56 protein-coding genes, 1 pseudogene and 1 riboswitch (1 of these 58 running past the window's edge) are annotated in these 54,695 nt (G+C 72.2%); of the genes and pseudogenes, 22 read left to right on the top strand and 35 right to left on the bottom strand.

Going from position 1 to position 54,695, the window contains the following annotated elements:
• Positions 1-676, bottom strand: the 5' portion of a protein-coding gene (locus AB0435_RS11695; protein WP_366426780.1) for a LysR family transcriptional regulator. The gene continues 218 nt to the left of window position 1, outside the view; 676 of the gene's 894 nt are visible here — the first part of the coding sequence; the start codon lies at positions 674-676; its stop codon lies beyond the left edge, outside the window.
• A gap of 120 nt (positions 677-796) precedes the next feature.
• On the opposite strand from AB0435_RS11695, the gene AB0435_RS11690 reads away from it, so the two are divergent.
• Positions 797-1,639: an alpha/beta fold hydrolase gene (locus AB0435_RS11690; protein ID WP_366426779.1), complete on the top strand. Its 843-nt coding sequence runs from the start codon at positions 797-799 to the stop codon at positions 1,637-1,639.
• A gap of 4 nt (positions 1,640-1,643) precedes the next feature.
• Here the strand turns inward: AB0435_RS11690 and AB0435_RS11685 are convergent, their stop codons facing one another.
• Together AB0435_RS11685 and AB0435_RS11680 are read right to left on the bottom strand one after the other, a co-directional pair.
• Positions 1,644-2,018 carry a hypothetical protein gene (locus AB0435_RS11685; RefSeq protein WP_366002622.1) on the bottom strand — a complete coding sequence of 125 codons (375 nt, stop codon included), beginning with the start codon at positions 2,016-2,018 and terminating at the stop codon, positions 1,644-1,646.
• Between the two features lie 91 nt (positions 2,019-2,109).
• Entirely contained in the window at positions 2,110-2,499 is a 390-nt protein-coding gene (locus AB0435_RS11680; protein ID WP_366002621.1) for a roadblock/LC7 domain-containing protein, read from the bottom strand.
• A gap of 599 nt (positions 2,500-3,098) precedes the next feature.
• Here AB0435_RS11680 and AB0435_RS11675 point away from each other — a divergent pair.
• Positions 3,099-4,265: an exonuclease SbcCD subunit D gene (locus AB0435_RS11675; RefSeq protein WP_366002620.1), complete on the top strand. Its 1,167-nt coding sequence runs from the start codon at positions 3,099-3,101 to the stop codon at positions 4,263-4,265.
• On the top strand, positions 4,262-7,333 hold the full coding sequence (locus tag AB0435_RS11670) for an SMC family ATPase (protein ID WP_366426778.1): 3,072 nt from the start codon (positions 4,262-4,264) through the stop codon (positions 7,331-7,333). The genes AB0435_RS11675 and AB0435_RS11670 overlap by 4 nt, the downstream gene beginning before the upstream one ends.
• Here the strand turns inward: AB0435_RS11670 and AB0435_RS11665 are convergent.
• On the bottom strand, positions 7,323-7,769 hold the full coding sequence (locus tag AB0435_RS11665; RefSeq protein WP_366002618.1) for an Lrp/AsnC family transcriptional regulator: 447 nt from the start codon (positions 7,767-7,769) through the stop codon (positions 7,323-7,325). The two genes, AB0435_RS11670 and AB0435_RS11665, sit on opposite strands and share 11 nt — an antisense overlap.
• Before the next feature lie 181 nt (positions 7,770-7,950).
• Here AB0435_RS11665 and AB0435_RS11660 point away from each other — a divergent pair, with 181 nt between their 5' ends.
• On the top strand, positions 7,951-8,181 hold the full coding sequence (locus tag AB0435_RS11660) for a hypothetical protein (RefSeq protein ID WP_116210478.1): 231 nt from the start codon (positions 7,951-7,953) through the stop codon (positions 8,179-8,181).
• Positions 8,181-8,552, top strand: a complete 372-nt coding sequence (locus AB0435_RS11655; protein ID WP_116210477.1) for a toxin Doc — start codon at positions 8,181-8,183, stop codon at positions 8,550-8,552. Before AB0435_RS11660 ends, AB0435_RS11655 begins: the two co-directional genes overlap by 1 nt.
• Positions 8,553-8,610: 58 nt before the next feature.
• Here AB0435_RS11655 and AB0435_RS11650 read toward each other — a convergent pair whose 3' ends face one another.
• The 3 genes from AB0435_RS11650 to AB0435_RS11640 all read right to left on the bottom strand — a co-directional run bounded on the left by AB0435_RS11650 (position 8,611) and on the right by AB0435_RS11640 (position 13,178).
• The gene (locus tag AB0435_RS11650) at positions 8,611-10,296 is read right to left on the bottom strand and encodes a DUF885 domain-containing protein (protein ID WP_366002617.1); all 1,686 of its coding nucleotides are present in this window, start codon (positions 10,294-10,296) and stop codon (positions 8,611-8,613) included.
• Between the two features lie 74 nt (positions 10,297-10,370).
• Positions 10,371-11,714: a GNAT family N-acetyltransferase gene (locus AB0435_RS11645; RefSeq protein ID WP_366426777.1), complete on the bottom strand. Its 1,344-nt coding sequence runs from the start codon at positions 11,712-11,714 to the stop codon at positions 10,371-10,373.
• Between the two features lie 90 nt (positions 11,715-11,804).
• The gene (locus AB0435_RS11640; protein ID WP_366002615.1) at positions 11,805-13,178 is read right to left on the bottom strand and encodes an NAD(P)/FAD-dependent oxidoreductase; all 1,374 of its coding nucleotides are present in this window, start codon (positions 13,176-13,178) and stop codon (positions 11,805-11,807) included.
• 151 nt (positions 13,179-13,329) lie between these two features.
• Here AB0435_RS11640 and purB point away from each other — a divergent pair, with 151 nt between their 5' ends.
• The 4 genes from purB to AB0435_RS11620 all read left to right on the top strand — a co-directional run bounded on the left by purB (position 13,330) and on the right by AB0435_RS11620 (position 17,263).
• Positions 13,330-14,772, top strand: coding sequence for an adenylosuccinate lyase (gene purB, locus AB0435_RS11635; protein WP_366002614.1), 1,443 nt, complete (start codon positions 13,330-13,332; stop codon positions 14,770-14,772).
• A gap of 168 nt (positions 14,773-14,940) precedes the next feature.
• Positions 14,941-15,366, top strand: coding sequence for an MscL family protein (locus AB0435_RS11630; RefSeq protein ID WP_366002613.1), 426 nt, complete (start codon positions 14,941-14,943; stop codon positions 15,364-15,366).
• A 36-nt stretch (positions 15,367-15,402) separates the two neighbouring features.
• Complete coding sequence (mug, locus tag AB0435_RS11625) at positions 15,403-15,909, top strand: G/U mismatch-specific DNA glycosylase (RefSeq protein ID WP_366426776.1); 507 nt, start codon at positions 15,403-15,405, stop codon at positions 15,907-15,909.
• Positions 15,910-16,096: 187 nt separating this feature from the next.
• Positions 16,097-17,263, top strand: a complete 1,167-nt coding sequence (locus AB0435_RS11620; protein ID WP_366002611.1) for an ROK family protein — start codon at positions 16,097-16,099, stop codon at positions 17,261-17,263.
• Positions 17,264-17,281: 18 nt separating this feature from the next.
• Here AB0435_RS11620 and AB0435_RS11615 read toward each other — a convergent pair whose 3' ends face one another.
• On the bottom strand, positions 17,282-18,022 hold the full coding sequence (locus AB0435_RS11615) for a GntR family transcriptional regulator (protein ID WP_366002610.1): 741 nt from the start codon (positions 18,020-18,022) through the stop codon (positions 17,282-17,284).
• A 174-nt stretch (positions 18,023-18,196) separates the two neighbouring features.
• On the opposite strand from AB0435_RS11615, the gene AB0435_RS11610 reads away from it, so the two are divergent.
• Positions 18,197-18,976 carry an SDR family oxidoreductase gene (locus AB0435_RS11610; RefSeq protein WP_366002609.1) on the top strand — a complete coding sequence of 260 codons (780 nt, stop codon included), beginning with the start codon at positions 18,197-18,199 and terminating at the stop codon, positions 18,974-18,976.
• A gap of 206 nt (positions 18,977-19,182) precedes the next feature.
• Here AB0435_RS11610 and AB0435_RS11605 read toward each other — a convergent pair whose 3' ends face one another.
• Positions 19,183-20,079 (bottom strand): RNA polymerase sigma-70 factor, encoded by an 897-nt coding sequence (locus AB0435_RS11605; protein ID WP_366426775.1) that lies wholly within the window; start codon positions 20,077-20,079, stop codon positions 19,183-19,185.
• Between the two features lie 164 nt (positions 20,080-20,243).
• On the opposite strand from AB0435_RS11605, the gene AB0435_RS11600 reads away from it, so the two are divergent.
• Positions 20,244-21,074, top strand: coding sequence for an alpha/beta hydrolase (locus tag AB0435_RS11600; protein WP_366002608.1), 831 nt, complete (start codon positions 20,244-20,246; stop codon positions 21,072-21,074).
• Positions 21,075-21,085: 11 nt separating this feature from the next.
• Here the strand turns inward: AB0435_RS11600 and AB0435_RS11595 are convergent, their stop codons facing one another.
• The 8 genes from AB0435_RS11595 to bioB all read right to left on the bottom strand — a co-directional run bounded on the left by AB0435_RS11595 (position 21,086) and on the right by bioB (position 29,838).
• Positions 21,086-21,892, bottom strand: a complete 807-nt coding sequence (locus AB0435_RS11595; RefSeq protein ID WP_366002607.1) for an SGNH/GDSL hydrolase family protein — start codon at positions 21,890-21,892, stop codon at positions 21,086-21,088.
• A 196-nt stretch (positions 21,893-22,088) separates the two neighbouring features.
• Positions 22,089-23,102: a hemolysin family protein gene (locus AB0435_RS11590; protein ID WP_366002606.1), complete on the bottom strand. Its 1,014-nt coding sequence runs from the start codon at positions 23,100-23,102 to the stop codon at positions 22,089-22,091.
• Positions 23,099-24,442 (bottom strand): hemolysin family protein, encoded by a 1,344-nt coding sequence (locus tag AB0435_RS11585; protein WP_366426774.1) that lies wholly within the window; start codon positions 24,440-24,442, stop codon positions 23,099-23,101. The genes AB0435_RS11590 and AB0435_RS11585 overlap by 4 nt, the downstream gene beginning before the upstream one ends.
• Positions 24,443-24,637: 195 nt before the next feature.
• Positions 24,638-25,516 (bottom strand): TIGR03621 family F420-dependent LLM class oxidoreductase, encoded by an 879-nt coding sequence (locus AB0435_RS11580; protein WP_366426773.1) that lies wholly within the window; start codon positions 25,514-25,516, stop codon positions 24,638-24,640.
• Between the two features lie 69 nt (positions 25,517-25,585).
• A complete protein-coding gene (locus tag AB0435_RS11575; protein WP_366002603.1) occupies positions 25,586-26,290 on the bottom strand; it encodes a class I SAM-dependent methyltransferase in 705 nt (234 codons plus the stop codon).
• Positions 26,291-26,551: 261 nt separating this feature from the next.
• The gene (gene bioD / locus AB0435_RS11570) at positions 26,552-27,268 is read right to left on the bottom strand and encodes a dethiobiotin synthase (RefSeq protein ID WP_366426772.1); all 717 of its coding nucleotides are present in this window, start codon (positions 27,266-27,268) and stop codon (positions 26,552-26,554) included.
• A 46-nt stretch (positions 27,269-27,314) separates the two neighbouring features.
• A complete protein-coding gene (locus tag AB0435_RS11565) occupies positions 27,315-28,619 on the bottom strand; it encodes an adenosylmethionine--8-amino-7-oxononanoate transaminase (RefSeq protein ID WP_366426771.1) in 1,305 nt (434 codons plus the stop codon).
• Complete coding sequence (gene bioB, locus AB0435_RS11560) at positions 28,612-29,838, bottom strand: biotin synthase BioB (protein ID WP_366002600.1); 1,227 nt, start codon at positions 29,836-29,838, stop codon at positions 28,612-28,614. The genes AB0435_RS11565 and bioB overlap by 8 nt, the downstream gene beginning before the upstream one ends.
• A gap of 200 nt (positions 29,839-30,038) precedes the next feature.
• Between bioB and AB0435_RS11555 the strand changes: the two genes are divergently transcribed.
• Positions 30,039-31,190, top strand: a complete 1,152-nt coding sequence (locus tag AB0435_RS11555) for an 8-amino-7-oxononanoate synthase (RefSeq protein WP_366426770.1) — start codon at positions 30,039-30,041, stop codon at positions 31,188-31,190.
• Between the two features lie 4 nt (positions 31,191-31,194).
• On the opposite strand, the gene AB0435_RS11550 is transcribed toward AB0435_RS11555, so the two are convergent.
• On the bottom strand, positions 31,195-31,440 hold the full coding sequence (locus AB0435_RS11550) for a DUF397 domain-containing protein (RefSeq protein WP_366002598.1): 246 nt from the start codon (positions 31,438-31,440) through the stop codon (positions 31,195-31,197).
• A 9-nt stretch (positions 31,441-31,449) separates the two neighbouring features.
• Complete coding sequence (locus tag AB0435_RS11545; protein WP_366002597.1) at positions 31,450-32,319, bottom strand: helix-turn-helix transcriptional regulator; 870 nt, start codon at positions 32,317-32,319, stop codon at positions 31,450-31,452.
• Between the two features lie 241 nt (positions 32,320-32,560).
• Here AB0435_RS11545 and AB0435_RS11540 point away from each other — a divergent pair, with 241 nt between their 5' ends.
• Positions 32,561-33,001, top strand: coding sequence for an ATP-binding protein (locus AB0435_RS11540; protein WP_366002596.1), 441 nt, complete (start codon positions 32,561-32,563; stop codon positions 32,999-33,001).
• Positions 33,002-33,080: 79 nt separating this feature from the next.
• Here the strand turns inward: AB0435_RS11540 and AB0435_RS11535 are convergent, their stop codons facing one another.
• The gene (locus tag AB0435_RS11535; RefSeq protein ID WP_366002595.1) at positions 33,081-33,551 is read right to left on the bottom strand and encodes a C40 family peptidase; all 471 of its coding nucleotides are present in this window, start codon (positions 33,549-33,551) and stop codon (positions 33,081-33,083) included.
• A gap of 4 nt (positions 33,552-33,555) precedes the next feature.
• Positions 33,556-33,753, bottom strand: a riboswitch (cyclic di-AMP (ydaO/yuaA leader).
• Positions 33,754-34,528: 775 nt separating this feature from the next.
• Between AB0435_RS11535 and AB0435_RS11530 the strand changes: the two genes are divergently transcribed.
• The 8 genes from AB0435_RS11530 to AB0435_RS11495 all read left to right on the top strand — a co-directional run bounded on the left by AB0435_RS11530 (position 34,529) and on the right by AB0435_RS11495 (position 42,122).
• On the top strand, positions 34,529-34,831 hold the full coding sequence (locus tag AB0435_RS11530; RefSeq protein ID WP_366002594.1) for an urease subunit gamma: 303 nt from the start codon (positions 34,529-34,531) through the stop codon (positions 34,829-34,831).
• 13 nt (positions 34,832-34,844) lie between these two features.
• The gene (locus tag AB0435_RS11525) at positions 34,845-35,156 is read left to right on the top strand and encodes an urease subunit beta (RefSeq protein ID WP_366002593.1); all 312 of its coding nucleotides are present in this window, start codon (positions 34,845-34,847) and stop codon (positions 35,154-35,156) included.
• Positions 35,149-36,870, top strand: coding sequence for an urease subunit alpha (locus AB0435_RS11520; RefSeq protein WP_366002592.1), 1,722 nt, complete (start codon positions 35,149-35,151; stop codon positions 36,868-36,870). The genes AB0435_RS11525 and AB0435_RS11520 overlap by 8 nt, the downstream gene beginning before the upstream one ends.
• The gene (locus AB0435_RS11515) at positions 36,870-37,562 is read left to right on the top strand and encodes an urease accessory UreF family protein (protein WP_366002591.1); all 693 of its coding nucleotides are present in this window, start codon (positions 36,870-36,872) and stop codon (positions 37,560-37,562) included. The genes AB0435_RS11520 and AB0435_RS11515 overlap by 1 nt, the downstream gene beginning before the upstream one ends.
• Before the next feature lie 251 nt (positions 37,563-37,813).
• Positions 37,814-38,512, top strand: a complete 699-nt coding sequence (gene ureG, locus AB0435_RS11510; protein ID WP_366002590.1) for an urease accessory protein UreG — start codon at positions 37,814-37,816, stop codon at positions 38,510-38,512.
• The gene (locus AB0435_RS11505; RefSeq protein ID WP_366002589.1) at positions 38,509-39,306 is read left to right on the top strand and encodes an urease accessory protein UreD; all 798 of its coding nucleotides are present in this window, start codon (positions 38,509-38,511) and stop codon (positions 39,304-39,306) included. Before ureG ends, AB0435_RS11505 begins: the two co-directional genes overlap by 4 nt.
• A gap of 173 nt (positions 39,307-39,479) precedes the next feature.
• A complete protein-coding gene (locus tag AB0435_RS11500; protein WP_366002588.1) occupies positions 39,480-41,081 on the top strand; it encodes an alpha/beta hydrolase in 1,602 nt (533 codons plus the stop codon).
• A gap of 414 nt (positions 41,082-41,495) precedes the next feature.
• Complete coding sequence (locus tag AB0435_RS11495) at positions 41,496-42,122, top strand: GntR family transcriptional regulator (RefSeq protein ID WP_366426769.1); 627 nt, start codon at positions 41,496-41,498, stop codon at positions 42,120-42,122.
• Between the two features lie 76 nt (positions 42,123-42,198).
• Here AB0435_RS11495 and AB0435_RS11490 read toward each other — a convergent pair whose 3' ends face one another.
• On the bottom strand, positions 42,199-42,765 hold the full coding sequence (locus tag AB0435_RS11490; RefSeq protein ID WP_366426768.1) for a hypothetical protein: 567 nt from the start codon (positions 42,763-42,765) through the stop codon (positions 42,199-42,201).
• Entirely contained in the window at positions 42,765-44,069 is a 1,305-nt protein-coding gene (locus AB0435_RS11485; protein WP_366426767.1) for a helix-turn-helix transcriptional regulator, read from the bottom strand. The genes AB0435_RS11490 and AB0435_RS11485 overlap by 1 nt, the downstream gene beginning before the upstream one ends.
• A gap of 126 nt (positions 44,070-44,195) precedes the next feature.
• Between AB0435_RS11485 and AB0435_RS11480 the strand changes: the two genes are divergently transcribed.
• Complete coding sequence (locus tag AB0435_RS11480) at positions 44,196-44,870, top strand: HAD hydrolase-like protein (RefSeq protein WP_366426766.1); 675 nt, start codon at positions 44,196-44,198, stop codon at positions 44,868-44,870.
• A gap of 471 nt (positions 44,871-45,341) precedes the next feature.
• Here AB0435_RS11480 and AB0435_RS11475 read toward each other — a convergent pair whose 3' ends face one another.
• The 13 genes and pseudogenes from AB0435_RS11475 to AB0435_RS11415 form a co-directional block, all read right to left on the bottom strand.
• Positions 45,342-45,878, bottom strand: a complete 537-nt coding sequence (locus AB0435_RS11475) for a hypothetical protein (RefSeq protein WP_366426765.1) — start codon at positions 45,876-45,878, stop codon at positions 45,342-45,344.
• A 108-nt stretch (positions 45,879-45,986) separates the two neighbouring features.
• Positions 45,987-46,427: an endonuclease domain-containing protein gene (locus AB0435_RS11470; RefSeq protein ID WP_366426764.1), complete on the bottom strand. Its 441-nt coding sequence runs from the start codon at positions 46,425-46,427 to the stop codon at positions 45,987-45,989.
• Complete coding sequence (locus AB0435_RS11465) at positions 46,424-47,440, bottom strand: tyrosine-type recombinase/integrase (protein ID WP_366426763.1); 1,017 nt, start codon at positions 47,438-47,440, stop codon at positions 46,424-46,426. Before AB0435_RS11465 ends, AB0435_RS11470 begins: the two co-directional genes overlap by 4 nt.
• A 211-nt stretch (positions 47,441-47,651) precedes the next feature.
• The gene (locus AB0435_RS11460) at positions 47,652-47,960 is read right to left on the bottom strand and encodes a hypothetical protein (RefSeq protein WP_366426762.1); all 309 of its coding nucleotides are present in this window, start codon (positions 47,958-47,960) and stop codon (positions 47,652-47,654) included.
• A 270-nt stretch (positions 47,961-48,230) separates the two neighbouring features.
• Positions 48,231-48,590, bottom strand: coding sequence for a hypothetical protein (locus AB0435_RS11455; protein ID WP_366426761.1), 360 nt, complete (start codon positions 48,588-48,590; stop codon positions 48,231-48,233).
• A gap of 13 nt (positions 48,591-48,603) precedes the next feature.
• Positions 48,604-48,960 (bottom strand): hypothetical protein, encoded by a 357-nt coding sequence (locus tag AB0435_RS11450; protein ID WP_366426760.1) that lies wholly within the window; start codon positions 48,958-48,960, stop codon positions 48,604-48,606.
• Positions 48,957-49,388 (bottom strand): hypothetical protein, encoded by a 432-nt coding sequence (locus AB0435_RS11445; protein WP_366426759.1) that lies wholly within the window; start codon positions 49,386-49,388, stop codon positions 48,957-48,959. Before AB0435_RS11445 ends, AB0435_RS11450 begins: the two co-directional genes overlap by 4 nt.
• Positions 49,388-49,753, bottom strand: coding sequence for a hypothetical protein (locus tag AB0435_RS11440; RefSeq protein WP_366426797.1), 366 nt, complete (start codon positions 49,751-49,753; stop codon positions 49,388-49,390). The genes AB0435_RS11445 and AB0435_RS11440 overlap by 1 nt, the downstream gene beginning before the upstream one ends.
• A 5-nt stretch (positions 49,754-49,758) precedes the next feature.
• Complete coding sequence (locus AB0435_RS11435; protein ID WP_366426758.1) at positions 49,759-50,673, bottom strand: glycoside hydrolase family 25 protein; 915 nt, start codon at positions 50,671-50,673, stop codon at positions 49,759-49,761.
• A gap of 1 nt (position 50,674) precedes the next feature.
• Complete coding sequence (locus AB0435_RS11430; RefSeq protein ID WP_366426757.1) at positions 50,675-51,214, bottom strand: phospholipase D-like domain-containing protein; 540 nt, start codon at positions 51,212-51,214, stop codon at positions 50,675-50,677.
• Positions 51,214-52,032: a hypothetical protein gene (locus AB0435_RS11425; protein WP_366426756.1), complete on the bottom strand. Its 819-nt coding sequence runs from the start codon at positions 52,030-52,032 to the stop codon at positions 51,214-51,216. Before AB0435_RS11425 ends, AB0435_RS11430 begins: the two co-directional genes overlap by 1 nt.
• Before the next feature lie 57 nt (positions 52,033-52,089).
• Positions 52,090-52,620: a hypothetical protein gene (locus tag AB0435_RS11420; RefSeq protein ID WP_366426755.1), complete on the bottom strand. Its 531-nt coding sequence runs from the start codon at positions 52,618-52,620 to the stop codon at positions 52,090-52,092.
• Positions 52,621-52,664: 44 nt separating this feature from the next.
• A pseudogene (locus AB0435_RS11415) lies at positions 52,665-54,695 on the bottom strand (hypothetical protein); the annotation flags it as partial.

The following is a 54,695-nucleotide window of genomic DNA, read 5'->3' as shown; positions in this document are numbered from 1 at the left end:
GGTCGGTGGTGTACTCCGGGCCGAGGACCGGTTCGAAGCCGGCCTCCCGGCACGAGCCCGTGACCAGGTCGTACAGCGTGGGGTTCCTGGCCCGGGCGGCCAGCCGCAGCGGGAGCCCGGCCAGGAGTGCCATGTCGATCGTGCCGCGTACGGCCAGGTCGTGGCGGGCGGGCAGCGCGACCATGAGGTCGTCCTCCCACAGGGGGAGCAACTCCAGCTCCGGTACGTCTCTTTCGCCCCGCAGCAGCGTCGCGTCCAGCTCGCCGGAACGCACCCGCTTGAGTCGGTCGTCGGTGGCGGCCGTGACCAGTTCGAGCTGGGCGTGCGGGGCGAGCCGGGTGAACTCGGCGAGGATCCCCTCCAGGCGCGTGCCGAGCCCGGCACTGGTGCCCAGCCGCAGCGTGGTGGCCCGTTCGGACCGCAGCTCGTCGATCGCCTCGCGCGCCCGGTCCTCCGCGGCCAGCACCTCCCGGGCGTGCGGCAGCAGCCGCCGGCCCGCCTCGGTCAGCCGGACGGCGCGGGTGGTGCGGTCGAACAGCCCCACCCCGAGTTCCCGCTCCAGCCTGCGCACCTGCTGGCTGACCGCTGACTGCACGATGTGCAGCCGCTCCGCCGCCCGCCCGAAGTGCAACTCCTCGGCCACCGTCAGGAAGTACCGCAACTGCCGGATTTCCATGCCCACCCCATTGATCTGAATCCGCGATGAGTGTAGGCGCACTTCGGACCTTGGTCGACGGCGGTGCCCGCGATGAGAGTGGTGCGCACCCAGCCGTACACCGAGGAACGAGGAACACCGATGCCCAGCACCACCCTGCGGATCAGCGGCGGCACGGCCACCGTCGAGTACGACATCACCGGCACCGGCCCGGGGCTCGTGCTCGTGCACGGCACCGCGGCGACCCGCGAGCAGTGGGGGCCGCTGACCGAGGCCGTCGCCGGCCGGTTCACGGTGGTGGCCCCCGACCTCTCGGGGTCGGGCGGCACCACCGACCACGGCGGGCCGGTCACCCTCGCCGATCTCGCCGACGAGGTGCTCGCGGCCGCCGACCACGCCGGACTGGACTCCTTCCACCTGGCCGGCCACTCGCTCGGCGCGGCCGTCGCGACCCACATCGCGGGCACCCGCCCCGAGCGCGTCCGCTCCCTCGCGCTGCACGCGGGCTGGGTGCGCACGGACACGCGGATGGCGGCCGAGTTCCGCTATTGGCTGGAGCTGCTGCGTGTGGATGCGGCATACGGGACGGCCCTGTTCGCGCGGGCGGTGCCGCTGATGGCCTTCGGCCCGCGCTACTGGGAGGGCGTCGACGCCCCGGCCCACGAGGAACTCGTCCGCGCCCTCGCCGGGGCGATCCACGGCGAGGGCGCGGCCCGGCAGACCGAGACCGACCTCGCCGTCGACCTGCGCCCCCTGCTCGGCCGGATCGCCGCCCCGACGCTCGTGCTGGCCAGCGCCCACGACCGGCTGATCGGTGCCGAGCAGCAGCAGGCGCTGCGCGCGGGCATCGCGGGGGCACGCTACGCCGAGATCGACGCCGGGCACGGCGCGCCCGGCGAGGACCCGGCCGGTTTCGCGGCGAAGCTGGCCGCCTATCTGGACGAGCGGCTCACAGCGGACCGGGAGCCGACATCCGCCGCCTGAGGGCTCAGACCTCCAGCTCCGCTTCTATGCGCTTGAGCTGGTGCCGGGCCATGGCGAGGTTCGCCCGCTGGGAATCGAGGACGAGGTAGAGGAAGAGGCCGTTGCCGCCGCGCCCGGTGAGCAGCCTGATCAGGTGGTACTGGGAACCGAGCGAGATGAGGATGTCCTCGATCCGGTCCTGGATATTGAGCATTTCCATGGCGCGCAGCTTGGCCCGTACGACATCCGTGTTCGCCGCCGCCGCGACATTGAGGTCGAGCGACTGGGACCCGCCCAGGGTGCCGAGCGCCATGCCGCTGCCGTAATCGACGAGGGCCACGCCGAGGGCCCCCTCGACCGAGCTCATCGCGTCCTTCAGTGCCATTTCGGTGTTCGCCATGACAGTTCCGCTTTCGATGTCGGTGATGGATGTCAGTGGTGGATGTCGGTGATGGGTTTCGGTGCGGGGTTTCGATGTGGGGCTTTCGCGCTCAGGCCTGTCGTCGGTGCGACGCGTCCACGAGAGCGGCTATCCGGGGGCAGGCCCGGCGGGCCTCCAGGTTCAGCCGGCCCACATTGGCGTCGCCGGCGGCCAGCAGCGTCAGCACGCTCGACGCCCCCGCGGCGTAGGTGGCCACATAGCCGAATTCGCCGCTGACCAGCAGCTCGCGGAAGCCTCCGTGGCCCACGGCGTCCGTCAGCCGGGCGCCCACCCCCAGGGCCGCCGCGGTCAGCGCGGCCATGCCGTCGGGCTCGGCGCCGGCGAGGAGATGCGCGATCACCAGCCCGTCCGTGCTCGCGACCATCGAACCGGTCAGATGGGGTACCCGGACCCGTAACTCCTGGAGCTCGGCGAGCACTTCGGGTGGTGCTGCGGTCATCGACTGCCTCCTTCCGGCGAACTGCCTCAAAGCGCGCCTCATCATGGGATCGGTCGAAACTGGCGGCTGCACGGCACGGTCACATTCCTCTCCAGCCCGTGGGCGATTACCAGTGGCGTGTCCGTTGCGACGGAAGGTAACCGATCGTGCGACTGTGGCTGGGGGTTTTGGCATTTGTCACCGGAAAATCCGGCCTGGGGCCGATCGGGGCCCGGCGGAGGCGTTCCCCGACGTGCGGGCACGGGTGCGGCAGAATTCCGAGCCGTCGGGTGTCCGCCAAGGTGACCGAAAACGACGGGTCGGAACCGCGGCCGGAATTCCTCCACCGGCTCCGCCCTGCCGCGCCGCCGTCCTGCCACGCCGCGCCACGGTCCCGCCGCGTCACCGTCCCGCCGCGTCACCGTCCCGGCTCCGCGCGGAGACCCGCCGCCGGGTCCGGCGGATCACGATCGCCCCACGGCCCCCCGGACTCCCACCCGGATGGGAGACTGAGGGGCGGACGGGCAGGGTGCCGTCCGGTGAAGACGTGGTCGGTGGTCGCACCCGCCGTGCCGAGGCGGACCGTGGAGGGACAGGAACATGCAGGTCGGAGCCCTCCTGTGAGACTGCTGCACACCTCCGACTGGCACCTCGGGCGGTCCTTCCACCGCATCGGCCTGCTCCAGGCCCAGCGGGCGTTCATCGATCACCTCGTGGGGACGGCGCGCGAGCACGAGGTGGATGCGGTGCTCGTCTCCGGTGACGTGTACGACCGGGCCGTCCCACCGCTCGCCGCCGTCGAGCTCTTCGACGAGGCGCTGCACAAGCTCGCCGACGCCGGGGTGCCCACCGTGATGATCTCCGGCAACCACGACTCCGCCCGCCGCCTCGGCGTCGGCGCCGGGCTCATCGGGCGGGCCGGGATACACCTGCGTACCGACCCGGCCGGCTGCGGCACCCCCGTCGTGCTCGCCGACGTACACGGCGACGTCGCCTTCTACGGCCTGCCCTACCTGGAGCCCGCCCTCGTGCGCGAGGAGCTCGGCGCGCCCCGCGGCGGTCATCAGGCGGTGCTGCGGGCCGCCATGGACCGGGTGCGCGCCGACCTCGCCACGCGGCCCGCCGGAACCCGGTCCGTCGTCCTCGCGCACGCCTTCGTCGCGGGCGGCGCGGCCAGTGACAGCGAGCGCGACATCACCGTGGGCGGGGTCGCCTCCGTCTCCCCGGAGACCTTCGACGGCGTCGACTACGCCGCGCTCGGCCACCTCCACGGCTGCCAGACGATCACCGAGCGCGTCCGCTACTCCGGCTCCCCGCTGGCGTACTCCTTCTCCGAGGCCGACCACCGCAAGACCATGTGGCTCGTCGACCTCGGCGCCGGCGGCGCCCTGACCGCCGAGCGGCTGGACTGCCCCGTGCCGCGCCCGCTCGCCCGCATCCGCGGCCGCCTCGACGACCTGCTGGGCGACCCGCGCCTGGAGCGGCACGAGGAGGCGTGGGTCGAGGCCACCCTCACCGACCCGCACCGCCCCGAGGAGCCCATGGCCCGCCTCGCCGGGCGCTTCCCGCACGTGGTGAGCCTCGTCCTCGAACCCGACCGGGCCCCCGAGGACCCCCTCGCCTCCTACGCCCAGCGGCTCCGCGGCCGCAGCGACCACCAGATCGCCGAGGACTTCGTCGCCCACGTGCGCGGCGGCCTCGGCCCCGACGCCGCCGAGAGCACCGTGCTGACCGGCGCCATCGACGCCGTACGGCTGGCCGAGGCCCTCGGCGAGGAGGCCCGATGAGGCTGCACCGGCTCTCCCTGCACGCCTTCGGGCCCTTCGGCGGCTCCCAGGAGATCGACTTCGACGCCCTCTCTTCCGCCGGGCTCTTCCTGCTGCACGGACCCACCGGCGCCGGGAAGACCTCCGTGCTCGACGCGGTCTGCTACGCCCTCTACGGCGGGGTGCCCGGCGCCCGTCAGGGCAGCGGCCTGACCCTGCGCAGCGACCACGCCGACCCGGCCACCCTCACCGAGGTGACGCTCGACCTCACCGTCGGCGGCCGGCGGCTGGAGATCACCCGGCGGCCCGAGCAACTGCGCCCCAAGAAGCGGGGAGACGGCTTCACCCGCGAGAAGGCTTACAGCACGCTGCGCGAGCGCGACGGCGACGGGCAGTGGCAGGGCCTCAGCCGCTCCCACCAGGAGATCGGCGAGGAGATCACGCAGCTGCTCGGCATGAGCCGCGAACAGTTCTGCCAGGTCGTGCTGTTGCCGCAGGGCGACTTCGCGCGCTTCCTGCGCGCCGAGGACACCGCCCGCGGCAAGCTGCTCGGCAAGCTCTTCGACACCGGCCGCTTCGCCGCGGTCGAGGACCGCCTCGCCGAGCTGCGCCGGGCCGCCGAGAAACAGGTCACCACCGGCGACGAGCAACTCCTGGCCCTCGTCCACCGGATGCGGCAGGCGGCCGCCGACCCCTCGCTGCCCGAACCGGGCACCACCGCCGTGCCCGGGCAGCGCGCCTCCTCCCGTACGGCCCGTACGGCACCCGCGGGCCGGGCGCCCCTGGCCCCCGGCGATGCCGGGCTGGCCGAGGCCGTGCTGACCTGGGCGGCCCTGGCCCGCTCCGGGGCGCGGGAGCGGCGGGACATCGCGGCCGTCGCCGCACGCACCGCGGAGGACGCCCACCGCGCCTCCCAGCGGCACGCCGACGCCACCCGCGAACTGGCCGGTCTCCAGGCGCGGTACGCGGCGGCCCGGCAGCGGGCCGCCGCCTTCGAGGGGCGCGATGCCGAGGCCGAGCGGCTGCGCGAGCGCCTGGAGCGGGCGCACGCCGCCGGGTCCGTGGTGCCCGCCCTGGAACTGCGCGAAGAGGCCGGGCGCGCGCACCACGCCGCCGCCGGTGCCGAACGGGCCGCCCGCGACCGGCTGTCCGCCACTCACCGGGACGCCCCCGCGCCGGAACTCACCGCACTGGAGCGGGCCCACCGCGAGGAGCTCGGCTCGCTCTCGGCCGCCCGCCGCGCCGAACAGCGCGCCACCGACGTCGCCGCCGAGCTGGCCGGACTGGACCGTGAGGCCCGCTTCGACGAGGAGGCCCTCACCGAGGCCGACGACTGGCTCACGGGCTGGGAGGCCCGGCACGCCGCCCACCAGCGGCGCGTCGAGCACGCGCAGGAGGCCGCAACCCGGGCCGCCCGTCTGGAGGGCGAGGTGGCCCCCGCCCGGCGCAGGCTCGACGCCGCCCGGGAACGCGACCGGCTCGCCGGGCAGGTCACCGCCGCCCGGGCCCGGCTGCTCGAAGCCAGGGAGCGGGCCACCGAGGCCCGTGACCACTGGCTCGACCTCAAGGAACGCCGCCTGCTCGGCATCGCCGCCGAGCTCGCGGCCGAGCTCACCCCCGGCACGTCCTGCAAGGTGTGCGGGTCCACGGAGCACCCCGACCCCGCCCGCACCACGGCCGGCCACGTCGACCGCGCCGACGAGGCCCGCGCCCTCGGCCTGTTCCAGGGCGCCGAGTCCGTCCGCGAGCGCTCCGAGCGCGGCCTCCAGGCGCTGCGCGACGCCCTCGCCCACGCCGAGGCCGACGCCGGAGAGGCCCCCGTCGCCGAACTGGCGGCGGCCGCCGAGGACATCAGCCGCTCCTACGCCGAGGCCCGCGCGGCGGGGGCCGACGCGCACCAGGCCCGTGAGGCGCTGGAGGGCGCGGAGCGGGAGTACGAGCGGCGGCGGTCCGCCCAGCAGGCGGCCCGGCTGCGCGCCACCGCCCGCACGGCCCGCAGGGAGCACCTCGACGGCGAACTGCGCGCGCTGGAGAAGGAGTTGGCGCAGGCGCGCGGGGGAGCGGAGTCGGTCGCCGCGCACGCCGCGCTGCTGGAGCGCCGCCTGGCCCTCCTCGCCGACGCGGCCGAGGCGGTACGCGCCGCGGCCGGCGCGGCACAGGACCTGGAGAAGGCCGAGGCGCGGCTCGCCGGGGCGGCCGGGCACGCCGGCTTCCCCACGCCCTCGGACGCGGCCCGCGCCGTACTCCCCGAACACGAACAGCGGGCCCTGCGGCAGCGCCTCGACGACTGGCGGAACGAGCGGGCCGCCGTCACCGCCGAGCTGGCCGGCCCGCGGAACGCGGCCGCCGCGGAGCGGCCCCCCGCCGACCCGGCCGCCGCGGACGCGCTGCTGGCCGCCGCGACCCGGCGGCTGCGCGAGACCTCCTCCGCCGAGTCCGCCGCCCGCACGCGCTGCCAGGAGCTGGACCAGCTCTCCGCGCGGGCCGCCGCCGACGTGCGCCGCCTCGCCCCGCTGCGCGAGGAGCACCACCGGGTGGCGGGCCTCGCGGGGCTCGTCGCCGGAACGTCCGCCCACAACGAGCGGAAGATGCGCCTGGAGTCCTACGTACTGGCCGCCCGGCTGGAGCAGGTCGCGGCCGCCGCGACCCTGCGGCTCCGGCGGATGTCCGCCGGGCGCTACACGCTGGTGCACTCCGACGCACGGTCCGGCGGCGCCCGGCGCTCCGGCCTCGGCCTGCACGTCGTCGACGCCTGGACCGGCCGCGAGCGCGACACCGCGACCCTCTCCGGCGGGGAGACCTTCTTCGCCTCCCTGGCCCTCGCGCTCGGGCTCGCCGACGTGGTGACGGAGGAGGCGGGCGGTATCCGGCTCGACACGCTCTTCATCGACGAGGGCTTCGGCAGCCTCGACGAGCAGACCCTCGACGAGGTGCTCGACGTCCTGGACTCCCTGCGCGAGCGGGACCGCACGGTCGGCATCGTCAGCCACGTCGCCGATCTCCGCCGGCGCGTCCCCGCTCAACTCCAGGTCGTCAAGGACCGGTCGGGGTCCGCCGTGCGCCACCGCACGGCGGGGGTCACCGGCTGAGCGCCCGGCGGGCGAGCGGCGAGGAGTAGACGACGCTCGTCGTCACCGGGCCGAGGGCGCCGATCCGCCCCGCCACCTCCTCCAGATGCCGCATCGACCGGGCCGCGACCTTGATGACGAAGCAGTCGTCGCCCGTGACGTGGTGCGCCTCAAGGATCTCCGGTGTGGTGGCCAGCAGTTCACGGAACGGCTCGTGGTCGCCGTCCGGATGGCGCAGCCGGACGAAGGCGAGGACGGGCAGCCCCAGCTTCTCGTGGTCGACGACGGCCGTGTATCCGCCGATGACGCCCGCCTCCTCCAGGCGGCGGACGCGTTCGGTCACGGCGCTGGAGGACATGTTCACCGTGCGCGCCAACTCCGCGAAGCCCGCACGGCCGTTGCTCTGGAGGGCGTCGAGGATGCGCCAGTCGGTGGCGTCGGGGGAATAGCCGGTCATGGGTGATGTCTAACAGTGGAAACCCCGGTTGAACAAGGGTTTTACCGGGGATTGACTGTTCGGGAAGGGTGGGCGGACCGTAGCTTTTCCGCCATGGCGGCGACCGCGCCCCGTACGCCGCGGCCGCCGGGCCCCGCGGTGTCCCCTGCCACCTCCGGTACTGGGCCGGTACCGTGGAGGCATGCCGGCACTCAACATTGAATTCACGGAAGAGGAGCTCGCGGCCATCCGTGAGGCCGCTGCCGCCGACGGGAAGAGCATCAAGGCGTACGTGCACGACCTGTCCGTGCGCGAGCAGCAGCGGCGCCGCTTCGTGGAGCGTGCCGCGAAGTTCTGGAACGAACACATAGAGGAATTCGACGCCGCCTTCCCCGAGGAGGCACCTCCGTCCGAGGGCGGTGCGGCCGCCTGATGACGTTGCTCATCGACCTGCCCTGGCTCCTGGGCGTGCAGGAGCAGAAGCTGTACGAGGAGCCCGCCGTCCACGACTACACCGCCCTCGCCGCCGCGGTCTCCCGGCACGCCTTCGACGTCGCGAAGTTCGACCACGAGCCCGACGCCGCCTGGCGGGCCGCCGCCCTGATGCACACCCTGGTCAGGCTCCAGCCGCTGCCGGTGCGCAGCAGCCTCTACGCCTGCATGGTCGTCGTCGCCTACATGGCCGCCGCGGGCGAGGGCATCGACCCGCCCTACGGCTCCATAGTGGACCTCGCCCGGGACATCAAGGAGTACCGGGTCGACGTCTACGAGTGCGCCGACCGCATCCGGACCTGGCGCATCTGACGGCCGCGCGCGGGGGCGGGCCCGGATGCCGCGCCGGACCCGCCCCCGCGTCCGCGCGTCAGAGGGCCGACAGCTCCGCCAGCAGGTCGTCCAGGCCCAGCGACCCCTGCGACAGCGCCGCCATGTGCCACGCCTTCGCGTCGAACGCGTCACCGTGCGCCTCGCGGGCCGCGTCGCGCCCGGCCAGCCAGGCCCGCTCGCCGAGCTTGTAGCCGATCGCCTGGCCCGGCATGCCGAGGTAGCGCACCAGCTCGCTGTCGACGAAGCCCGCCGGGCGGCCGCTGTGCAGGCCGAAGAACTCCCGTGCCAGCTCGGGCGTCCACCGCTCGCCGGGGTGGAACGGCGAGTGCTCCGGGATCCGCAGCTCCAGGTGCATCCCGATGTCGACGATCACGCGGGTGGAGCGCATCATCTGGGCGTCGAGGTAGCCCAGCCGGCGCCCGGGGTCGGTGAGGAAGCCCAGCTCGTCCATGAGCCGCTCCGCGTAGAGCGCCCAGCCCTCGCAGTTGGCGCTGACGTGACCGACGGTGGTCTGGTAGCGCGAGAGCTGGTCCGCCACGTGCGCCCACTGCGCGAGCTGGAGGTGGTGACCGGGTACGCCCTCGTGGTACCACGTGGACACCAGGTCGTACTCCGGGAACCGCGTCTCGCCCATCGTCGGCAGCCAGGTGCGGCCCGGCCGTGAGAAGTCCTCGGACGGCGAGCTGTAGTACGGGGCCGCGGCGCTGCCGGGGGGAGCGATGCGGGACTCCACCCGCTTGACCCGCTCGGCCAGTTCGAAGTGGGTGCCGTCCAGCGCCTCGATGGCCTCGTCCATCAGCTCCTGGAGCCATACGCGCACCTCCTCGACGCCCTCGATGTGCGGGCCGTGGGCGTCGAGATGGGTCAGTGCCTCCCAGGGCGTCTTCGCGCCGGGCAGCACCTTCTCGGCCTCCACGCGCATCTCGCCGAGGATGCGGTGGAACTCCGACCAGCCGTAGGCGTACGCCTCCTCCAGGTCGAGGTCCGTGCCGTTCCAGTAGCGCGACCAGCGGGCGTACCGCTCGCGGCCCACCACCTCGGGGGCGCCCTCGACACCCGGGGCGTAGACGTCGCGCAGCCAGTCGCGCAGCGCGACGAGGCCGCCCGTCGCGGCGGCGGCGCTCTCCTCCAGCTCCGCGCGCAGCGCCTCGGGGCCCTCGGTGACGAAGTCCGCGAACCAGCCGCCGTCGGTGCCGATCCACTCGGCCAACTGCCCGAGGACGGTGGCCACCTGGCGCGGTCCGGCGGGCAGCTTCCGGTCGAGGCCCTCGGCGAGCGCCGCCCGGTAGGACTCCAGCGACGCGGGAACGGCCCGCAGCCGCTCGGCGATCGCCGACCAGTCCTCGGCGCTCTCCGTGGGCATGATGGTGAACGTCTCCCGCACGCTGTGCAGCGGCGAGTGGATGTTGCTCACCGCGCGCAGCGGCTCGCCCGCGTCCTGGACGGCGAGTTCGGCGGTGAGCCGCTCGCGCAGCAGGCGGGCGCAGCGCCGCTCGATGTCGCTGTCCGCGCCCGGCTGCCGCTCCGCCTCGGCGAGCCGGTCGAGGGTCTCGCGGGCCAGGTCAGCGAGGGCCAGTTGGCCCGCGGGCGAGAAGTCCGGAAGCCGCCGCGCGGACTCCGCCACCCCGAGATAGGTGCCGGTGAGCGGGTCGAGTTCGATGAACGCGTCGACGTAGGCGTCGGCGACCTGGCGGGGGAGGAGGTTCCTGGTGTTGTTCGGCATGCGGTCATCCTCATACGCGTGGGGCGGCCGCGTCATCGGCATTTCGGTTCCGGATATCGGAGCGGTGCGGCAATTCAGCGCTTGTGGGCGGAAGATCCCGTACGGGCCGCGGGCCCAGCCGGCTCCCGGACCGTACGGGCCGTGATGACCAGCGTGCCCTCCTCGATCAGAAAGTCCAGCGGCAGGCCGAGGGCGCGCATCGCCGCGACCATCGCCGTGTTGGACGACCGGGTGACGGCGTAGACGCTCTCGCACCCCGCGTCGGCGGCCATCGCGACCAGCCTGCCGAGGAGTTCACCGCCGACCCCGCGCCGCTGCCACGCGTCCTCGACGAGCAGCGAGACCTCGGTCTCCTCGCCGTCCCACAGCAGGTGGCCGAGCGCCACCAGCCGGCCGGAGGCCGTGTACGCGGCCAGGGTGCGGCCGAAGCGCGGGCTCAGCAGGTGCCGGAGATAGCGGTCGGCGTCGCCGGCCGGCCCGTGGTAGCGGCGGGACAGGGTCTCGGGGGAGCAGCGCTCGTGCATCTCGCGCGCCGCGGCCAGATCGTCGGGGCCGGCGCGGCGCACGGTGATCTCGTTGCCCTCCGGCAGCGTCAGCACGTCGCTGCGCGGCGGTACGCGCGGGCCGAGGCGGGCGTCCAGCTCCACCAGCGCGCGGGCCCGCGCGAACTCGGTGGGGGTGAAGGGCGGATGAGGGCGCTCGATGGTGATCGTCCCGCCCGAGGGGTCCGGCAGGCGGATCACCGTCTCGTCCCACATCCCCTCCGGCGGCACCGCCGGATCCGTGCCGGGCAGCGAGCGGATGGTGCAGCGGCCGAACAACTGACGCAGGGCGAGCGGGAGTTCCGCGGCGTCGAGGGCCGTACGGGTGGCGAGGGTGAGCGCCCGGGTCGGGGCGTCCACGAGGTCGTGGGCGTCGGCGCGCTCCAGCCATGTCCCGCTGCCGCCGCCGGCGGTGGCGGCGTCCGACAGACCGGAGGGCGTCAGGGTGTCCGGGGCGCGCAGCAGCAGCTCGTCCACGGCGCCGTCGGCCAGCGGGTGCGTCTGGAGCGCGAGGATGTCGACGCGGTGGCGGGCCAGCGCCGCGCACAGCGCGGCGAGACTGCCGGGCTCGTCCCGCACGGTGGTCCGCATCCGCCACAGGGCGGTGCCGCGGTCGGCCTCGGACTCCTCGTGGCCGGGCCCGGGGCGGGCGGGAACGGCGCGGTGCCGCCGGGCCCACCAAGTGTGGAAGCCGGCCGTGGCCAGCAGCGCGGCGGCCGAGGAGAGCAACAGGACGGGACCGTCCGCACCGTGCACCACCGTGTTTGCCACGGAGTCGGCGGCGGCGACCGCTGTGAACAGGGCGGCCAGCTCCACCAGATCCCGCCGCCAGTGATGGGGCGCCTGGGCGCTCTTCGCACGGGTCTCGTCAGTCATGGGCCCACCCTGACCGAGCGGTGTTGCGTGATCACGAACAGCTTGTGACCGATGGGTTAAGGGCGGCCTTGTCGCCAACTGTCCCGGTTATTAACCCTCCGGCGGACCGCAGAGGTCGGCGAGCGCGTCCTCGATGCCCCGGTGGAAAGTCGGGTAGGCGTAGATCATATGGCGCAGGGCCTCCACCGGCACCTCGGCCTGGATCGCCACGGCCAGGCCGTACATCACCTCGCCGCCCGTCGGCCCCACCGTGGTCGCCCCGACCAGGACGCCCCGGTCCGTGTCCTCGACCAGCTTGACCAGGCCGTCGTTGCCCGCCTTGTGGATCCAGCCGCGCGTCGAGGCCGGCACCCGCGCCAGGCCGGTGCGCACGTGCAGCCCCTTCTCCCGCGCCTGATGCTCCGTCAGTCCGACGGCCCCGGCCTCCGGGTCGGTGAACGTCACCCTGGGCAGCGCGCGGTAGTCGGCGTCGGGCCCCGGCTCGCCCAGCACGGCGCGGATCACGATCTCGGCCTCGTACATCGCGACGTGCGTGAACGCCCCGTGCCCCGTCACGTCGCCGACGCCCCACAGCGCGTGCGCCGCCAGCAGCTGGCCGTCCACCCGCAGCGACCGCGCTCCGGGATCGAGCCCCACGGTCTCCAGGCCGAGGTCCGCGAGGTCCGCCCGGCGGCCCGTGGCCACCAGCAGTTGGTCGGCCGTCAGCTCCGTGCCGTCCGCGAGCGTGAGCGTGAAGGCGTCCCCGCCGTGCCGCACCCCCGACGCCCGGGCGCCGGTCCGGACGCGTACGCCCTCCCGGCGCAGCACCTCCGCCAGCAGCTCGCCGGTCTCCGGCTCCTCGGCCGGGACTAGGCCCTCCATGGCCTCCACGATCTCGACGCGGGTGCCGAAGCGGGCGTAGACCTGGGCCAGTTCGAGCCCGATGGCGCCGCCGCCGAGCACGAGCAGCGAGCCGGGCGGCTCCTTCGCGGACACCGCGTCGCGGTTGGTCCAGTACGGCACGTCCCGCAGGCCCGGCACCGGCGGGACGGACGGCCGGGTGCCCGTCGCGATCACCACCCCGCGCAGGGTCTCGAAGACCTGCCCGTCCACCTCCACCCGGCCGGGGCCGGCCAGCCTGCCGCGGCCGCGGACCAGCCGGCCGCCCTTGCCGGTGAAGCGGTCGGCCGCCACCTGGTCGTTCCAGTCGTCGGTGGCCTCGTCACGGATCCGGCGGGCGAGTGGCGCCCAGTCCGGCGTCACCCGGGACTCCCCGGCCATGCCGGGGATCCGGCGCCCCTCCGCGAGCAGGTTCCCGGCCCGGATCATCATCTTGCTCGGGACGCACCCCCAGTACGGGCACTCGCCGCCGACCAGCTCCGCCTCGACGCCCACCACGTTCAGCCCGGCCTCGGCCAGCCGCCCCGCCACGTGCTCGCCGCCCGGCCCCATGCCGATGACGACGACGTCCACCTGCTCGGCCATGCGTGCCACCTTCCGCTCGCGGCGTGCCCGGGTGTGCGCACCCACCATCCCATCGCCGCGCCGCCGCGGCATGCCCACGGCCTCCTTCGTAGCAACGCACGAACGGAGCCGGGGCGCTGGCCTGCGCGAACCGCCAGTAGACTCTGGTCGTGTGACAGCTGCGTCTTTGAAGCCCCGCATTCCCAACGTCCTCGCCGGCCGCTACGCCTCCGCCGAGCTCGCCGTCCTGTGGTCCCCCGAGTACAAGGTCACCCTGGAGCGGAAGCTCTGGCTGGCCGTGCTCCGCGCCCAGAAGGACCTGGGTATCGAGGTGCCGGACGCCGCCCTCGCCGACTACGAGCGGGTCCTGGAGCAGGTGGACCTGGCCTCGATCGCCGAGCGCGAGAAGGTCACCCGCCACGACGTGAAGGCCCGGATCGAGGAGTTCAACGCCCTCGCCGGCCACGAGCACGTCCACAAGGGCATGACGTCCCGCGACCTCACGGAGAACGTCGAGCAGCTCCAGATCCGGCTCTCGCTGGAGCTCGTCCGCGACCGCGCCGTCGCCGTGCTGGCCCGGCTGGGCAAGCTGGCCGGCGAGCACGCCGAGCTGGTCATGGCGGGCCGCTCGCACAACGTCGCCGCCCAGGCCACCACCCTCGGCAAGCGCTTCGCGACCACGGCCGACGAGCTGCTCGTCGCCTACGGCCGGCTGGAGGAGCTGCTCGGCCGCTATCCGCTGCGCGGCATCAAGGGCCCGGTCGGCACCGCCCAGGACATGCTCGACCTGCTCGGCGGCGACGCCGCGAAGCTGGACGAGCTGGAGCGCCGGATCGCGGGCCACCTCGGCTTCGCACAGGCCTTCACCTCCGTCGGCCAGGTGTACCCGCGCTCCCTCGACTACGACGTCGTCACCGCGCTGGTGCAGCTGGCCGCGGCCCCCTCCTCGCTGGCCAAGACGATCCGGCTGATGGCCGGCCACGAGCTGGTGACCGAGGGCTTCAAGCCCGGCCAGGTCGGTTCGTCCGCGATGCCGCACAAGATGAACACCCGCTCCTGCGAGCGCGTCAACGGCCTCATGGTCATCCTGCGCGGCTACGCCTCGATGACCGGCGAGCTGGCGGGCGACCAGTGGAACGAGGGCGACGTCTCCTGCTCGGTGGTGCGCCGCGTCGCGCTGCCGGACGCGTTCTTCGCGCTCGACGGCCTGCTGGAGACGTTCCTGACGGTCCTCGACGAGTTCGGCGCCTTCCCCGCGGTCGTCGCCCGCGAGCTGGACCGCTACCTCCCCTTCCTCGCCACCACCAAGGTCCTGATGGCCGCGGTGCGCGCCGGGGTCGGCCGCGAGGTCGCGCACGAGGCCATCAAGGAGCACGCCGTGGCCTCCGCGCTGGCCATGCGCGAGCAGGGCGCCGAGCGCAACGAGCTGCTCGACAAGCTCGCCGCCGACGACCGCATTCCGCTGGACCGGGCGGGCCTGGACGCCCTGATGGCCGACAAGCTGTCCTTCAGCGGTGCCGCCGCCGACCAGGTCGCCCTGGTCGTCGCCCGCATCGAGGAGATCGCCAAGCGGCACCCGGAGGCCGCCGCGTACGCGCCGGGGTCGATCCTCTAGCACCGGCGCATCCTGTCTCTGACCGCCCGTGGCGGTGTCCTCCCTCGTGGGGACACCGCCACGGGCGGTCGGCGTTCTTGGGTCGGCCGCGCCGTACCACCGGAGGAGGAAGTCCTGAATGTACCGTTCTGCGTGGTCTCATCGGATGCCCGACGCTAGGAGACGGCCGTGCTCAAGGGATTCAAGAACTTCATCATGCGCGGTGACATCGTCACCGTCGCCGTGGGACTGATTATCGCCCTCGCGATGAGCACGCTCATCAAGGCGTTCACCGACTTCGTGATCAACCCGATCATCACGCGCGCCCAGGGCGGCCACTCCATGGGCCTCGGCTGGCAGCTCGGCCGGACCGGCAACCGCGCCACCTACCTCGACCTCGGCGCCTTCCTCTCCGCCCTCGTGTACTTCCTGATCTTCATGGCCGTCGTCTACTTCCTCATCGTCATCCCCTACAAGCACGTCCAGGCCCGGCGCGGACTGGTCGTCTTCGGCGAGCCGGGACCGCTCAAGACCTGCCCGGCCTGCCTCTCCGAGGACCTTCCCGAGCGCGCCCGGAAGTGCCTGCACTGCGGCACGGACCAGCCCCCGGTATAGGGTTTCGCCGATTCGCCGAAAGGGAGGGGACGCCTGGTGGTACCCGATGTCGTCGCGGAGGACCTCCGCGTCCTGTTCTGCGGCATAAACCCCGGCCTCATGTCCGAGGCCACAGGCCACCACTTCGCCCGCCCCGGCAACCGCTTCTGGCCCGTACTCCACCTCTCCGGCTTCACCCCCCGCCGCCTCGCCCCCGCCGAGCAGGACGAACTGCTGACGTACGGGCTGGGCATCACCAACGTCGTGGCGCGCCCCTCCGCACGGGCCGACGAGATCGGCGACGAGGAGTTCCGCGAAGGCGGGCGCGTCCTCGTCGACAAGGTCACCCGGCTGCGGCCGCGCTGGCTGGCCGTCGTCGGCATCACCGCGTACCGCGTCGCCTTCGACGACAAGCGCGCCAGGATCGGCCCGCAGGACCGGACGATCGGCGCCACACGCATCTGGGCCCTCCCCAACCCCAGCGGCCTCAACGCCCACTGGCCGCTCCCGAAGATGACCGAGGAATTCGAGCGGCTGCGCGCGGCGACGGAGCTCCCCGTCTGACACGACGGGATCCGGGAGCCGCGCCGCCCGCCGCCCGGGCCGCCACGGAACACCCGCCACCGACTGCCGGGGGCGGCGGCACGGGGGCGCCGGCCCCCGGGTGAGGTCCCGAGGCTCGCCGGTCTCCTCCGCACCGGATACCATCCGACCCGACAGCAAAGGGCACGCAAAGCGAGGAGGCGGCACGTTGGGGCGGCTCACCGGCGGGGATCCGTCTCTGCTGCGGCGGATCAATTCGGCCGTGGTGCTGCACGCGCTGCGCGCGGCGGCGCCACCCGGCTCCCCCACGCTCACCGACCTGACCAAGGTGACGGGCCTGTCCCGGCCGACCGTCGAGGGCGTGGTCGAGGGGCTGATGGAATCCGGCCTGGTGGTGGAGGTGCCCGCCGAGGAGGGCGAGGCCCGGCGCCAGGGCCGCCCGGCGCGCCGCTTCCGCTTCCGCGTGGAGGCCGGCCACCTGATGGGCATCGAGATCGGCCCGCACCGGATCGCCGCCCTGATGGCCGACCTCGGCGGGCGGGTCATGGGCTCGGCGTCCCTCGACGTCGCGGTGACCGCCTCGGCGGACGAGCGCCTGGGGTGCGTACGGGTCGTGGTCGCCGACCTGCTGGAACGCTCGGGCGTGCCCCGCAGCAGGCTCCGGGCGGTCGGCGTGGCCAGCCCCGGCATCGTGGAGGCCGACGGGACCGTACGGCTGGGGACCGCCCTGCCGGGCTGGACCGGACTGCCCCTCGGGGAGCGGCTCCAGCGCTCGTTCCGCTGCCCGGTGCTGGTCGAGAACGACGCCAACGCCGCCGCCGTGGCCGAGCACTGGAAGGGCGCGGCCACCGCCTCCGACGACGTGGTGTTCGTGCTCGCCGGGCTGAGTCCGGGCGCCGGGTCGCTGATCGGCGGCCGGCTCCACCGGGGGTACGGCGGCGCGGCCGGGGAGATCGGCGCACTGCACCTGCTGGGCCGGGAGGCGACCCCCGAAGTGGTGCTGTCCACCACGGGCGAACCCCTGCACCCGCTGGACGAGGCGCAGGTGGCGCGGGTGTTCACGCTGGCGCGGGAGGGCGACGAGCGGGCCGGTGCCGCCGTCGACCGGTTCATGCGGCGGCTCGTGCACGACGTGGCCGCCCTGGTGCTCGCCCTCGACCCGGAGCTCGTCGTGGTGGGCGGCTGGGCCGCCGGGCTGAACGGCGTCCTGGAACCCCTGCGCGCCGAGCTCGCCCGCTACTGCCTGCGCCCGCCACGGGTCGTGCAGTCGCTGCTGGGCGAGGCCGCGGTGGCGACGGGCGCGCTGCGGCTGGCGCTCGACCACGTGGAGGAGCAACTGTTCGCGGTCGAGAGCACGGTGACGGCGCGGCGGTGAGGCGGGCCGCGACCGGCGTCAGCCGGCCAGCAGCTGCATCCCCGAGTCGCCGAAGGTGAGCCGGCAGGTGTCCGCACGGTAGGTGGCCACCGCCACCGCCCCCGTACGGCCCGCCGTGAAATAGCGGGTGGTGACGACGAGGACGGGCGCGCCCGGCAGCCGGTCGAGCTGCTTGGCGTCGTCGGCGCGGGCGGAGCCGAGCTCCACCGCCTGGTCCTGGCCGTCGAGCTCCAGGCGCTGGAGCTCCCGGAGCACCGCGCGGGCACGGGCCGCGCCCGCGGGCGCGTCGATGCCGGTGAGCCCCGGCACGCTGCTCACCGGGACGTACAGCAACTCGGCCGCCACGGGCTGCCCGTGGGTGCGACGGGTGCGGCGGACGGTGTGCACCAACTCCCCGCCGCGGGTGTCCAGATGGCGGGCGACGGCCGCGGGCGGGACCGCCTCCACGCAGTCGACGGCGAGCCAGGCGTCCGGGCCGGCGCCGGGCCAGGAGTGGTCGGTGTCGCCGACGGAGACGCCCATGCGGGGCGGGGCGACGGTGGTGCCGACGCCGCGGCGGCGCTGGAGGCGCCCTTCCATCTCCAGCTGTTCGAGGGCCTGGCGGAGCGTGGCCCGCGCGACACCGAAGCGGGCCGCGAGCTCACGCTCGTTCGGCAGGATCTCGCCCACCGCGAACTCGGAGTCGAGTGCGTCGGTGAGCACGGTCTTCAGGTGCCAGTACTTCGGCTCCGGCACCGTGTCCAGCTGCGTGGTCCCCACCCTGATCCTCCGCAAAGGCTTTTCGCGCGCTTCTTTATTAAAGGTTGTTGCAGTATGCCTGCGACCATAAGGCGGCGCGCAGACTTGGTCAAGACCAATGGCGCGATTGTCCGACCGGGCCGGTGGCCCCCACCCGGGCGGTGCCCGCGCGGGACCGCCGTCTAGGGTGCGGGCATGACCCCGCAGGCGTATCTCTCCGAACTCTTCTCGCTGGACGGCCGGGTCGCGGTGGTGACCGGGGGCAGTTCCGGCATCGGCCGGGCCGTCACCGGGGCGCTCGCGCGCGCCGGGGCGAGCGTCGTGGTCGTGGCCCGCCGGGAGGCCGAGCTGGCCGCCACTGTGGACGAGTTGGCGGCCGACGGCTGCCGGGCGGCCTGGGTGAGCGCCGACCTGGGCACCCGCGACGGCGTGCGCGGGGCGGCGGAGGAAGCGGCCGCGGTGTTCGGCGAACCCGACATCCTCGTCAACAGCGCCGGGATCAACCTGCGCCCGCCGATGGGCGAGCTGGGCGAGGACGTGTGGGACACCACGATGGCGGTGAACCTGGAGGCGCCGTACCTGCTGGGGGAGCGGTTCGGGCCCGGCATGGCCGAGCGGGGCTTCGGCCGGATCATCCACATCACCTCCCAGCAGGCACACCGGGCGTTCGTGCAGAGCGGTGCCTACGGGGTGTCCAAGGGTGCGCTGGAATCGCTGGCCCGTTCACAGGCCGAGGCCTGGTCCCCGTACGGCGTCACCTGCAACACCCTCGTGCCGGGCTTCGTGATGACCCCGCTCAACGAACGGCTGTCCTCCGACCCCGAGAAGGTGGCGGCGCTCGCGGCGCGCACGATGACCGGACGCAACGGCCTGGCCGAGGACTTCGCCGGCGCGGCGGTCTTCCTCGCGAGCCGCTCCTCCGCCTATGTCACGGGGCAGTCGATCTTCGTCGACGGCGGCTTTTCCGTGCACTGAGCTGGCGCTTGCCCGGCGGGTCTTGTGGTCGGGTGCGGGTGGTGTCGTCTGCGCACCACCGCTGCGCGGCGGTGTCCTCAATCGCCGGACGGGCTGGATGTGGCTGATGTGGGTGTGCAATTCAGCCCGTTGGGGGGCGCCTCTAGGGGAGGGAAGCGGCCCGCAGTTTGGCAACGACCCACCGGCCCGGGTGCCCCCTGCGGACGTTACGGCGCCAGCCCCGCCAGTTTGTCCGGGTTGCGTTGGATGTAGACGGCCCCGATACGGCCGTCGTCGGACAGCTCGATGCTGAGGGCGGTGTCCGGCCGGCCCGCGGAGAGGACGAGCAGTGCCGGCCCGCCGTTGAGTTCCAGGAAGAGGATCTCCGGCTCGGGCACGCCCTTCCGGGCCACCGCGAAGAGGAAGCGCCCCACCTTGTCGGCGCTCTCCAGCACCCGCAGCGGGGCCTTGGGCTTCCCGCCGCTGTCGCCGACGAGCCGCACGTCGGGGGCGAGCAGCGCCAGCAGGTCCTCGATGCTCCCGCCGGTGGCGGCGGCGAGGAACTTCTCGGTGAGGTCCCGCTGTTGGACGGGGTCCACCGGGAACCGCGGTCTGCCCTCGTCGACATGGCGGCGCGCCCGCCCGGCGAGCTGCCGCACGGCCGCCTCCGAGCGGTCGAGCACGGCGGCGATCTCCTGATAGGGGAAGGCGAACGCCTCGCGGAGCACGAACACCGCGCGCTCCAGCGGCGAGAGGGACTCCAGGACGACCAGCATGCCCAGCGAGACGGAATCGGCGAGCACGGCCCGCTCGGCGGTGTCCGGGACGGTGGCCCCGAAGTCCGTCGCGACCGGCTCCGGCAGCCACGGGCCGACGTAGCTCTCGCGCCGGGTCCGCGCCTGGCGCAGCCGGTCGATGGCCAGCCGCGTGGTGACGCGCACCAGGAAGCCGCGGGCGTCGCGCACCTCCTCGCGGTCGGCGCGGGACCAGCGCAGCCACGCCTCCTGCACGACGTCCTCGGCGTCCGCGACGCGGCCCAGCATGCGGTAGGCCACGCCGGTCAGGATGCCGCGGTGTTCCTCGAAGGCGTCGAGGGCGGGGTCGGGTGCGGTCACAGCGCCCATCCCACCGTGACCCGGGCGCGGTTGTCCATATGAGTCCCCTGACCCGATGAGTCCCCTCACCCGCGCCGCGGCCCCGGGCCGCCGGGGTCTACCCAGCGGTAATCCTTGCTGACATCCTGTCTCAATACCCCTGCACTGCCCCGTGGATGACGAGGAGTCGCACCATGGCCGACACGGTCGCCTTCCCCATCGACACCCCCGCCGGAGAGCGGACCGCCGAGGTGTCCTACGAACGGCTCGGCGGCGGGGAACCCCTCGTCCTGCTGCACGGCATCGGTCACCACCTCCAGGTGTGGGACCCGGTCGCGGGCATACTCGCCGCCGAGCGCGACGTCATCGCCGTCGACCTGCCGGGCTTCGGCCGCTCGCCCGGCCTGCCCGACGGGATCCGCTACGACCTCCAGGGCGTGACCCCCGTCCTGGCCGCGCTCTTCGAGACCCTGGGCCTGGACCGGCCGCACGTCGTGGGCAACTCCCTCGGCGGGCTGCTCGCCCTCCAGCTCGGCCACGAGAAGCTCGTGCGCTCCGTCACGGCGATCTCTCCCGCCGGGTTCTGGAACGAGACCGAGCGCCGGTACGCCTTCGCGGTGCTGCGCCAGATGCGCCGCGGTGCCGTCACCATGCCCCCGCGGCTCGCGGCCCGGCTGGCCCGTACGGCCGCCGGCCGGGCGGTGATGGTCGGTCCCATCTACGCCCGGCCCGCGCGCCGTTCACCCGACGCCGTGATCGCCGAGGCGCGCGCCCTGCGCGAGGCCACCGGTTTCGCCGCGACCCTGGAGGCGGGCCGCACGGTGCGGTTCGACCACGAGGTGTCCGACATCCCGGTGACCATCGCCTGGGGCAGCAAGGACCGGCTGTTGGTGCCCCGGCAGGGCATCCGCGCCAAGAAGGTGATACCGGGCGCCCGGCTGCTGCGGCTGTCCGGCTGCGGCCATGTGCCCATGAACGACGACCCGGCACTGGTCGCCCGCGTCATCCTCGACGCGTCCCGCTGAGCGCGGGGCCGTCAGCCCCGCGCGGGCGGGTCGAGGAGCACCGGCTGGGCCCGTCCCGTGGCGGCGTCGAAGTGCGCGCCCACCCGTCCGTCGCCCGACGAACGGCCCGTCAGACGGCGGCCGATCCACGGGAGCAGGTGCTCGCGGGCGAACCGCGCGTCGGAGGTGCGGCGGGCGGTCCAGCCCGGCCGGACGAAGGGCGGGAGCGGAGCGCGCCAGTCGAGCTCCGGTTCGTGGCCGAGCGCCTGCCAGACGGCCTCGGCCACCCGCCGGTGCCCCTCCGCGTTGAGGTGCAGCCGGTCCTCCGCCCACATCCGCGGATCGCCCAGCACTGCCGTCCCGAAGAGGTCCACCACCAGCGCGCCGTGCTTCTCGGCGAGCTCGTCGATGAAGCCGAAGAGGTGCTCCATGCGCGGCCGGAACCGCTCCAGCACCGGACCGTGCCGCCCGGGGCTGCGCATCAGCACCAGTTGCCCGCAGGCCGGCGCGATCCGCTCCACGGCCTCGGCCAGCCGGGCGCACACGAGATCGACGTCGCACTTCGGGCGCAGCACGTCGTTGAGGCCGCCGACCAGGGTCGCCAGGTCGGCGCCCATGGCCGCGGCGGCGGGCGCCTGCTCGTCGGCTATCTGGCCGATGAGCTTCCCGCGCACGGCCAGATTGGCGTAGCGCAGGCCGCCGGGCGTACGGGCGGCCAGGCGTGCCGCGAGGAGATCGGCCCAGCCGCGGTACGAGCCGTCGGGGAGCCGGTCGGACATCCCCTCGGTGAAGGAGTCGCCGACCGCGACAAAGCTGGTGTACATGGCATTCATCTGCATGGCGCGGCGATCCTACCGGGCCGCTGCGCTGTGCCGCTCGTCGCCGGGTACTTCCCCGTCGCCACCTGCGGCGGGAGCGCCCCTGGGGGAGCGTCCGGGTGGTCATGTGCGGGTCCGCCACGCCCTGCGGCGGGACGGGCAGGTGCCGCAGGTGATCGTCCACCCGCGGCGCCTGCCCGTCCCGGCCGCGCGAGCCCTACGGCCGCTGTCCGACCAGCTCGCGGAGCACGTCCTCCAAGGTCACCAGTCCCACCGGCAGGTCGTCGTCGCCGGTGACCGCGGCGAGGTGGGTGCCGGTGCCGCTCATCGTCGTGATCACGTCGTCGAGCGGGGTCGCCGCCCGGACCGTCGCGATCCGCCGCATCCGCCGCACGGGGAACGGCTGGTCGCGCGGGGTGACGTCCAGCGCGTCCTTCACGTGCAGATAGCCGATGAGCCGGCCGGAGTCGTCGAGCACCGGGAAGCGGGAGAAGCCGGACTGCGCGGAGAGCCGCTCCAGCTCCTCGGGCGTGACCCCCAGCGGGGCGGAGATCACCTGCTCGACGGGGGTGACCACGTCCTTGACCGGGCGCTTGCCCAGCTCCAGGGCGTCCCGCAGGCGTTCGGTCGCCCGCTCGTCGAGCAGCCCCGCCGCGCTGGAGTCGGCGACGATCCGGGCCAGCTGGTCGTCGGAGTAGGTCGCCGCGACCTCGTCCTTCGGCTCGACCCGCATCAGCTTCAGGGCCGCGTTCGCGAGCGAGTTGATGGTGAAGACCACCGGGCGCAGCGCCCGCGCCAGGGCCACCAGCGGCGGGCCGAGGAGCAGGGCGGTCCGCACCGGCTCGGCGAGCGCGATGTTCTTCGGGACCATCTCGCCGAAGAGCATGTGGAGATAGGTCGCCACGGCCAGCGCGATGACGAACGACGCCACGTGGATCAGCTCGCTTGGCAGTCCGACGGCGTGGAAGACCGGCTCCATCAGGTGGGCGATGGCCGGTTCGGCGACCACGCCGAGGACCAGGGTGCACAGTGTGATGCCGAGCTGGGCGGCGGCCATCAGGGCCGAGATGTGCCGCAGACCCCACAGCACGCTGCGGGCCCGCCGGTCGCCCTGGTCGGCGTACGGCTCGATCTGGCTGCGGCGCACGGAGATGAGCGCGAACTCGGCGCCCACGAAGAAGGCGTTGACGACGAGGGTCGCCAGACCGATGAGCAGCTGGACGACGGTCATCGGCCCGCCTCCTCACCGGTGGGGCGGCCGTTCCCGGGGGCCGGGGCCGTCAGCCGGACCCGGGCCGCGCGTCGGCCCGCGGCGTCGGCCACGTCGATCCGCCAGCCCGCGATCTCGACGGTGTCGCCCGCGGCCGGGATCCGGCCGAGCTCGGTGGCGACGAGTCCGGCGAGGGTCTCGTACGGGCCGTCCGGCGCCCGCAGCCCGATGATCTCCAGCTGGTCGGTGCGCACCGCGCCGTCCGCGTCGTACAGCCGCCGTCCCTCGCCGTCCGTGCCGGCCGGGGCCAGGTCGGGCAGCTCGTCGGGGTCGTGCTCGTCACGGACCTCGCCGACGACCTCCTCCACGATGTCCTCCAGGGTGACCACGCCGGCCGTGCCGCCGTACTCGTCGATGACGACGGCCATGGTGCGCCGGCCCGACAGCCGGTCCAGCAGCCGGTCCACGGTCAGCGACGTGGGGACGAGCAGCGGCTCGCGCAGCGTCGCGGTGACGGGGTGGTGGCGGCGCTGCTCCGCCGGTATCGCCAGGACGTCCTTGACGTGGGCGGTGCCGATGACGGCGTCGAGGCTGCCGCGGTAGACGGGGAAGCGCGAGAGGCCGGTGGCCCGGGTGGCGTTCACGACGTCCTCGACGGTGGCGTGCGAGTCCAGCGCCGTGACCTGCACGCGGGGGGTCATCACGTTCTCCGCGGTCAGCTCGGCGAGGTTGAGCGTCCGGATGAACAGCTCGGCGGTGTCGGCCTCCAGAGCGCCTTCCTTGGCGGAGTGGCGGGCGAGCGCGGCGAGCTCCTGCGGGCCGCGCGCGGAGGCCAGTTCCTCGGCGGGCTCCAGGCCCATCCGGTGCAGGGCGCGGTTCGCGGTGTTGTTGAGGTGCCGGATCAGCGGGCGGAAGGCGGCGCTGAACGCGCGCTGCGGCCCGGCGACCTTCTTGGCCATCGGGAGCGGGCGCGAGATCGCCCAGTTCTTGGGGATCAGCTCGCCGACCACCATGAGCACGACCGTGGAGAGCACGGTGCCGAGCACCAGGGCGGCCGAGGAGGCCGCGGCCCGGGACAGGCCGAGCGCCTCGACGGGGCCGGTGAGCAGCGCCGCGATCGAGGGCTTGGAGATCATGCCGATGATCAGCCCGGTGACGGTGATCCCGAGCTGGGCGCCGGAGAGCTGGAAGGTCAGGGTGCGTACGGCCTTGAGCGCGCTCTGCGCGCCGCGGTCGCCCTGCTCGGCGGCCCGCTCCAGCTCCCCGCGCTCGACGGTGGTGAGCGAGAACTCCGCCGCGACGAAGACGGCGCACGCCAGCGTCAGCAGCAGGGCCACTGCCAGGAGCAGCACTTCCATCATCGGTTCCACACCTCCGTCCCATGATCGGGCAGGGTGGTGAGGATCGCGCGATGTCGGCTACTGGGAGGCTCGCCCATGGACGGACGCTCACACCTTTCGAGAAGTGAAGATACGGGTGACCATCCATGGTAAAGGATGAGCAAAGCGGTCGGTGGTCCAGGGGCGCGGGACCGCACCCCTGGGCCGGTGCGGCCGTCAGGCGCGCAGCTCCTCCATGACGGGGGCGAACGCCTCCATGTTCGCCTCCAGGACGGTGAAGTAGGTGAAGCCGAACCGCTCGCGGTGGCCGCGCACCTGGTCCGCGATGTCCTTGACCGAGCCCGCCAGCAGCGCCGGGTGCTCCAGCAGCTCGTCCTCGGTGAGGTCCGGGGCGTGCTCGCCCAGCTTGCGTGCCGTGGCCCGGCGGTCCGCGCCGACGGCCACGATCTGCGCCAGGTAGTTCAGCTCGGCGGGCGTCTCGCGGCCGGCGGCGAACTCGTGGTAGACGGCCATCCGCTCGTCCATGACGGCCGGGCTCATCAGCACCAGGTCACCGGACGCGTTCGTGCTCGCCCCGGTGAACGCCGCGATGTCGGCGTGCCGCGCGGCCAGCCGCAGCACGCGCTTGCCGTTGCCGCCGAGCAGCAGCGGCGGGCGCGGTGCCCGCGCGGGCCGCGGTACGTGCTCCGGGTCGCCCAGCAGCCGGGTCAGCTCGGTGACCGTGTGCTCCAGGTGGTCCACGCGCTCGCGCGGCGAGCCGAACGGCAGGCCCGCCCTGTCGTGCTCCTCCTTCACATGGCCCGCGCCCAGTCCCAGCTCCAGGCGCCCGCCCGTGAGCTGGTCGGTGGTCGCCACCTCGCGCGCGAGCAGGGTGGGGTTCCACAGCCCGGCGTTGAGCACGAAGGTGCCCAGGCGTGGCCGCTCGGTCGCCTCCGCCGCCGCGACCAGCGAGGGGAACGGCGCGGGCATGCCGAGGTGGTCGGGTACGAGGATGACGTCGTACCCCAGGGACTCGGCCCGGCGGCACTTCTCGCGCCACTCGGCGGCGGAGCCGGGCGAGAGCATGTTGACGGCGAAACGGAACGGACGTGTCATGAAGGCCCCCTTGATCGTTCTTCGCGCCGACCTTACCGGAGGCTGACTCCGCTTAATATCCCGGGCCTGTCACCGGATCCGGGGAGCGCCGCCGGGCCCGTCCGGCTCGGCCGGGCGCCGGGCCACTCCCAGCACACAGGGGGAGACCGGGTTCGGCACCCGGGCCGCCGGGACGTTCAGCCGGCGGTACGCCCCGAGCTCGAAGCCCGCCGCCTCGATCGCCGCCAGCGGATCCCGTGCCGTGTGACAGCCGCCGAAGAGCACCGGCCAGACCGTGGCGTCCAGCACCCGCTGCACCGTCCCCAGCACCGGCCCCTCCGCCCGGCCGTGCTCGAAGAACCGCAGCTCACCGCCCGGCCGCAGGACCCGCCGCAACTCCGCGAGCGCCCGCCGCACATCCCGTACCGAACACAGCACCAGCGACGCCACCGCCGCGTCGAACGCCTCGCTCTTGACCGGCAGCGCCTCCGCCGCCCCCGGCACGACGTCGACCGGGACGCCCGCGCGGACCGCGGCGTCCACCGCGCGTCTGCGCAGCAGCCGTTCCGGCTCGATCGCCACCACCTCGGAGACCGTGTTCGGGTAGTGCGCGAAGTTCAGGCCGTTGCCCGCGCCGATCTCGATCACCCGCCCCGACAGCCCGGCCAGCAGCTCCCGCCGGTGCGCGGCGATGCCGGCGCGTTCGTCGAGGAGCGGGCTGAGCTTCGCGTAGTACCGGGCGAACACCGGATGGTGCACGGAGTCGTGCGGCGTCGTGGTGGACCGGAGCGACATGGCACACCCCTTCCCGGGGATACGGCGGTTATCGCGATTCTTCCCCCGCCAGGCGCACCCGCACCATTCCCGGTGTGTCCGGTGTACCGGTGTCATGGGTGTGGATTGTTCGTTCGGTGCGGGTCTGTCGCCGCCTGCGGCGGGAGTGCCCTGCGGGCACGTCCTCAAACGCCGGACGGGCTGAATGCGCACCTGCATCAGCCGACTCAAGCCTGTCCGGCGATTGAGGACACCGCCGCGCAGCGGTGGTGCGGACGACAACTACCCGCGCCCGGCCACAAGGCCCGCCGGCCCGGCCCACGTGCCGTTCAGCTCCGGTGCCAGCCAGCCGGTCGCCGCGGCGCGGAACTCCGCGGGCGGCAGCGCGCCCGCGCCCTCCGGGATCGCGCCCAGCAGTGGCGCGCCCGCCGCCTCGGGGAGGTCCGCGAGGTTGCAGCGGGCCGCCAGGCCGGGGTCCGCGGGCCAACTGCCGATCACGACACCCTGACAGCGCAGGCCGCGGGCGCGCAGCGCCTCCGCGGTGAGCGCGGTGACGTTGAGCGTGCCCAGCCCGGCCCGTGCCACGAGCAGCACGGGGGCGGCCAGCAGGCCCGCCACGTCCGCCAGTGTCGAACCGGCCTCGTCGAACCGGACGAGCAGCCCGCCCGCGCCCTCGACCAGGACCAGGTCGTGGTCGGCCGCCAGACGGGCCGCGGCCCGCTCGGCCTCGCGCGGCCGCACGGGCGCCCGGCCCGCGCGGCGGGCGGCGGTCCCGGGGGCCAACGGGTCGGGGAATCGGGCGAGTTCGCGGCCCGTCACCGGACCGGCGAGCCGCTGCACCTCCGCGATGTCACCGGGCTCGTCCGGGGTGACGCCGGTCTGGGCGGGCTTGAGCACGGCGACGGTCCGGTGCGCGGCCGTCGCCGCGGCCGCGACGGCCGCGGTGACGACGGTCTTGCCGACCTCGGTGTCGGTGCCTGTGACGACGAGAACTGTCATGTCTTCCACTTCTTTTCGGGGTGCCCCAGGGGTGTCCGCGGCCCGGCTACGCGACCCGCGCGGCGGCGCACACCGCCGCGCAGATCCGGGCCACGTCCTCGTCACCCGTCACATACGGGGGCATCGTGTAGATGAGGTTCCGGAACGGGCGGAGCCACACGCCCTCGCCGACCGCAGCGCGGGTCGCCGCCGCCATGTCGACCTCGTGGTCCAGCTCGACCACGCCGATCGCGCCGAGCACCCGGACGTCCCGTACCGAGGGCAGCGCGACCGCGTCGGCGAGGCCGTCGCGCAGGGCGGATTCGATGCGCTTGACCTCCGTCTGCCAGTCCTGGGACAGCAGCAGGTCGATGGACGCGCACGCGACGGCCGCCGCCAGCGGGTTGCCCATGAACGTCGGGCCGTGGGCCAGCACCGGGACCTCGCCCCCGGAGATGCCCTCCGCGACCCGTGCCGTGCACAAGGTCGCGGCCATCGTGAGATAGCCGCCGGTCAGCGCCTTGCCCAGGCACATCACATCGGGGGTGATCCCCGCATGCCCGGCCGCGAAGAGCCTGCCCGTACGGCCGAAGCCGGTGGCGATCTCGTCCAGGACCAGCAGCACACCGTGCTCGTCGCACGCCTCGCGCAGCACCCGCAGATACACCGGGTCGTGGAAGCGCATCCCGCCCGCGCCCTGCACCACCGGCTCCACGATCACGGCGGCGAGCTCGTGCGCGTGGCGCGCGAGGACCTCCCGCAGGTGCGCCGAGTAGGCGTCCACGGCGTCCGTGTCGTAGTCGTGCGGCGGCGCGTCCGCGAACACCTGCCGGGGCAGCGCCCCCGACCACAGCTCGTGCATCCCGCCGTCCGGGTCGCACACGGCCATCGGCTGCCAGGTGTCCCCGTGGTAGCCGCCGCGCCACGTCATCAGCCGGTGCTTCTCCGGCCGTCCCGCCGAGCGCCAGAACTGGAGGCACATCTTGACGGCCACCTCGACCGACACCGAACCGGAGTCGGCGAGGAAGACGTGTTCGAGGCCTTCGGGAGTGATCTCCACCAGGCGGGCCGCGAGCCGCACGGCGGGCTCATGGGTGAGCCCGCCGAACATCACGTGGCTCATCCGGCCCAGCTGTTCCGTCGCGGCCGCGTTGAGCACGGGGTGGTTGTAGCCGTGGACGGCGGACCACCACGACGACATCCCGTCGATCAACTCGTCCCTGCCGTGGGCCGGTTCGGCGAGCCGCAGCCGCACCCCCGACGCGGAAGCGACGATCAGCGGCTCCTGACGGCCCGGCATCGGGCCGTACGGGTGCCAGACGTGCTGCCGGTCGAGGGCGAGCAGTTCCCCGGAGGCGAGGGGCTCAGGCATTGGGCGGCAGATCCGTCCCCGCGCCCCGGCGGCGTACGGCGACCAGCTCCGGGCGCACCTCGCCCGGGGCACCGACCGGAACCGCTGCCTCCGTCTCAAGGGCTTCCGTCTCAAGGGCGGCTACCTCGGGAGCCGCAGGAGCCTCGGCGCCGCCGTCCCCGCACGGCCCGCAGCCGCCACCGCCGTGCCCGCCGCAGCCGCCGGCCAGGGCGTCGGCGCGGTGCTCGGGCAGGGTCGTGGTGTCCGTGCCCTCCACCTCGAAGCCCGCGTCCTCGATCATCGCCAGGTCGGCCTTGCCCTCCTGGCCCTCACTGGTCAGATAGTCGCCGAGGAAGATCGAGTTGGCCAGGTGCAGCGCCAGCGGCTGCATCGAGCGCAGGTGCACCTCGCGGCCGCCCGCCAGCCGGACCTCCACGTCCGGGCAGACGAACCGCACCATCGCCAGGATCCGCAGCGCGCGCTGCGGGGTGAGGTTCCACTCCTTCGCCAGCGGCGTCCCCTCGAAGGGGATGAGGAAGTTGACCGGCACCGAGTCCGGGTCCAGCTCCCGCAGGGAGAACACCACGTCGACGAGGTCGGCGTCGGTCTCTCCCATGCCCGCGATCAGCCCGGAGCACGCGGACATGCCCGCCGCCTGCGCCTGCTGCACGGTCTCCACGCGGTCGGCGTAGGTGTGCGTCGTGGTGATGTCGCCGTACGTGGCCTCGGAGGTGTTGAGGTTGTGGTTGTAGGCATCGGCACCCGCGGCGCGCAGCCGCTCCGCCTGACCGGCGGAGAGCAGCCCGAGGCAGGCGCACACCTCGACGTCCTCGTTCTGCTCCTTGATCGCCTCGATGGTGCGGGTGACCCGCTCCACGTCCCGGTCCGTCGGCCCGCGCCCGCTGGCCACCAGGCAGACGCGCTTCGCGCCGCCCGCGACACCGGCGGCCGCCGCCTGCGACGCCTCCTCCGGCTTCAGCCAGGTGTACTTCAGGATCCCGGCCGTGGAGCCGAGCCGTTGCGAGCAGTACGAGCAGTCCTCGGGGCAGAGCCCGGACTTGAGGTTGACCAGATAGTTCAGCTTCACCCGGCGCCCGAACCACTTGCGGCGCACCTTGCCCGCCGCGGCCACCACATCGAGCAGTTCGTCGTCGGAGGTCGCCAGTACGGCGAGCGCCTCTTCACGGGTCGGCAGCTCCCGCCGCAGCCCCTTGTCCACCAGCGTGTTCAGCAGGTCCATGGCCGAGATCCTTACGCACCGCACCGCCCCGGGCCAATGGAGATATCGCACAACAGCCGCCTTTTGAGGTGTGTGTATTGCCACACCCTGACCAGGCGCGACGGGGACTACGTTCTATGCACTGCATACAAAGCGGGGCCCTGGGCAGCGCTGTGCTCCCACCCCCCGTCGCCCCACCACGGAAACGACAAGGACGGCCGATGCCCCAGGACCCGTTCGACTGGATCGACCGGCACCACGAGCGCCGCCTCGCCGCCGGTCTGGTGCGGGACCTGCGTCCGCGCCCCGCCGATTCGCCGCTGGTCGACCTGGCGGGCAACGACTATCTGGGGCTCACCCGGCACCCGGAGGTCACCGCGGCCGCGGCCGAGGCCGCGCTGCGGTGGGGCGCGGGGGCGACCGGTTCGCGACTGGTCACCGGCAGCACCGCGCTGCACGCCCGGCTTGAGGAGGAACTGGCCGCCTTCTGCGGGTTCGAGGCGGCCCTGGTGTTCTCCTCGGGCTACGCGGCCAACCTCGCCGCCGTCACCGCCCTCACCGGACCCGCCGACCACGCGACCCTCGTGGTCTCCGACGCCGGCAACCACGCCTCGCTCATCGACGGCTGCCGGCTCGCCCGGGCAGGGACCGCGGTGGTCCCGCACGCCGATCCGGAAGCGGTCCGCAAGACGCTCGACGCCCACGGCGGCCGCGCGCTGGCCGTCACCGACTCCGTCTTCTCCGTCGACGGCGACGCCGCCCCGCTGGCCGAGCTCGCCGACGCCTGCCGGGCGCACGGCGCGGCCCTGCTCGTGGACGACGCGCACGGCCTGGGCGTCCTCGGCGAGGGCGGCCGCGGGGCCGTGCACGCGGCGGGACTCGCCGGCGCGGAGGACGTCGTCGCCACCGTCACCCTGTCGAAGTCGCTGGGCAGCCAGGGCGGTGCGGTCCTCGGCCCGGCCCGGGTGATCAGGCACCTCGTCAGCAACGCCCGCACCTTCATCTTCGACACCGGCCTCGCCCCGGCGGCCGTGGGCGCGGCCCTGGCGAGCCTCGGAGTGCTGCGCCGCGAGCCGCAGCGCGCGGCGCGCGTCCGGCACGTCGCCCGCGAGCTGCACCGCGGGGTGACGGCCGCGGGCCTCGAAGCCGTACGGCCCGACGCGGCGGTGGTGTCCGTACGGGCGCCGTCCCCCGAGGCGGCGGTGCGCTGGGCGGCCGACTGCCGGGAGGCCGGGCTCGCGGTCGGCTGCTTCCGGCCGCCGTCCGTGCCCGACGGCGTCTCGCGGCTGAGGCTGACCGCCCGCGCGGACCTGTCGGACCGGCAGGTCGAGGAGGCGGCCGGCACGGTCGTACGGACCGCACCGGCCGCCTGACGGCTCACGTCGTACGGTCGGGGGGACGGAGGGAGCCGTCGCGCAGTCCTCCGACGAAGGAGGACCAGGCGGCGGAGGAGAGCAACAAGGCGGACAGGGCGGTGTTCTTCGAGTCGCGCACGGCCAGGAGCCCGGGGGCCAGGCCGGCCGTCTCCACGCAGTTGTTCATTCCGGTGCTGTAGCTGCTGCGTCGCCACACTGCGCCGCACAGGGCCGAAGGGGAAGGTACGTACCGAGGCATTGCGGACATGGTGCCTCCTTACGCGCCGTCGTTGATCCCGGCGATGAAATCCAGCGAGTTCTCGTGCGAGAGGGCGTGCGCCCGCAGCGTGGTGAATGCCTCGGCGTACGCCCGGAGGTCTTCTTTCCGCTCGAGGTAGAGGCTACTCGTCAAATGGTCGAGAACAACCACGTCCAGATCAGCAATGCGCGGAAATGAGAAAATAACAAAAGGCCCGGTGATGCCAATATGGCCGCTCCTGGAGAACGGCAGTACATGCAGCCGCACATGACGCTGCGCACCCGTTTCCACCAGATGCCTCAACTGCCCGGCCATGACCTCCCGTCCACCGACCTGGTGGCGGAGCACAGCCTCGTCCAGCACGGCACACAACTCCAGCGGACTGTCGCCGCCCAGCACCGACTGCCGTGCCATGCGCACCCGTACCAGCTTCTCCACCTGTTCCGGCGGCGGGTCGTTGAGCGCCGCACGGGTCACCGCACGGGCATAAGCAGGAGTCTGGAGGAGGCCCGGCACGACCGTCGTCTCCAGGGTGCGTAACCGTGACGCCTCCGATTCCAGGCTGATGAAGTCGAGATACGCCGGGGGCAGCAGATTGCGGTAGGCGTACCACCAGCCCCGGCGGGCGCCCTCCGCATCGGCGGTGCCCGCGCCGCACAGTGCTCCCAGCAGCGCGCGCAGTTCGGGGTCCGACACACCGTAGGCGTCCAGCAGCAGCGCGACGTCCGAGGACTTCACGCCACTGCTGCCCGTCTCGATGCGGCTGACCTTCGACTGGTGCCAGCCCACCGCGTGCGCGGCCTCCAGGCTGGTCAGTCCGGCGAGTTCGCGCTGGCGGCGCAGCTCGCCACCGAGTTTGCGGCGGCGCACCGCGGGTCCGTTTCGCATAGCCCTGCCTCCGCCTGTGATGAACATGGTGTTTCTTGTCAATAGACCACTGTGCCGCCGGAATCCGGTCGCTCGTCGTAGAGTTCACCGCTTCGAGCGACAGATATATGCAGATACTGGGGGATCGCCCGCATCACCCCCATTTCCGGTGGCAGGCTGTCGGACAGAGCCGTCCGGAAGCGCTCTCGACTTCACGACGCATTGCGTCGGAGTCCGCTCCCGGCGGGAAAGGGACAGCGCCATGGCAGATCATCAAGAAGCCACCGTCACCCTGCCGAGCGCCCCCGCCTCGGTCTCCACCGCACGCCGCTATGTGGCCGGCGTGCTCGCGGACTGGGGGCTGCCGGGCGGCACGGAAGCCGCCGAGACCATCCGGCTGATCGTCTCCGAGCTCGCCACCAACGCCGTGCAGCACACCCGCGGCCAGTCGCCCACCTTCACCGTCGAGGTCCGGCTCGAACTCGACCGGCAGCTGCGGATCGGGGTCACCGACAGCCACCCGCGCTTCCCCCGCAGACTGCCCGCCGCCGTCCAGCAGGACAACGGGCGGGGCCTGGTCATCATCCGCTGCCTCACCGCGGAGCGCGGGGGAAGGGTCTTCTTCACCCCGAACCCGGACGGCGGCAAGACCGTGTGGATCTCGATGCCCTGGACCGTGCCCGCCCTCAGCGCCGAACGGTGAGGGCGGGGCCGGGGCCCCGCACGGCGTGCGGGGCCCCGGTGCGGCGTCGCGGCCGCCTTTCGCTGTGTGTGCCGGCGGGTCAGTCCACCCGGCCGTAGCGGACGTTGTTCGTCCAGATCCGCTCCAGGCGGACCACCGCACCCGTCTTGGGCGCGTGCCAGATCCTGCCGTCGCCCGCGTATATCCCGACGTGGTAGATGCCCTGGCCGGAGACGAAGAACACCAGGTCGCCGGCTTCGCGGGCGGCGCGGGGGATGTGGGTGGTCCGGTTGTACTGCTCGGCGGCGGTGCGGGGCAGGCTCTTCCCGGCCCGCTTGAAGGAGTAGAGGGTCAGGCCCGAGCAGTCGAAGCGGTAAGGGCCGGTCGCGCCCCACTGATAGGGGGAACCCTGTTTCGAGGCCGCGATGTGCAGTGCGTTGGTGGCGACGGTCGATGCCTCGGCTCCCGTCGCGCCGCCCGGCACCAGCACCGTGGCGCCGACGGCGGCGAGCGTGAGCGCGGAGGCCGCGCCGGCCCTGGACATCATTGACGGACGTTTGTGCGCGCCCATGTGCCAACCCTTCGTCAGCCGCCTGTGAAGGATGACCTGTCGGGTTCGGGCAGGCGAAGATGCCCGGCCGTGTCAACGGCTTCACCCCAAGGGCCGACCGCACTACTCTTGGTCGTCCCACCGTGCTCGGGTCCTCCATCCCCACCGGTGCGTTCGGTCGACCCGGCATCCAGACAGCGGCGGGGTTCGGCGTCCGCCTGGACCGCCCCGCCGGGATGGCGGGGTCTTGTCGTCGACCGGATCTTGGCGCAGCCCAGGTACGGATTCCGAGCGGAACCAGAGGTATGTGAGGCTGCTCACTCCCGGGCAATTCCGCTGGACACGACGGGGATTGTCCGTTTCGGCGAACCCCTGTTGAGCCCCTGGCCTGGGGGCCCGCGGCACCGCTCCGGCGCGGCGTGCTCGCCCGGTTGAAATCGATCACCGCGCGTCGTCTACGACACCGTCCGGCGTCTGGGGGAGCGGTGTTTATTCGCCCGCCGACCCGTGATCCATGGGCGCGGGCGGGAGTGCGAGCGGGACCGCGCCCCGACGCGCCCGTCGCGCCCCGGCCCGGACCGGCACCGGGCGCGCCAGGCTGCTCCCGGGCAACTCCCGCCCACCGCCCTCGAACGCGGCTGCGAGGGCTTCGCGCGGTCCCGCGCGGGCGACGCGCGCGGTCTGCGGCGCCCGTAGCCCGTCGTACGTGTCATGAGGGTGCGGCGGAGTGATCCGGCCCAGAAGATCCAGTAGATGCAGACGGCAGCGGCACGCGGTCCCGGCCCGGATCGCCGGATCCGTCCCTCCGGCCTCTCCGGTCCCGTGCGACCCCTCTGGCCATGGATGCGCAAAGAGTCAGTTAACGCGTTGGAAAACCTTCCGCTCTAATCTGCAATCCCTGGCTGTCCGATGAAGAACCCCAGGTCAAAGGTTGTAGAACTCTTGTGTGCCCCCGTTGGGTTCCGCTAGGGGGACTGGTTCGTCAGTGAGGTGGACGCATGCAACTCTCCCCGCATGAGCAGGAACGCCTGCTTCTCCATGTGGCCGCCGACGTAGCCGAGAAGCGCCGGGCCCGTGGGGTGCTGCTCAACCACCCCGAGGCGGTGGCCCTGATCACCGTGCACGTCCTCGAAGGCGCCCGCGACGGCCGGACCGTCGCCGAGCTGATGTCCTCCGGGCGCAAGGTGCTCGGCCGCGCCGAAGTGATGAGCGGCATACCCGAGATGATCCACGAGGTCCAGGTGGAGGCCACCTTCCCGGACGGCACCAAGCTCGTCACCGTGCACGAGCCCATCGGCTGAAGGGAAGACCGCCATGATTCCCGGAGAGTTCCTGCTCGCCGACGCCCCCGTCCCCCTCAACCAGGGGCTCCACCGCACCCGCCTCACCGTGCTCAACGCCGCCGACCGGCCCGTGCAGGTCGGCTCGCACTACCACTTCGCCGAGGCCAACCCCGGCCTCGACTTCGACCGCGCCGCCGCCCGCGGCAAGCGGCTCGACATCGCCGCCGGCACCGCCGTGCGCTTCGAGCCCGGCATCCCCGTCGAGGTCGGCCTGGTGCCGATCGCCGGCAAGCGCGTCGTCGAGGGGCTGCGCGGCGAGTGCGGGGGACCGCTCGATGACTGAGCTCAGCCGGGCCGCGTACGCCGATCTGTTCGGCCCCACGGCGGGGGACCGTATCCGCCTCGCCGACACCGACCTCCTCGTCGAGATCGAGGAGGACCGCAGCGGCGGCCCCGGACACGCCGGGGACGAAGCGGTCTTCGGCGGCGGCAAGGTCATCCGGGAGTCCATGGGCCAGTCCCGCGCGACCCGCGCCGACGGCGCCCCCGACACCGTCATCACCGGCGCCGTCGTCCTCGACCACTGGGGCGTCGTCAAGGCCGACATCGGCATCCGCGACGGCCGCATCACCGGCATCGGCAAGGCCGGCAACCCCGACACCATGGACGGCGTCCACCCCGACCTCGTCATCGGCCCCGAGACCGAGATCATCGCGGGGAACGGCAGGATCCTCACCGCCGGGGCCGTCGACGCCCACGTCCACTTCATCTGCCCGCAGATCGCGGACGAGGCCCTCGCCTCCGGCGTCACCACGCTCGTCGGCGGCGGCACCGGCCCGGCGGAGGGCAGCAAGGCCACCACCATCACCCCCGGCTCCTGGCACCTCGCCCGGATGTTCGAGGCGATGGAGGGCTACCCGCTGAACGTCGGCTTCCTCGGCAAGGGCAACACCGTCTCCTACGACTCCATGCGCGCCCAACTGCGCGCCGGGGCCGTCGGCTTCAAGATCCACGAGGACTGGGGCGCGACCCCCGCCGTCATCGACGCCTGCCTGTCCGTGTGCGAGGAGAGCGGCGCCCAGCTCGCCATCCACACCGACACGCTCAACGAGGCGGGCTTCGTCGGCGACACCCTCGCCGCGATCGCCGGGCGCTCCATCCACGCGTACCACACCGAGGGTGCGGGCGGCGGGCACGCGCCCGACATCATCACCGTCGTCTCCGAGGCCAACGTCCTCCCCAGCTCCACCAACCCGACCCGCCCGCACACCGTCAACACCGTCGACGAACACCTCGACATGCTGATGGTCTGTCACCACCTCAACCCCGCCGTGCCCGAGGACCTCGCCTTCGCCGAGTCCCGCATCAGGCCCGGCACCATCGCCGCCGAGGACGTCCTGCACGACCTGGGCGCCATCTCGATCATCTCCTCCGACTCCCAGGCGATGGGCCGCGTCGGCGAGGTCGTGCTGCGCACCTGGCAGACGGCGCACGTGATGAAGCGGCGGCGCGGCGCCCTGCCGGGGGACGGGGCCGCCGACAACCGGCGGGCCCGGCGCTACGTCGCCAAATACACCATCAACCCGGCCGTCGCGCAGGGCCTCGACCACGAGATCGGCTCCGTCGAGACCGGCAAGCTCGCCGACCTCGTGCTGTGGGAACCGGCGTTCTTCGGCGTCAAGCCGCTGCTCGTCATCAAGGGCGGCCAGATCGCGTACGCGCAGATGGGCGACGCGAATGCGTCCATCCCCACCCCGCAGCCGATCCTGCCGCGGCCCATGTACGGCGCCGTGGGCCGCGCCCCCGCCGCCAACTCCCTGAACTTCGTCACCCAGTGGGCCCTCGACGACGGCCTCCCCGAGCGGCTCGGCCTCGGCAAGCGCTTCACCCCGATCCGCAGCACGCGCGGCGTCACCAAGGCGGACATGCGCAACAACGACGCACGCCCCCGGGTGGAGGTCGACCCCGACACGTTCACCGTCACGGTCGACGGCGACGTGATCGAACCACAGCCGGTGGCGGAACTGCCCATGGCACAGCGCTACTTCCTCTTCTGATGACAGCTGGGAAGACCGGTGCGCCGTCGGGCTCGCGGGCCGCGCTGCTCGTCCTCGCCGACGGGCGCTTCCCCGCCGGAGGGCACGCGCACTCCGGCGGCGCCGAGGCCGCCGTCAAGGCGGGCCGCGTCCGGGATGCGGGCACCCTGGAGGCGTTCTGCCGGGGGCGGCTGCACACCGCGGGGCTCACCGCGGCCGGGCTCGCCGCCGCGGCCGCCGCGGGCCTCGACCCGCTCGCGCTCGACGAGGCCGCCGACGCCCGCACACCCTCACCGGCCCTGCGCGCCGCCGCGCGCCGGCTCGGGCGCCAGATGACCCGTGCCGTACGGGCCACGTGGCCCTCGCCCGAGCTGGAAGCGCTGGTCGCGGCCCGGCCGCGCGGCGCCCACCAGCCGATCGTGCTCGGGCTGGCCGCCCGCGCCGCCGGACTGACTCCGCTGGACGCCGCGTACGCCGCCGTCTACGAGTCGGTCGGCGGGCCCGCGACAGCGGTCGTACGGCTGCTCGGTCTCGATCCGTTCGAGGCGACGGGCGTCCTGGCCCGGCTGGCACCGGAGCTGGACGCGGTGGCGGCACGGGCGGCCGACGCGGCGGGCGAGGGGCTGGACGCGCTTCCGGCGTGCGCGGCACCGCTGCTCGACATCACGGCGGAGGTGCATGCGGCGTGGCCGGTGCGGCTGTTCGCGACGTAGGGGGCATTTCCCCTGTCCCGCCCCTTCCCGGCCGTGTCGACCTGCGGCTCCACCGCGTGAGGGGGAGACCCCGGCCCCCCGAAGCGGCTGCGCCGCTTGTCCTCGATCGCCGGACGGGCGAAGCGCGGTCCGCGGGTCCGCGGCGGAGCCCCCACGCGGCTGCGCCGCACATCAGACGCGGCCGGCAAGGGGCGGGACAGGGGGACAGAACCGACCCGCACGACGACCACCGACCTCCCGGGAGGGAAACCATGCATCTGGACCACGACGACTCCGGCTACCCCCAGCGCCACACCTACAGCGCCGCCCACCCGCTCCGCGGCGACGGCTCGCGCCGCGCCCTGCGGATCGGCCTCGGCGGACCCGTCGGTTCCGGGAAGACCGCCACCGTCGCCGCGCTCTGCCGTGAGCTGCGCGACCGGCTGTCCATCGCCGTCGTGACCAACGACATCTACACCCGCGAGGACGCCGAATTCCTGCTCCGCAACGCCGTGCTGCCGCCCGAGCGCATCACGGCCGTCGAGACCGGCGCCTGCCCGCACACCGCGATCCGTGACGACATCTCGGCCAACCTCGAAGCCGTCGAGGACCTGGAGGACGCGGTCGGGCCGCTGGACCTGATCCTCGTCGAGTCCGGCGGCGACAACCTCACCGCCACCTTCTCCAAGGGGCTCGTCGACGCGCAGATCTTCGTCATCGACGTCGCGGGCGGCGACGACATCCCGCGCAAGGGCGGCCCCGGCGTCACCACCGCCGACCTGCTCGTCGTCAACAAGACCGACCTCGCCCCCTACGTCGGCGTCGACCTGGCGGGCATGGCCCGCGACGCCAAGGCCCAGCGCGGGGAACTCCCCGTCGCCTTCACCTCCCTCGCCACCGAGGGCGGCGTCGGTCCCGTCGCCGACTGGGTACGCGCGCAGCTCGCCACCTGGACCGCCGGATCCCGATGACCCTCGCACCCGTACGGCCCGAGCCCGCCGCGGGGGTCCGGGCCGCCGCCCGGATCGTCGCCACCCCCGACGGCAGGGGCGGCACCGCCCTGCCCGTCCTCGACGGCGCGGGTCCGTTCGCGCTGCGCAGGCTCCGGGCGTCCGGGCCCGAGGCGCGGGTGGCCCTCGTGGGCGCGATGAGCGCGCCCCTCGGCGGCGACCGGCTCACCCTCACCGCCGAGATCGAGGACGGCGCCGCCCTGCGCTTCTCCACCACGGCGGCGACCATCGCCCTGCCCGGCCGTACGGGCGAGCCGGCCACGTACGACACCCGGATCCGCGTCGGCGACGGGGCCACGCTGCACTGGCTGCCCGAGCCGCTGATCTCCGCCCGGGGCAGCGACCTGCGCAGCACCACCCGGGTCGAACTCGCGCCGACCGCGCGGCTGGTGCTCCGCGAGGAGCAGATCCTCGGCCGCGCGGGCGAGCCGCCGGGCCGGCTGACCGCACGGCTGACGGTCCACCGCGCCGGCCGCCCGCTCTTCGACCAGGAGCTGTCGTACGGGCCCGGGGCGCCCGGCTGGGACGGCGGCGCGGTGCTCGGCGGCCACCGGGCCGTGGGGCAACTCCTCGTCGTCGACCCGGCCTTCGAGGACGCCCCGGTGGAGCCGCGCCCGCTCGGCGCGACGGCCGCCGTCACCCCGCTCGCCGGGCCGGCCGCCGTGGTGTGCGCGGTCGCCCCGGACGGCCTCCAGCTCCGAAAAGCACTGGAAGCAGGCGACTTGACGGCAGATCGCACCATGCGGGCGATTTGATGCGACGGGGGTGAACGGCGACACATGTGGCGCCTTTTGTGTCGTCATTCTTACGGATTAGTAAAGAAACCCCTGTGGAACCTGTCCTTTATGGCAAGGGAGACGGAAGGATCCCAGCAGCAGCATTGCGATCATCGCCGCGCCACGCGGCGCATCAGCAGGGGGATTCCTACGTGAGACCTACATCAATACTCGGCGCGGCCGGCACTGCGGTGACCGGCGCGCTGGTGGCCGGGTTCCTGACCGCCCCGGCAGCCGGCGCGGTCGACCGCGTGCCGGGCGGCGCCGCCGAGGCGCACGGTGTGCAGGTCGCCGCCGCGAAGGCGGCGAAGTCGGGCATCAAGTGGCAGGACTGCCCTGCCGACTGGGCCCTGGAGAAGCCGATCGAGTGCGGTTTCGTCACGGTGCCCGTGGACTACCGCAAGCCGAACGGCCGCACCATCAAGATCGCCGTGGACCGGGCCCGGTCCACCGGCACCACCGCCGAGCGCCAGGGCTCGCTGATCTACAACCCCGGCGGCCCCGGCGGCTCCGGCATGCGGTTCCCCAAGCGGATCACGACCAAGAGCCCGCTGTGGACCAAGACCGCCAAGGCGTACGACTTCGTCGGCTTCGACCCGCGCGGCGTGGGCCACTCCGCCCCGATCTCCTGCATCGACCCGCAGAAGTTCGTGGCGGCGCCCAAGGCCGACCCGGTGCCCTCCAACGAGGCCGACAAGCTCGCCCAGCGCAAGCTGGCCCGGCAGTACGCCGACGGCTGCGCCCAGCGCAGCGGTGACCTCCTGCCCTACCTCACGACGGCCAACACCGCCCGTGACATCGACGTCGTGCGTGCCGCCCTCGGCGAGAAGAAGCTCAACTACCTGGGCGTCTCCTACGGCACCTACCTCGGCGCCGTCTACGGCACGCTCTTCCCCGACCACGTCCGCCGCCTGATCGTCGACAGCGTCGTCAACCCGGCGCAGGAGAACATCTGGTACCAGGCCAACCTGGAGCAGGACGTCGCCTTCGAGGGCCGCTTCAAGGACTGGGAGAAGTGGGTCGCCCAGCACGACGCCGTCTTCCACCTCGGCAGCACCCAGGCCAAGGTCCAGCAGGGCTGGGAGAAGATCCGCGCCACCGCCAAGAAGAACCCCATCGGCGGGGTCGTCGGCCCGGCCGAGCTCATCAACTTCTTCCAGAGCGCCGCGTACTACGACTCCTCGTGGGTCCCGGTCGCCGAAGCCTGGAGCAAGTACGTCGCCGGTGACAGCAAGCCGCTGATCGCCGCGGCCGGCCCGAACCTGGCCGACAAGACGGCCAACATCGCCGCGGAGAACGGCAACGCCGTCTACACCGCGGTCGAGTGCGCCGACGCCAAGTGGCCCACCAACTGGAAGAAGTGGGACCGGGACAACACCCGCGTCAACCGCCAGGCCCCCTTCATGACCTGGTCCAACGCCTGGATGAACCTCCCCTGCGCCACCTGGAAGGCCCCGCAGGGCACGCCCGTCGAGGTCGCCACGCACAAGGGTCTGCCGAAGACGCTCATCGTCCAGAGCACGCGTGACGCCGCCACCCCCTACGCGGGCGCGGTCGAGCTCCACAAGCGCTTCCAGGGCTCGCGTCTGATCACGGAGCAGGGCGCCGGTTCGCACGGCGTCACGGGCCTCGTGAACCCCTGCATCAACTCCCGTGTCGACGCCTACCTCCTCGAAGGCAAGGTCGACAGCAAGGACGTCACGTGCGCCCCGCACGCCGTCCCGGAGCCCCCGAAGGCCACTGCAGCCAAGTAAGGCCAAGGCGCTGCCGGTCAGAGCCCGAGGACAAGAGATCGCGCCCCGGCCCGTCAGGGACCGGGGCGCGATCGCTTTGCGACATTCGGCGAGGCGTCTCGGCTGCTGCCCGCATGGGCGCGATGCCTGCATTTGATCGCACTTTCTTGCGTATCCGTGGGGTTTCTTGCAGCGGTCCGCCTTGATCATCTCCCATTTTTCTCCCACCCTCGCGGGCTGAGCCGGGCCCAGGCCGCCAACTTGGGAGGTTGGGGGTGCGGCCTGGGCCCGGCGTCTTGGGCCGCAGTAAGTGCGCTTGCGGCGGGGGGTGGGGCTTCCGGATTTGCGGCTGCTCCACTGAGGGCATCTTGATATATCAAGACTGGAACGGATTCCTAGCCTGATCTCTCCACAGGTGATCATCTAGGGGTCGGCATGGCGGAGGCGCGGCACCGTTGTATTGCCGCTGACCTCGTGCGCCGGATCAACGAGGGTGAGTGGCTGCCTGGTGCACAACTGCCGTCACGGGTCAGCCTTGCGAGTGAATATCACGTACACGAGCAGACGGTGCGACTGGCGGTCACGCTGCTACGGCAGCAGGGCGTTCTCGAAGGGGAGAAGCGCCGACGGCTGTTCGTCGCGCATCCTCCTGTCATGCGCGCCCTCACTAATCCGGACGCCGAATGGCCCTATGTCTCCGAGCTCACAGATACGTCGCCCCGGCGGGCAACGGAGGACCTTGCCTGTCGGCTCGGGGTTCGCCTCGGCGCGGTGCTGCAGCACGAGGCGGCTGAGTGCATGGATCCTGGTGGCCGCTCGGCGATGCTGATTTCGTCGTGGTGGCGGGGCGACCGCCGTCCGCACGCTTTCGCGACCGTCGAGGTCGGTGTGGTCGCGCTTGACGTAGTCCAGGCCGCAGCGCTGGGCTTGCCGGTGGACACCTTGGCGTACAGGCTTGTCAGGACCCGGCTGGGTGCAGATGGGCGTGCGACGGAGACGGCGGATCTGGTCTTGCCGATGGACCGGTGGGTGCTCAGGCTGACGCTCTCTGACCATCAGTAACCCCCGTTACATGTTTAGGATGAAACTGTCTCACGGATCCTTCATGCGTGGCAGGCATATGCGCTACGCATAGCTCCTACACAGGACGGCGTGCCCCAACTGTCCTCTTCTGCCGCGGGTGTCTGCAGCCGCAGTCGCAGCGGAGGGTCTCCACGGGCACCTCGTGGTCGGGTGCTCCGATGCGGCGGATTTCGGTGTTGCCGTGGCACAGTCGGTGCTGCCCGAGCCGGCATTCGGGGGTGATGTACGCAGGGCGATGGGCTACGGACACAGTTCCGCTTCCGGCTGGGGGGCTGTCGGCCTGCGTGAGGGCGCCCAGGAGTTCTTCGGGGGTGGCGAGCTTCCATCGCCAGGAGAGCCGTTGGAGCCAGTACGGTCCGGGCGGCTGGGTGCGTGCTGGGGGCGGCAGCGGCAGGTAGTTGCCTTGCCCGAGGGCGCGGGTGCCGGGGAATTCCCAGGATGCTGTGGTACCGGGTGGGACGAGGACGTACATGCGGCGTTCGCCGGGCTCGACAATGACGGTGCCGATGGCGTCCCCGAGGTGTTCGGCCGCTACGAGTCCGAGGTATCGGGTCATGCGGATGGCATCCCAGTCGTGACCGACGGGGGCCAACTCGCCGCCAGTGCCAGTGAGCGTGTGCATCACGGAATCCTTGCCGCCGTGGGGTCAGATGATGCGACGGTAGGCGCGATGGGCCATTCGGACCCGGACTGCCAGTCCGGGGTGCCTGGCTGTCCGGGTGGCCGGTCGAGGCCGAGGCGTTCGGCGAGGGCTTCGACCTGTCGCCGGTAGGTGGGTCTGACGCGGCGTCGGAGATCAGTCGCCATCTGGCGGGCGAGGGGGCTGCGGGCGCAGTCTTCGGGGGCTAGCTGTTCGAGGTCGAGGAGGTGGACGAGGACGGCGGCGTCTTCTCTTCGCAGGTCGTAGCAGCGGGCGACCTCGAGTGTGAAGGTGAACTGCCGCTCGATGGAGAGGACCCGGGTGATGTCGATCTGGTCGGCGCATCGGAGCCCTTCGCCTGCTTCCCCGGCGAGCATTTCGATGCTCAGCAGGTGGAGGGCGACGTTGGTCGGCCCGAAGACAGTCCATCCCGTGTTTCCTTCGCCGGCTTGCTCGGCTAGGGGCTGGGCTCTTCGTTCAAGGCGGTGTCGGGCTTTCCACCAGTCTCTCCGGCGGGCGGTGGCGGTTACGGCGACGAGCTCGAGGGCGCCGGCCAGTGCCTGCCGGCCGGAGCTGGCGGGGGTGCTGATGAGCTGTTCGGCGGCTTGGGTGGCGACTTGTTCGGCACCTTCGGTCTCGTCCTGGGCGAGGAGGACGTGACCGAGGTTCCATTGGGCGGCGGCGATGCGCAGGGGGTCGTCGGCGTCTTCGGCGGCGCGGAGGGCTCGGTCAGCGACGAGGAGGGAGAGGTCGACACGGCCGGTGCGGCGGCAGTAGGAGCGGAGGAGTCCGTAGAGGTCGGCTGCGGCACGAAGGGTCTCCCGGCGGGCGTGCTCGTCGTTGCCGGTCCGGTGGGTGCGGACGGTGTGTTCGGTGTCGGCGAGGAGGGCAGGGAGAGTCTCGGCTGCGTCCGTGTACCGGGTCGGTGAGGTCTGCCACAGGCGCCAGGCGGCCTCTACGCGCTCGCGGAGTACGGTCGGGTCAACGGCCTCTTGGCGGCAGGGGATTGTGTAGCCCATGAGGACGCGGGCGACGTCGGGAGCGGTGTGCTGGGGATGGTGCTGCTCATCCGGTGCGTGGTGGTCCAGTAGCGCGGCGACGGGGACGCCGATTTCGCGGGCGAGGGCGACGAGAACCTCTAAAGAGGGTGCTTTGCTGCCGCGTTCGATCTTTGAGAGGTAGTCCTCGGTGATGCCGCACAGGCCGGCGATGGCGGCTTGGGATCGGCTGCCGTTGCGGCGTCGCCAGTAGCGGATGCGTGCGCCGACGGGGAGTTCGCTGGTCATTCGGGCCCCTGACCTGGTGGTTACCGTTCTGGAGTTCACCGTAGCGCCGCAGAGTGGCTGAGAGTGACCTCGTCTGCTCGTTCGTGTGACAGCCTTGCTCCGTTGGCGGACGGCAGGAGGGGTTGTATGGGGCTGCGCCGGGTCGTGTTGTGGGATGTCGATCACACGCTGATCGATACGCGGGGGGTGGGCCGGGACCTGTCCATGGCGGCGTTCGAGCGGGTCACCGGGCGGCAGATGGAGAGGCAAGCGCGGATCGATGGGATCACCGAGGCGGTGATCTTCCGGGAGACGGCCAGGCTCCACGGGCTGGACACGGATCGCGGTGACTTCGAGCGGTTCGCCGCAGCGCTGGCGGAGGCGCATGTCCGGCGGGCGGCGGACCTGCGGGAGCGGGGCCATGCACTGCCTGGAGCTGCTGCGGCCCTGGACGCCCTGGCCGCAGTAGACGGTGTCGAGCAGACCGTGGTCAGCGGCAATGTGCGGGCAGTGGCGGAGATCAAGCTCGCCGCTTTTGGTCTCGACCGGCACATCCGGTGGGATTTGGGCGCCTACGGGGAGGATGCCGACGAGCGTCCCGAGCTGGTGCGGATCGCCCTTGGGCGCGCAGGCTTCACCGCGACGGACGCGGTCCTGGTCGATGACACGCCTGCAGGGGTCGAGGCGGGGCTGGTGAACGGCGTCCGGGTCGTGGCCGTGGCGACGGGCCGCAGCACAGCCGCCGAGCTTGCGGAGGCGGGCGCCGACGTGGTCCTGGCTGACCTGACAGACACGGAGGCTGTTGTCAGTGCTCTCTCGTAGGCTGCTCGTATGTCCTTGCTTGGTTCCGGCTGCGGTTCTGTGCGGCCTGCGTCGGCAGTAAATGCGGCGATTCGTGCGTTTTTGTGTGCACGCAGGGGGCGTGGGCTGCGGCCGGAGGAACGGCGGGTGTACGAGGAACTGCGGGCCGAGTGGCTGGAGGCCGAGGAGCGGGACCGGTACAGCGCGGCGGCGTGATCCAGCCGCACCTGGCGGCGGGCTCCGTGCCATGAGTGCACCCCACGGCAGCGGCGCGGAGCCCACGCGCCTGGCGTGAGCAGATGCCCCGCCTCTGCAAGGCGGGGCATCTACGTGTGCGGGCCGCACCACCAGCGCCGCACTCCCCAGAGCCGGAGTCAGCAACCAGGGAGGCGTCACCAACGATAGGCACTTGACGCGGAGTTCGGAGCAGAGACCGGCTCGTGGAACACCGCCGCATCAATCGTCTCGGCCAGGCGTGCAGGGCCGGCGGCGTCATGCAAACGTCTGCTCCAGTACCGCGGCGATTCCCGCGTCATACCCCTCCGGCAAAGCCGTGAGATCTTTGCGGTCGCGCGTCCTGGCCAGCCCGAAATACCGCTCGATGTGGGCCACGGGCGTTCCGTCGCCCAGCACCGCCTCGATTGCAGCGTGGCGCAGGTCGTGAACGCCCGCGCTGATTCCGGCTGCCGCTGCGACGCCGCGTACCAGTTGGACGAACCGGGTCGAGCTCAGCCCGGGCAGGAGATAGCCCCCGGGGCCGGTGTTCTGGGTCTTCAGGCAGGTGTCGAGGGCGGTGCCGGCCGTGGGGGCGATGCGGATGGTGCGTGGGCGCCGCGCCGCGCGGATCTGTAACTGCCCGGTGTCCGGCCGGTAGTCGGCGGTCTGCAGCGCCTCGGCCTCGATCGGCCGCAGGCCAGCGAGGAGGAGCAGCGAGATGGCGGCGTGTACCGGGGCGTCGTCGCGGGCCTGGGCGAGGACGGCGCGGGCGTCGCCGACGGTGAGAAGCGCGCGGTGGGGTGGCAGCAGCATCGCGGTCTCCGGGGGGCTTCAGGGGCCTCGCACCATAGCCGCGGAGACAGACGCCATGCGCCAGAACGCGAGAACGTGTAGCACCTGCTAGCGCATAACGTCCATGACTTATGTGCTGGTGGCGCCGAAGCCGTCCCACGGCGAGCCGTACTGCTGCTCAACCTGGAGCATGACGGCCGGCGGCCGGGAGCGGTACGCGACGAAGCTGGGCGCGCTCGAATGAGGCTCCAATGCGTTGCAGCTCCGGCACAGCAGACCCCGGACGAGACCGGTCTCGTGGCAGTGATCGACGACTAGGTTTCCGCGGCGGGCACTGCACATGGCACAGGCGCCACCCTGCCATCGCCGCAGAGCATCGATGGGCGACAAGTGCTCCGGTATGGGCCCCTCGGGAACGATCCAGGCGTGGCAGGACGGAATGCCTTGAAGGTGAAGCAGCTCAGCCTCGGCGAAGCTGGGCCGGCCCTGAAGCGAGCCGTCCAGCCAGGCCGCGTCGGCTTCGTCGCGGCGGCGCAGTTCTTCCCTCGCCCATTGCAGATCAGGTTTCACAGGCCGATGTCCTCCGATGCGGCGTCGGACCAACGGTCGGCTTCTTGGATGTAGCCCCAGAACACTGGGCTGTTGGCTGCGTGTCCGGACTGGGCTCGGATTTTCTCCTCGCGACGCCCGGCCTGCCGCGACGTGGTGATGAAGCCGGCTCGCATGCTGTGCCCGGTGAGTCGGACGCTGAGTCCGGCGCGTTCGGCGCTGCGGGCGATGATCTCGCGGCAGGCTGCCGGGGAGAGCGGGTCGGTGCCAACCGCGCCATGGACGCTGATGGGCAGGAACGCGGGCCCGGCGGTGAGTCCGGCGGCGGCTTTCCAGGTGAGCCAGGCGCGGACGGGGCAGGTGTCGGGGTGCTTGCCGTAGGCGACGACGACGTCTCGGGGCGGGCGGCCTTTGACAGCGGGGACGTGTACGTCGAGGCCGCGGCTGACGAGTGTGATGCCTTCGGCGCGGAGGGCGGCGACTTCGGCGGAGCGGCCTGCGATCCCGAAGGTGAGGAGCCAGAGGGCACGGTCACGGAGTCCGGCGAGTCCGGCCGGGACGGCGGCGTGCATCTGCCGGAGCTGTTCAGGTGTGACGGCGGCGGCCTTGCCTCGGCCGCGGGCGACGCGTTCGGGATCGGCCTTCAGCGGCTTGAGCGCCTGGCGCGCGGCAACGGTCGCGGCCTTGGGAACCTCGGCGCCCTGCGCCCGCGCGGTGACGGTGACGCCGGTGATGCGCCGGTCGATGCTGTTGGGGGCGGCGAGCTTGATGGTGTCGAGCCAGACGACGAACCCGACGAGAGTGCCTTTGGTGACGGCGGTCAACGGCAGTGTGTGGCCGGTGCGTTCGGCTAGCCAGTCATGGAACTCGGCCCAGAGTGCCCAGTCGTTGGCGTAGCCGCGTTTCGTGTTGTGGGGGCGGATGGCGTCGAGGTGTTCTTCGGCGGCCTGTTCCATGGCGGCGAGGACGGCGAGAGTCGCCGGGTCGTAGACGACAGGGGCCGTGGTCGACTGGCAGGGGACGAGGTCGGTCACACCTCCTCCAGTGAGCATCCATACTGAGCAGCCAAGTTCCGGACTGTCAGACAGGGGAAAGGGTCGCCAGTCATGAGGCAGCGAGGCCCATCCTCTCCCTCTCTGTAGGGGATCCAGTTGTGATAGGCCAGCACCGAGAGATCTTGGAACATGGCCGCCCGTGGTGCACCGCTTGCACGAATGACCTCTTCGAGGCGGTCGATGAGATCGGTCATGCGCGCCGCCTACCTGCAAGCGCAACCTCGATGGAGTCCATCGCGGCGTTCCATCCCTTGCCGTGCGCGACGTCCTCGTCCTGGGTACCGAGGATGCAAGGGGCGGTCCTGGCGCACGCTTCCCACACGTGGGACATCCGCAGCTGTACGTGCTTCTCAATGGCGCCCATCACCGTGTCGATCTCCCACTGCACGGCGGGGCTCATCTTCGTGTGGCAGCAGATGATCGATGCGACCACCTCGGCCAGCTCCTCGCGCGTCATCGGGACATCCCCGGACTGATCACTATCAAGGATCTGAGACATGCTCAATTATACCAATTCTGGGCGCCGATATGGCATCTTATCAAGGGCCAACTCCCTTGCATCGGCTGCGAGAAGCATGGGGTACCGAGGGTTCGGGTGTCCCAGGCCCGGGCATGAAAATGCGCCCTCGACCGGTCCCAGAGGACCGATCGAGGGCGCATCCCCTGAGGCGCTGTCAGAGGGCCAGGACGACAGCCAGGACGAGGTGCAGAGCGACGACCAGCATGCGGGATCACCTCCCTTCCTCGTTCTGGGCGGAGCGTCGGGAGATCAGGGCTGGATCTCGCGGTCCGGGAGGCGGCCCTTGATGTGGAAGGTGTGGAGCTCGTCGAGCTTTTCCCGCTGGGCGTCATGGCTCTCACGCAGGAGACCGAGTTCTTCCATGACGGCGTCGTGGGTCTCCAGGGCGCGCTTCTCGCTGTCGCGGCCGAGGAGGACCTGTCCGACCATCAGCAGTGGCAGCGCGATGAGCTGGATGCCGTTCGACCAGTAGAGAAGCTGGGCCATGGTCGCGGGGAAGGCCAGCGGGAGCAGGCTGTACACGGTCAGCAGGTAGCAGGCCCACATCGTGCCGAAGGCGAGGGTCGCCCGGCGTGCGATCCCGTCGTTGATGCGGGTTATGCCGTTCATGGCGCTCCAGTTCTCATACGTCGATGCCGCGGAGGAGTGTGCGGACTTCGTCCGGTACGGGTTCCGGGGCGCGAGGGGGTTCCTGGCCCAGGCCGCGGATGTGGCCGACGAGGCGGCGTACCCAGATGTGGAGGTAGTCGATCGTCACGTCCTGCGCGGCGATCCGCTCACGCTGCCGGTCGGCTTCGGCCTCCTGGCGATCGATGCGGTCTTCGAGGCGCTGGATGGCTTTGCCCTGCTGTTCGGAGACCACGACGAAATCGTCCCGGCGCTCCTGGCGGGGGGTTCTTCGTGCGGCGAGGGCTGCCCAGACGCCGCACGCCGCGGTGGCCAGCGATACCCCGATGGAGGTGGTGGTCTCCGGGCTCATGGGCGGGTCCCGAATCTCCGGTTCGGGCACGGGTGTTCGGCCCAGCCGGCGACCACGATCACCGGTATGGCGATCACTGTCCAGATCACTGCCGCGATCCAGCCCCGGGGGAACACTGCCAGTGGCCACCAGCTGGCCAGATAGGCGAGCGTCCAGGGGATGACGATCAGTACGAGAGCGAGGAATCCGGGCCAGTCTCTGCCCTGCGGCAGCCACGCCGCGACGACAGCGACTGCCCCTGCGGCGATCCAGGCCCACGCCCAGACGGCCAGCGGGAAGAGCCCGAGGAGGAGGGCGAGGCCCCGCCGGTCGGGCTGGGGGGAGACGAGCTGCCCGTAGCCGTACAGCGCCCAGACCGTCCCGTAGGAGAGGAGGATCGTGCCGCGGCGGCCGAGCATCCGGCGCAGGTGGTGGACCGCTCTGCGCATCAGGTGTCCGTGGACCGGGCCGGCTGCGCGAGGGGTGCGGTCGGCGAGGCCGGGGAGACCTGGCCGCGGGTGAGGAAGGCCAGGAGGCTGAGGACGACGGCGTTGAGGGAGCCGACCGTCTCAGGGGCCACATGGAAGTGGCAGGCGGCGAGGAGCGCCACGCCTGCGCCGACGAGGCCGGTGAACGCCGCCGGGGCGACAGGGCGGGTGAGGGCCGCGGTGATCGCGGCGAACACCGCGCTGATGGCGGCGACGATCGCACCGGCCTGGTCAGAGCTCAGGCCGATGCCGAACGTCATGAGGAGGGACAGGACGGCACTCACAAGTCCGAGGATCATCGCGGGCTCGCGTCCGAGGATTCGCATGGTGGTCACCAGGTTTCGATCGCGTAGGTGACGCCGGCGGTATCCGTCTGGAGGCTGACCTTCACATCGCTGCCGGTGAGCTGGACATCGACGGTGCCCTGGGCGGCGGCGACGGCCACCTGATGGATACTGCGCCAGCCAGAGCCGTTGTGGATGGCCACACGGACGTCACCCGTCGGCGAGGCTGCGGCGATCTGGTCCATACCGAGATGCAGACGCCGGGTGTAAGTGTCCCAGGCGGTGCCGGACGGGACGAGGACCACAGTGGGCTGTGGGCCCGGGACGACTTGGCCGGTGATCCATTGAGGCATGTCGGTCTCCTGGGGGTTCGAGGGGTTCTGGAAGGACAGGGCCCAGGCGCGGAGTTCATCGGTGCTGCCGAGGTGGCAGTAGTCGCGGTCGACCCCGGCATCGCTGTACTGGTGGAAGAGCCAGTCGGCCTGGATGCCGGGGTCCCCTGCCGTGCGTCCGGCGGTGGCGATCCACAGGAAGTCGCCGCAGAAGCCGGTGGTGTCGACGTTGCGCCAGTAGTCGGCATTGGCGTACACGCCGACCGGGTTCTGTGCCAGCCTGGACTTCACGTACCGGAGCCAGGCGTCCTTGTACGCGGCCTGGGTCGCGTGATCGACGCTCTGGTTGGCGGGATCGTAGCCCTCCCAGTCGAGGACCACCACGTCACCGGGCTGCCACGAGACCTGGCCGAGGAAGAAATCGGCCTCCGCCTGGACGCTGTTGCCCATGTGAGGGTAGTGATAAGCACCCCAGACCAGCCCGGCGGCTTTCGCGTGGTCGCGCTGCGCCGCCCACTTCGGGTTCTGGTAGCCCAGGCCCTCGGTGATTTTGACGAAGGCGAAGCTGAGTCCCGACGTGTCGGGGGCCGAGGGCTGGTAACTCGCCCAGTCCTGCCCGTAGATGCCCATCTCAGCCGCCCTTCTTCGCCGTGGCGGCGAGCATGTGCGCGTGGATGCGGTCGATGCGGGTGCGGGCCTCGGCCGCGACCATCGGGTCTCGGATGATCGTGGTCTGGTTGTCCTGGAGCGTTTCACCGCTGGTGGACCAGTTCGTCGAGCCGGTCACCACGTCCAGGCCGTCGACGACCAGCATCTTCATGTGCTGGATGGCACCGCGCTCGGAGCGGCCGATGGCGATGGACGACGCCGGGTATGCCTCGCGGGCGAGCAGCCTCCTCTCGTGGATGCCGCCGGCCTGGCTGGAGTCGAGGGTCAGCTGCACGAAGACATGCTCGTCCGTCAGCTTGCGGTGGAGGGCGTCGGCTATCTCGTCGTCGTCGAATCCGTAGACGGCGACGACGAGCGAGGCGGTGGCGGACTGGATGAGGTCCAGCAGCGCACCGTGGATGTCGTCCACCGGGCTGTACAGGGTGCGGACGAGCGCGGGGTAGCCGGGCGGGAAGCCGCCGGTCTTGTGCCGGTCGAGCGCGTCGAGGGAGTTGAGCGCCATCACAGCCCCTTCGCGGCAAGCCACGTCCGGGCGGCCGTGGCGAGAGCGTGATCGACATCAGTGGGTGCCGGCGTCGGGACGGGGACGGGCGCCGGGCTGGTGAGCGGCACGAAGACGGTGGCGTCACCCTGCTCGGCCAGGAGCCGGCCGAGGTCGTCGAAGGAGAACGAGAAGCACCCGCCGGCGCCCCAGCCGGTACCCCAGGAGTTGCGGGCGAGGACGGTCTGGGTGCGGGTGTCGAGGCCGTGGAGGAGGAACTCGTGGCCGCCGCGGACGCTGCCGGCGACGCCGACCCGGCCCGCGGGGTCCGGGGTGTCGAAGCCCTCGTACCAGTTCACCCCGACGATCACCGGAGCGGCGGAGAGCGCCTTGAGGGTCTGGTCGAGACCGAGGGCGTGCTGGTAGCCGGAGATCAGCCCCGCCTGCTGGGCGGCCTTGGCGACGGCGAGGCCGGTGGATCCGGTATCGGTCGGCGGGTACTGGCCTTGGATGCCGTCCAGGCGGGACGCCGCCGAGTACAGGGCGACCGCCTGCCGCTCGTCGGCGTCGGCGTCTCCCGTGGGCCGGGCGGCAACGGTGTCCGGGATCGCGCCGTAGAGCGGATCGGCACCGGCGAGTGCCTCGGCGGCGTTGCCGGTGCACGAGCCGAGGTCGCCCTGGTCCAGGACCGGGATCCGTACCGTGTGCACGACGGAGGTGTACGCGGTTGGCAGCAGGTCCTCGGACAGGGCGTAGGCGAGGGAGCGGGGATCGTGCTCGATGTGCCGGCCGAGGCGGCCGCCGTCGGGGCTGGGGTATTCGTCGATGAAGCGGAGCACAGGGCCTCCGGGCATGGCGAAGGGCCCCGGGCAGGGGCCTGGAGAGGGCGGTGCGGGTCAGCGGCTGAGCCAGTGGACACGCATGCTGGGCGCGAAATCGGCGTTGTACGCGGCGAGGGCGCCGCCGCTGCTTTGCTGCCCCTGGACCTCGACGTAGTCGCTGGTGCCGTTCATGACGACCACCGTCACCACGCACTGCCCGCACAGGACGGCGTTGGTCGCGTCGGCGCCGACTGCGGCGCCGGGCACAACAGCCCCGTTGAGGGTGATGCGGCAGCGCCGGTAGCCGGTGGTGGCGCCGGACCAGCCTGCGGTGCCGACGACCAGGTATGTGCCGGCGACGGTGGCGGTGTATCTGGAGGTGTTGGTGCTGGTGGAGTGGCCGCCGTCGGAGTCGAGGACCTCGGTGTCCAGGGTGAAGCTGGTGAAGGTCGCGTTCGCGATGGACTGGGCGGTGGTCTGGTAGCCGGAGAAGACCGGCGGCGCCGTCAGGTAGTCGTTGAGGGCTTTGACCTGGGCGTTCCACAGGGCTCCGGTGATGAACTGGCCGGGGGTGACACTGGCTGATGTGGGTACGGTGCGGGCCATGCCCGGTCACCTCCGTGAGGGGCGAGGGCTTCGGGGCCCGTGGATCAGTAGGCGAAGGCGCAGGAGTCGAATTCGGTGACCGTGTCCCAGGTGGTGGGGTCGGTGATGGGGGCGGGCAGCGGCTCGCAGATCAGATCACCAGCGGTGTGCGCGTTGGTGGTGGCCGCGGTGAGGGTGATCGTGGCGCTGGTCCAGCCCGGGGAGGTGGCCCCGACGGCGGCGACGGTGACGGTCTCCTGGTTGGCGGTGTTCTGCCCGAGGACGATCTGCTGCCCGGAGGCGAGCTGGGCCGCGAGGGGGTTGGTGGTGTCCGCGGAGGCGTTGACCGTGATCGAGGTGACGCCGGAGGAGACGGTGGTCTTGAGCGTGGTGTGCCAGCTGGCGAACGCGGCGTAGAGGGTGGCGTCGACCGGGGAGCACTGGAGCGTCCAGGTGGCGTCGCCCTGGTCGTCCATTCCGGTCTGGATCTGCTCGATGAAGCAGTCCACCTGGATCGCGGGGGCGTTCGGCGGGCGGCGCATGACCCGTATCCGCATGCCGAGTTCCAGCGACAGGCACACGGGCCACAGGGCCGGGTTCGCCGAGGGGTGCAGCTTGATGGCCGAGACCCGCACCGCCGGGTTCTTGTAGCGGCTGAGGAGGTAGCCGGCGGCGTCCTGGCATTCCAGGGCCGAGGACGAGTTGATGGATCTCGTGAGGGTGCGCGGGAAGTAGTTGGTGATGCTGGTGGTGTCCTGGGCGGAGAAGTCCTGGTTCGTGCTGGTCTGGGTGACGGTGATCTGGTTGGACAGATGGGTGCTGTCGTAGTCGAGCTGGCAGTCCTCGTAGGGAAGTTCCCCTGCGGAGGTGTTCTCCCCGAAGACGTAGAGCGGGGTGATGGCGTTGTAGCGGGCCGCACGGGACCGGAAGGTGACGGTGCCGGTACGGTCGACGAAATGCTCGCCGTTCTCGGTGTCCACGACGGCCTGCATGGCGCTGAGCGCGTCCTGGCCGCCGGTCGCGGCCGCCCCCATCGAGGTGGTGAGCCCGGACTGGACGCTGGAGATGCCGGTGTAGCCGGCCCAGCCGAGGATGCGGGCGTAGCGCTGGTCGGTCGAGTCTCCGGCGAAGGACGTTTTCCAGGCGGCGTAGAGGTTGTTCATGTCCGTGGTGGACAGGGCCGAGGGGAATTCGGCGCAGAATGCCAGGTCGCCTTTGAAGTTGAGGCTGGAGTAGCCGCCGCCGGGTACGTCGACGTAGGCGCCGAAGTTGTCGCTGACCAGCCCGGTCGCTTCCACACTGGGGCCGAGGCCCGGCCAGGTGGTGGTGGCGCCGTCCAGGTTGATGGTCAGCGCCGCGCTGGAATGGCTGTAGCTGACGATGGCCAGGTGCCAGTTCCCGTCGGCGGCTGTCGTCGGGCCTGGCGTGAAGGCGATGGCGGTGCCCGCGCTCGCGGGCCCGTTCTCGCCGAAGACGAATTGTCCGTTGTTGTTGATGAACCAGTACATGATCGAGCCGCCGGGGAATCCGGCTCCGCGCTGGCTGTCCATGCTGGACCAGAAGTAGGCGGCCGCGGCGGGGTTCGATCCGGCGGTGTAGCGCCAGGCGGCCATCCGGGTCCATGAGCCCGACGGGTTCGCCGGGCCGTGGATGCCCGCTTTGTTGAGCGAGAGGTAGGTGGAGGCGCTGAAGGCGTTGACGCCGGGGCTGGGGTTGCTGACCGTGGCCACCGTGTTCGTCGACCCGGTATAGAGGCCGGCGGGCGTGGTCACGGCGGTGATCTGGGTGCCGAAGACGAATGACCCTGGACCGTATTTGCTGGTGGTCAGCGGTGCGGGCGGGTTGGTGCCGGTCTGGTCGGCCGCCTGCTGGGATCCCGCCGGGTCCTGGAGCGTGTAGAGGAATCGCGGGGTGTGGTTGTTGATCTCCTCGGTGAGTGCGTCGGACAGCTTGACCTGGGACAGCAGTGACAGGGCGTCCACGCAGACCGGTTCGACCGTCCCGTAGGTGCCGTTGAAGTTCCAGCGGGAGGGCCAGCGTTCCACGAAACCGGCGTAGAGCGGATACCAGACCCCAGGGGGAACCCAGGTGCCGGC

The sequence above is a fragment of the Streptomyces sp. NPDC051173 genome (genome assembly GCF_040689515.1).
Classification (GTDB): Bacteria; Actinomycetota; Actinomycetes; order Streptomycetales; family Streptomycetaceae; genus Streptomyces.
The sequence above is the reverse complement of the archived record's forward strand: the minus strand, read 5'-3'. Positions and strand labels throughout refer to the sequence as shown.

Bases quoted from the DNA above. Each gene is read 5' to 3' on its own strand.
- bioB (WP_366002600.1), bottom strand. From the start codon at position 29,838: ATGGACCTGCTGAACACGCTGGTGGACAAGGGGCTGCGGCGGGAGCTG.
- AB0435_RS11495 (WP_366426769.1), top strand. From the start codon at position 41,496: ATGGCGGAGGCGCGGCACCGTTGTATTGCCGCTGACCTCGTGCGCCGG.
- AB0435_RS11565 (WP_366426771.1), bottom strand. From the start codon at position 28,619: ATGCCTGAGCCCCTCGCCTCCGGGGAACTGCTCGCCCTCGACCGGCAG.
- AB0435_RS11535 (WP_366002595.1), bottom strand. From the start codon at position 33,551: ATGGGCGCGCACAAACGTCCGTCAATGATGTCCAGGGCCGGCGCGGCC.
- AB0435_RS11445 (WP_366426759.1), bottom strand. From the start codon at position 49,388: ATGCGCAGAGCGGTCCACCACCTGCGCCGGATGCTCGGCCGCCGCGGC.
- AB0435_RS11660 (WP_116210478.1), top strand. From the start codon at position 7,951: ATGCCGGCACTCAACATTGAATTCACGGAAGAGGAGCTCGCGGCCATC.
- AB0435_RS11595 (WP_366002607.1), bottom strand. From the start codon at position 21,892: ATGCAGATGAATGCCATGTACACCAGCTTTGTCGCGGTCGGCGACTCC.
- AB0435_RS11665 (WP_366002618.1), bottom strand. From the start codon at position 7,769: ATGACCGGCTATTCCCCCGACGCCACCGACTGGCGCATCCTCGACGCC.
- AB0435_RS11455 (WP_366426761.1), bottom strand. From the start codon at position 48,590: ATGAACGGCATAACCCGCATCAACGACGGGATCGCACGCCGGGCGACC.
- AB0435_RS11530 (WP_366002594.1), top strand. From the start codon at position 34,529: ATGCAACTCTCCCCGCATGAGCAGGAACGCCTGCTTCTCCATGTGGCC.
- AB0435_RS11685 (WP_366002622.1), bottom strand. From the start codon at position 2,018: ATGGCGAACACCGAAATGGCACTGAAGGACGCGATGAGCTCGGTCGAG.
- AB0435_RS11430 (WP_366426757.1), bottom strand. From the start codon at position 51,214: ATGGCGCTCAACTCCCTCGACGCGCTCGACCGGCACAAGACCGGCGGC.
- AB0435_RS11605 (WP_366426775.1), bottom strand. From the start codon at position 20,079: ATGGGCGCTGTGACCGCACCCGACCCCGCCCTCGACGCCTTCGAGGAA.
- AB0435_RS11450 (WP_366426760.1), bottom strand. From the start codon at position 48,960: ATGAGCCCGGAGACCACCACCTCCATCGGGGTATCGCTGGCCACCGCG.
- AB0435_RS11680 (WP_366002621.1), bottom strand. From the start codon at position 2,499: ATGACCGCAGCACCACCCGAAGTGCTCGCCGAGCTCCAGGAGTTACGG.
- AB0435_RS11480 (WP_366426766.1), top strand. From the start codon at position 44,196: ATGGGGCTGCGCCGGGTCGTGTTGTGGGATGTCGATCACACGCTGATC.
- AB0435_RS11575 (WP_366002603.1), bottom strand. From the start codon at position 26,290: ATGTCGCTCCGGTCCACCACGACGCCGCACGACTCCGTGCACCATCCG.
- bioD (WP_366426772.1), bottom strand. From the start codon at position 27,268: ATGACAGTTCTCGTCGTCACAGGCACCGACACCGAGGTCGGCAAGACC.
- AB0435_RS11540 (WP_366002596.1), top strand. From the start codon at position 32,561: ATGGCAGATCATCAAGAAGCCACCGTCACCCTGCCGAGCGCCCCCGCC.
- AB0435_RS11525 (WP_366002593.1), top strand. From the start codon at position 34,845: ATGATTCCCGGAGAGTTCCTGCTCGCCGACGCCCCCGTCCCCCTCAAC.
- AB0435_RS11550 (WP_366002598.1), bottom strand. From the start codon at position 31,440: ATGTCCGCAATGCCTCGGTACGTACCTTCCCCTTCGGCCCTGTGCGGC.
- ureG (WP_366002590.1), top strand. From the start codon at position 37,814: ATGCATCTGGACCACGACGACTCCGGCTACCCCCAGCGCCACACCTAC.
- AB0435_RS11655 (WP_116210477.1), top strand. From the start codon at position 8,181: ATGACGTTGCTCATCGACCTGCCCTGGCTCCTGGGCGTGCAGGAGCAG.
- AB0435_RS11420 (WP_366426755.1), bottom strand. From the start codon at position 52,620: ATGGCCCGCACCGTACCCACATCAGCCAGTGTCACCCCCGGCCAGTTC.
- AB0435_RS11515 (WP_366002591.1), top strand. From the start codon at position 36,870: ATGACAGCTGGGAAGACCGGTGCGCCGTCGGGCTCGCGGGCCGCGCTG.
- AB0435_RS11460 (WP_366426762.1), bottom strand. From the start codon at position 47,960: ATGTCTCAGATCCTTGATAGTGATCAGTCCGGGGATGTCCCGATGACG.
- AB0435_RS11690 (WP_366426779.1), top strand. From the start codon at position 797: ATGCCCAGCACCACCCTGCGGATCAGCGGCGGCACGGCCACCGTCGAG.
- AB0435_RS11585 (WP_366426774.1), bottom strand. From the start codon at position 24,442: ATGATGGAAGTGCTGCTCCTGGCAGTGGCCCTGCTGCTGACGCTGGCG.
- AB0435_RS11520 (WP_366002592.1), top strand. From the start codon at position 35,149: ATGACTGAGCTCAGCCGGGCCGCGTACGCCGATCTGTTCGGCCCCACG.
- AB0435_RS11440 (WP_366426797.1), bottom strand. From the start codon at position 49,753: ATGCGAATCCTCGGACGCGAGCCCGCGATGATCCTCGGACTTGTGAGT.
- AB0435_RS11545 (WP_366002597.1), bottom strand. From the start codon at position 32,319: ATGCGAAACGGACCCGCGGTGCGCCGCCGCAAACTCGGTGGCGAGCTG.
- AB0435_RS11505 (WP_366002589.1), top strand. From the start codon at position 38,509: ATGACCCTCGCACCCGTACGGCCCGAGCCCGCCGCGGGGGTCCGGGCC.
- AB0435_RS11610 (WP_366002609.1), top strand. From the start codon at position 18,197: ATGACCCCGCAGGCGTATCTCTCCGAACTCTTCTCGCTGGACGGCCGG.
- AB0435_RS11600 (WP_366002608.1), top strand. From the start codon at position 20,244: ATGGCCGACACGGTCGCCTTCCCCATCGACACCCCCGCCGGAGAGCGG.
- AB0435_RS11650 (WP_366002617.1), bottom strand. From the start codon at position 10,296: ATGCCGAACAACACCAGGAACCTCCTCCCCCGCCAGGTCGCCGACGCC.
- AB0435_RS11485 (WP_366426767.1), bottom strand. From the start codon at position 44,069: ATGACCAGCGAACTCCCCGTCGGCGCACGCATCCGCTACTGGCGACGC.
- AB0435_RS11490 (WP_366426768.1), bottom strand. From the start codon at position 42,765: ATGCACACGCTCACTGGCACTGGCGGCGAGTTGGCCCCCGTCGGTCAC.
- AB0435_RS11590 (WP_366002606.1), bottom strand. From the start codon at position 23,102: ATGACCGTCGTCCAGCTGCTCATCGGTCTGGCGACCCTCGTCGTCAAC.
- AB0435_RS11645 (WP_366426777.1), bottom strand. From the start codon at position 11,714: ATGACTGACGAGACCCGTGCGAAGAGCGCCCAGGCGCCCCATCACTGG.
- AB0435_RS11640 (WP_366002615.1), bottom strand. From the start codon at position 13,178: ATGGCCGAGCAGGTGGACGTCGTCGTCATCGGCATGGGGCCGGGCGGC.
- AB0435_RS11670 (WP_366426778.1), top strand. From the start codon at position 4,262: ATGAGGCTGCACCGGCTCTCCCTGCACGCCTTCGGGCCCTTCGGCGGC.
- AB0435_RS11435 (WP_366426758.1), bottom strand. From the start codon at position 50,673: ATGGGCATCTACGGGCAGGACTGGGCGAGTTACCAGCCCTCGGCCCCC.
- AB0435_RS11580 (WP_366426773.1), bottom strand. From the start codon at position 25,516: ATGACACGTCCGTTCCGTTTCGCCGTCAACATGCTCTCGCCCGGCTCC.
- AB0435_RS11555 (WP_366426770.1), top strand. From the start codon at position 30,039: ATGCCCCAGGACCCGTTCGACTGGATCGACCGGCACCACGAGCGCCGC.
- AB0435_RS11475 (WP_366426765.1), bottom strand. From the start codon at position 45,878: ATGCTGCTGCCACCCCACCGCGCGCTTCTCACCGTCGGCGACGCCCGC.